The organism is Aquabacterium sp. A3, assembly GCF_038069945.1.
Taxonomy (GTDB): domain Bacteria; phylum Pseudomonadota; class Gammaproteobacteria; order Burkholderiales; family Burkholderiaceae_C; genus Aquabacterium.
In genome coordinates this window covers 2,048,598-2,105,625 of sequence record NZ_JBBPEV010000001.1, presented here as the reverse complement: position 1 = coordinate 2,105,625, position 57,028 = coordinate 2,048,598, and the positions used below count along the sequence as shown (strand labels likewise).

Genomic DNA, 57,028 nt, shown 5'->3' with positions numbered 1-57,028 from the left:
GCGCCTGCACGACCGGGGGCACCTGCACCCCCGCCTGGTGCGCCACGAGGTGCAGCCCCACATGCGCGCCCGCAAGGCCCGCATGGCCGAGCTGGCCGACGCCTTCATCGCCCTGCCGGGTGGCCTGGGCACGCTGGAAGAGCTGTTTGAGGTGGCCACCCTGACGCAACTGGGCGACCACAGCAAAGCCTGCGCTGCGCTGAACACGCGGGGCTTTTACGAGCCCATGCGCCAGATGCTGGCGCAAGCCGCCACCGAGGGCTTTCTGAAGCCCGAGCACCGCGACATGGTGCTGATCGACAGCGACCCCGCCACCCTGCTGGAGGGCTTGCGCCAATGGCAGGCCCCCACCGTGAGCAAGTGGATCGGCCAACCCGGTTCATGACCTTCAACCCTTGCTGGCTGCCCACATGCCCCTGATCCGCATCACCACCGCCGGCCGCACCTTCGTGGCCCGCACCCACCCCGAGGCGCCCGCCACCGTGGCCGCCTTCTTGCCACTGCTGCCCTACCGGCAAAAGCTCATCCACGTGCGCTGGAGCGGCGAGGGCTGCTGGGTGCCGCTGGGCGATTTTGTGCTGAGCCACGAGGGCCAGCCCGTGGGCTTCGAGAACCACACCAGCCACCCCTCGGTGGGCGATGTGCTGTTCTATCCTGGTGGCTACAGCGAAACCGAGATCATCATGGCCTACGGCAGTTGCAGCTTTTCCAGCAAGCTGGGGCAACTGGCGGGCAATCACTTTCTGACCATCGTTGAAGGCCGCGAGCACCTGCGCGAGGTGGGCCTGAAAACCCTGTGGGAAGGCGCACAGGACGTGTGTTTTGAGCTGATGGAGGAGCCCGGCCATGTCCCAGGCGCCAGCTGACGTGCATGGAACACCACCGCGCCTGTTGATACGCGGTGGCTTGGTGCTGAGCGAGGCCGATGCCCCGGCCACCCACGCCGACATCCTGATCGAAGACGGCCAGGTGGCCGCACTGGGGGCGCCCGGCCAGTTCGACACGCTGGACGACGTGGCCCTGCTGAACGCGCACGACCGCCTGGTGATGCCAGCCTGGGCCAACGGCCACACCCACGCCCATGGCGGCCTGGGGCGCGGCGCGGTGGACGATGTGCGGCTGGAGGGCTTTCTGGCGGCCGCGCCGGCCATCAATGGCCAACGGGGCTGGCAGGACATGGCCCTGAGCGCCACCCTGACAGCGGTGGAGCTGCTCAAGAAAGGCTGCACCGCGCTGTTCGACATGAGCAGCGAGTTCCCGCTGCCCACGGTGGGTGGCCTGCATGCCGTGGCCCGCGCCTACGAGGCCGTGGGCATCCGCGCCGTGGTGGCCCCCATGATGGCCGACCGCACGCTGTACCAGGCCTTTCCGGCGCTGCTGGACGACATGCCCCCGCCACTGCAATCGGCTGCTGCCCAGGCCCGTGCGGCCGACGCGACCGCCTGCCTGGCCGCCGTGCGCGCCGCCGCACAAGACTGGCCCTTTGACCCGGGCCGCATCCGCCTGGGCATCGCGCCCACCATCCCGCTGTTTTGCTCGGATGACTTCATGCGGGGCTGCGCCGACTTGTCGGCCGAATTCCATCTGCCCATGCAGATCCACCTGGCCGAAAGCCGCTTGCAGGCCGTGCAGGGCCAGGCACGTTACGGCCGCAGCCTGGTGGCCCACATGGAGACCCTGGGCCTGCTGAGCCCGCGGTTGAGCGTGGCCCACGCCATCTGGATCGACGACGACGACATCGACCGCCTGGCCCGCGCCGGGGTGACGGCCGTGCACAACCCCTTGAGCAACCTGCGCCTGGGCTCGGGCGTGGCGGCCATCCGGCGCATGAAGGCGCGGGGCCTGCGTGTGGCCCTGGGCACCGACGGGGCCAACACCTCGGACACGCAAAACCTGTTTGAAGCGGCGCGGCTGGCGGCCTACCTGTCGCGCATCATCGAGCCCAACGAGCGCGAGTGGATCACGGCCGGCGAGGCCTGGGAGATGGGCACCACACACAGCGCCCACGCCCTGGGCTGGGGCGAGCGCCTGGGCCGCCTGGCCCCGGGGTTTGAGGCCGACCTGGTGCTGCTGGACCTCTCCAAGCCCATTTACGTGCCCTTGCGCCACGCCATGCGACAACTGGTGCACGGCGAGAACGGCGCGGCCGTGAGCCACGTGCTGGTGGGCGGCCGCGTGGTGGTGGAAAACGACCGCCTGCTGACGCTGGACGAAACCGCACTGCGCCAACAGGCCGAAGAAGCCGCCGCCCGCCTGGATGCGCTCAACACCGAAGGCCGTCACCTGGCCCAGGCCATGCGGCCGTGGATCGGGGCATTTTGTTGCGGGGTGGCGCGTGGAGTGGCCTGATGCGCCCACGGCCGCCCTGGCCACCCCCCTGCCCGAGGTCACCATCACCATCACCGTCACCCGCCAGCCGCAGACGGCCTTCGAGGCAGGCGCCTCGGTGAGCGTGGTGACGGCCGCACAAGCGCGTGACGCCCTGCCCAACCAGCCGGCCGACTGGCTGGCCCGGGTGCCCGGGGTGGTGGCACTGGACCGCCAGAACGCCGCGCAAGACCTGCAGTTGTCGGTGCGGGGCTTTGGCTCGCGCGCATCGTTCGGGGTGCGGGGTGTGCGCTTGTATGAAGACGGTGTGCCCCTGAGCCAGCCCGACGGCCAGGGCCAGACCGGCACGCTGGACTGGTGGAACGTGCAGAGCCTGGAGGTGCTGCGCGGGCCGATGTCGGTGATGTACGGCAATGCGGCGGGGGGTGTGATCCAGGTGTTCAGCACACCGCCGGCGGCGCAACCCGAGGCACGCACGGGCCTGGTGGTGGGCGAACATGGCCTGTGGGCCGCCATGGTGGAGGGCTCGGGCCCCGTCAGCGACACACTGGGGGTGCGCGTGCAGGCCAGCGCGGGCGCGGCCGATGGGCAACGGCAGCACAGCCGCTACCAGCGCGAGGCCTGGCGCGCACGGCTGCAGTGGCAACCCTCTGACGACGAAACGCTGAACCTGATCGCACGGCAGGTGCGCATCCCCGAGGCGCAAGACCCGCTGGGCCTGACCGAGGCCCAATGGCGCGACAACCCCGATCAGGCCACGGCCGCCGCGCTGCGCTACAACACGCGCAAGGCCATCGAACAAACGCAGCTGTCGCTGCAGCACGAGTGGCGCCAGGGCGCGCAGCGCTGGCAATGGCTGGTGTACGGCGGACAGCGCGTGGTGACGCAGTTCCAGTCCATCCCCGCGCCGCCCGACAGCACCGTGCAAACGCAGGCCACGCACCCCGGTGGCGTGATCGACCTGAAGCGGCGCTTTGTGGGGGCCGACCTGCGCTGGCAATGGCAAGGCGAGTGGCTGGCCAGGCCCTTGAACGTGCTGACAGGGGTGTCGGTGGACCAGTTGAATGAAACGCGCCGGGGCTTTCAGAACTTTGTGGATGAAGGCGCCACCACCGTGCTGGGCGGACTGGGCGTACTGGGAATGAAGGGCGCCCTGCGCCGCGATGAGCGCAACACCATCACCCAGGCCGACCCCTATGTGCAGGCGCAGTGGGACGTGGCACCCGACTGGCGGCTGCAGGCCGCCTGGCGACAGGTGAATGTGCGCTTTGAATCAGACGACCGCTATGTGGTGCCGGGCAATGGCGATGACAGTGGCCAACGCCGCTGGCAGGCCCACACCCCCGTGCTGGGCGTGTTGTGGCGCGTGCGGCCCGACTGGCACCTGCACGCCAGCGTGGGGCGCACCTTCGAGACGCCCACCTTCAACGAAGTGGCCTACCGCTCGGTGGCCGGTGATGAAACCGGGCTGAACACCACGCTGCAGGCCGCGCGCGGGCGCCAGGTGGAGCTGGGCAGCCAGTGGCGCTGGTCGCGCGGCGGCGCCTTCAACCTGAGCGTGTACGAGGTGCGCACCCGCGATGAGATTGCCGTGGCGCGCAACAGCTTTGGGCGCAGCACCTTCCAGAACGTGGGCGGCACGGTGCGCCAGGGCCTGGAGGCCGGGCTGGACATGGCGGTGTGGCCCGAGGCTGCGACGGGCCTGCGCCTGCGCAGCGCCCTGGGTTGGACACGCGCGCGCACCACCGAAGACTTCACCAGCACCTCGGCGGGTGTGAGCACGCCCGTGCCCGCTGGCCAGGCCTTGCCTGGCATCCCTCGGCACACGGCCTGGACCGAACTGGCATGGCGGCCCCAGCCCACCGGCTGGCACACCGCCCTGGAATGGCGCCACCAGGGCCGCCTGTGGGCCAACGATGTGAACGACACAGCGGCCCCCTCATCATCGCGCTGGGGCTGGCGACTGGGTTGGCGGGCGGTGGGCAGCACGGGGCCCACCACCGCGCCCCACACCTGGCGCATTGATGCGCTGCTGCGCGTCGACAACCTGTTCGACAGCCAGGACGTGAGCTCGGTCATCGTCAACGAGGGCAACCGGCGCTACTTCGAGCCGGCACCGGGGCGCGCGGCTTCGGTGATGGTGAACCTGCAGCGGGGCTGGTGAGGCGATCACAACAGCCCAAACAGGTCTCGGGGGTCCCGTTGATGCGGCAGCAGGGCCAGAGGCTGCCCCAGGCCCAGGGCCTGTGCACGGCCGTGCAGGTAGCGCAGGGTGCTGAAGTCTTCCAGCGCGAACCCCACCGAATCGAACACCGTGATCTGATCGGCTTGCTCACGGCCCGGGTGCTGCCCGCTCAGCACCCGCCACAACTCCACCACGGCAAAGTCGGGTGGCATCTGTTGCAGATCGCCTTCCACACGGGTTTGGGGCTCAAACTCCACAAACACCTGCGCGGCCTGCAGCACCTGGGGCGCCAGCTCGGTCTTGCCCGGGCAGTCGCCACCGATGGCGTTGAGGTGCATGCCTGGCGCCAGCATGTGGGCATGCACGATGGTGGCCAGGCGTTTGTCGGCGGTGGCGGTGGTGACGATGTCGGCGCCCTGCATGGCCTCGGCCGCGCTGGCGCACACCTGCACACGCAAGCCCGGCCCCGCCGCACGCTCCAGGTGGTGCACCAGGCGCTGCGTGGCGCTGGGGTCGACGTCGTACAGGCGCAGGGTGTGGATGCCCATGAGGTGGTGAAACGCCAGGGCCTGAAACTCGCTTTGCGCCCCGTTGCCGATCAGGGCCATGACCCGGCTGTCGGGCCGCGCCAGCGCGCGCGCGGCCAGCACCGAGGTGGCCGCCGTGCGCAAGGCCGTGCTCAGGGTGAGCTCGCTGATCAGCAGGGGCAGGCCGGTGTTCACCTCGGCCAGGGCGCCAAAGGCCATCACGGTGGGCAGGCCCAGGCGCACATTGCCGGGGTGGCCGTTGACGAACTTGAAGCTGTGCAGGCGGGCGTCGGCAATGGGCATCAGCTCGATCACGCCCGTGGGCGAGTGGCTGGCCACACGCGGGCACTTGTCAAACTCGGGCCACCGTCTGAAGTCGTCGTCCAGGCAGTGCACCAGGCCGGCCAGGGTGTCGGCCAGACCCTGTTGTCTCACCAGCGCGGCCACATCGGCCACGCTCAGGAACAGTGGATGGGTGCGTTTCATGGCACGTCCCTCCTTCCTGGCTTCAGTATGGCAGCGCCGGGCTCGGGTGGCCACCCGTGGGGCAACGGCCCTGACGCCATCCGTGACTTCGTGCTCAGCCCAGGCCCTCCAGCGCAAACACACTGCCCCGGCCCGGCGCACTGCGCACGGTGATGTGCGCGCCCAGGTAACCGGCCTGCGCACGCACGATGGCCAGGCCCAGGCCATGGCTGTCACCACCGGCATGGCGGTCGTCAAAGCTGCGGTAAGCCTCGAACAGCTGGGGCAGGCGCTCCGGTGCGATGCCCTGCCCGTTGTCGCGCACCTCGATGCGCAAGCCGGTGCGCCGCCGTCGCACCGCCACCAGCACGCGCGTGGCCTGCGCATGCTTGAGGGCGTTGCCCAGCAGGTTCTGCACGATGGAGTCCAGCATGCGCACATCGGTGGTGAGGTGCAGGGCTGGCCCGGTGCGCACGGCCAGCTCGATGCCGCGCGCCTGGGCGTCGGGGCCGGCCAGCTCGACCATGCGGTGCAGTTGCTCGGTCAGATCCAGCTCGCCGAGGTGCACGGGGGCCGCGCCCGACTCCAGCCGTGACAGCTCCAGCAGCCTGCTGATCTGGCTGTGGATGGCGCCGGCCGCCGCGTCGATCTTGCGCACCGTGTCGCGCAGGCGCGCTTCGCCCATGGCCTGCAGGTCGCTGCGGTGCAGAAAACCGGTGTACAGGCTGATGGCGCGCACCGGCTGCTTGAGGTCGTGGCTGACGCCCGCCAGGAACAGGCCTTTGATGCGTGCGGCGTTTTCGGCCTCGGCCTTGCGCTGGGTGAGGTCACCGATGAGCCGCTGGTTTTCAAAGCGCAGGCGGATGGTTTCGCGGTGCACGCGGTGGGTGGCGTGGGCATAGTTGGCCATGGCGCCCAGGTACACCACCGCCATGCCGGCCAGCGTGAACTGCTCGGCGCCACCAACCCGCAGCATCAGCACGATGTAGGACGCCAGCATGGGCAGCACGAAGGTGTAGAAAGCCGGCAGGTGGATGGACAGCGGCGTGACCGACACGCCCACCAGACCCGCCACGATGGAGCCCACCACCAGTTGAGTGAGTGGCTGGGCAGGATCAAGGTAGAGCCAGGCGAAGGCGCCCCAGGTGAGGCCAGAGGCCAGCGACGACCAGGTGTAGACGGTCAGGATCAGTCCGTGGCGCTGGTGGGTTTCGAGCCGTGGGCGCGTGTGCCACATGAAGGCCTCGCGCGCCAGGTTGGCCACCGCGCTGAAGCCAAGCCAGGCCGCGATCAGGCCATTGGCCACGCGACCATGCATCAACCAGGCGCACACCAGGGTGAGCAGGATCACCGGCGCCAGCGGAAAGTGCAGGTCGAACGCGAAGTAGCGGCCAAAGGCCTGGCGCTCGTAGGTGGCCAGATCAGGTGGTGGGGCGGAATCGCTGGGGACAGACATGGTGGCTTCTTCGATAATGGGCACTATGCCACCCTTGAACGTGCTGATCGCCGAAGACCATGCCTTGCTGGCCGATGCCTTGCAGATGCTCTTGAGCACGCAGCCCGACATGCGTTGCCTGGGCGCGGTGCACGATGGCGAGCAGGCGCTGGCGCAGACGCTGGCCCTGCAGCCCGATGTGCTGCTGCTGGACCTGGGTTTGCCCCGGCTGGACGGGCTGGCGGTGATGGGGGCGCTGCGGCACGCCGGCTCTGCCACGCGGGTGCTGGTGGTGACGGCGCGGCTGGATGCGGCTTCGGTGCGCGCGGCCCTGAGCCTGGGCGCCACGGGGTACCTGCCCAAGGACGAAGACAGCGGCGAGTTGCTGCTGGCCTTGCGGCGTGTGGCCCAGGGGCGGCGCTACATCAGCGCGCACATCGCCGAGCTGTTCACACCGGACGGTGTGGCCGCGCCCGCCGCATCCGAGGCCCCGGCGCTGACGCCCAGCGAGCAGGTGGTGCTGCGCCTGGTGGGCGAGGGGCTGACCAGCCGTGAAATTGGCGAGCAACTGGCGGTGGCCGAGGCCACCGTGCGCAAGCACCGCGAAAACATCCGACGCAAGCTGGGGCTGCGCAACAGCGCCGAGATGGCGGCCTATGCCATCCGGGTGCAGGCCCCGGGAGCACCGGCGACCTGACTCATGGCGCGGGCTCGCGGACGAGCTGCCCCGTGAAGCCCAACCAGCCCTTGGCGTTGCCCAAGCCGTTGAACGCAGGATGGGGCGTCAGGCCACCGATGGCGGTGCGGCGATCGGCCCCCAAGGGCAGGCTCAAGGCATCGATGAGCGGGCCTGTGAGCGGGATGGCGCGCTCGGGCACCACGTAGGGCAGGGGGATGAGGGCGTCCAGCCCGCCGGGCGCGGTGGCCTGGCCGGTTTGCGACATCAACGCCAGGTTGAGCAGCTTGCGCAAGACGTCGGCCTGGTGATGAGGCGCGATAGGCTCATCCGCCCCCAGCGGCAGCAAGGGCCTGAAGCCCAGGGCCCGTTGCAAGGCCGTCCATTGCGTGGTCAAGGCCGCCTGCTGCGCCGGGCTGGCCAGTGCCGGCAGCACGGTGGTGTCGGCAAAACCTTCGCGCGCCAGCACCTCCACCCCGAACACCAGCTTGCAGTGGGTGGACCACTGCATGAAGTTGCTCAGGCAACGGGTGCGGGGCAAGCGAATCTCGATGCCATGCGGCAAGGCACTGGCCACTTCGGCAGACGCCAGCTCGACACCGGCCACGGCCGACAGCCGATACTGCACACGCGAGCCGGCATCCTGGCGCAGGTCGATGTCCAGCAGCACCGGGCCCAACTCCAGGGCCAGCAGGTCGCTCAGGTCGCCACGAGGCACCAGCCGGGGCGCGCGCTCGAAGCGCAGGCTGACCCGGCCACGGGGCATGTGCGCCAAGGCCGAGAAGGGCGTGGTGCGCTGGTGCTGACCCGCCAGCATGGCCGCAAACTCGGGGGCCGACAGGTCGATGTTCAACACGCCGGAGGCCGTCAGGCCGGCCAGCCAGGCATTCAGGGTGTCCACATGCACCAGCAAGCCCACGTTGGGCTGCGGCGCACGCGCGCCAACCACCGGGTTGGGCAACAGGTCTTCGCGGCGGGGCCAGGGCAGGTTCTCGTCATCGAAGGTGGCCCGGGCGTACGTGGGTGACATGGTCAATTGGCGCAGGTCGGCCGGCAAAGGCGCACCGCCCAGCACCAGGCGGCTGAAATGGCCGCCCAGGTCCAGCTCGAACAGCGACGAGCGGTAGTCCAGCGCCACCGGCTCATCGCCAAAGAGCGACGGCAAGGTGAGGCTGCGCTGCAGGCGGCCCTCTTCAGTCAGGGGCAGGCCCACCCAGGTCTTGCCCTGCAAGACCATGCTGCTCAGGGGTGCCGACGGCCGGCAGTGACGACCCGGTGTGCTGCAGTTGAACAGCGTGCGGCCCAGGTTGGCCTTGGCGGTCTGCACCAGGATGTGCCCCCTGACGACGTCCCTCACGGCCGATTCCAGCGCGCTGGACACCTGTGCCGTGACCTGCACCGAGCGGTCCACGCGTGCGTCGTCCCAGTTCAAGGCCAGCAAGGTTTCGCCGGTGACGGGATCCCGCAGGGCATCGACCACGCTGGCGATGCGCAGGTTCACCGCCGCCGAGACGCCCACCCGGCCATTCTTGGCAAACGGGCAGGTGAAAGGCAGGCGGGCATTGCCCCAGCCCCGCGTCACGCAGCGCAGGTTGACGTTCAGCGTCAGGTCGGCGGCCAGCTCGGCCCCCATGGTGGGGCCCCGCGTCAGCTCCAGCCTCAGATCCTGTGCCTTGAGCTGGCCGCGCACCTCCAGCAGCGCACCCGAGGACACGCCACGGGGCAGGCCACGGAGCTCTGCCAGCGGCACGTCCAGGTTGAGCCCCACGGGCGGCATGAACTGGCTGCGGGTCTGCGCGGGCAGCGCCTTGAAGCTGGCTTCCAGCGACGCCGGCACAAACACGCTGGGGTGCGCATCCTCCAGAACATCATTGCTGATGAAGGCCACGGCGCCCTTGCGGGCGCGCTGCGTCTGCACGTTGTCGAGCGCGCTCAGGGATTCGCGGGTGGCCATGAACGTCAGCGTCTGCCGCAGGGTGTGCGGCCCGTCTTTCACCTGCACGCCCACGATCTGCAGCCCTTCAGAGAACGGCAGGTCGGCATGGAACACGGCCTGGTCTGCCGTGGCGCTGGACAGCGTGGCCGGCACACTGCCCTGCTGGTTGCTGAACACCACCTGCACGCTGGCCGGTTGATCATCCTGGATGCGAACCCTGACCGGGTAGGTGCGGGCCACCGGGTTTTGACGATCACGGGTGCGCGCGTCAAACACCCCGAACTGCACTTGAGGGCTCCAGAAGGTGTCGATCAGGGGACGGCGGTTGGCGTCAACCTTCAAACTCAGCGGCTTGTCGATGACCTGGCCCGCGCCACTGGAGAGGCGCACACAGGCGTGGTAGGTGCCTGGCACCTTGAAGACATGGGCCTGACGCACGCCCTGCTCGGGCGTCCAGGGCTGGGCAGGCTGGGCCGTCATGGTGGCGGCAGGCAGCAAGGCCTGCGGACGCTCGCACGGCGCGGCCTGGGTGGACCAGCTCACCGACGACACCACCACGGGCAAGGCCTGCGTGCGGTCGGGCGTGAACGCCTGCACCTGCAGGTCCACCGGCTCGGACACGCCCACCGACGAGCTCACCTCGCCTTGCGCAGACGACATGTGCACCACCACGTCATTGGCCCCGTACGAAGGCACCTGGGCCACGACGGTGGTGACACGGGGGCTCAAATCTGGCCGCGACACGGTGCTGTCGCAGGTGAAGGTGTGCACCCCCGGGTCGACAAAGCGAACGCTGTAAGGCTGCCACGGCGACGCGCCCCCCGTGGAGGCCGTGCCGCGCGTCTGACGCAGGAAAAAAGTGGCCCCCGGAAACGAGGCTTGCCGCTGTGCCGCCGACAGCACCTGCTGATCGGCCATGCGCACCACCAGGCACCGGATCTGCGTGGGCCGTCCGACGTCGGTGCGATACGCCCCGAAGGCGTCTGTCTTGACGGGGTTGTCGACCATGGGCATCACCCAATGGGTGGCCTGGCCATGGGACGGCCCATGGGCCAGCAGGGCGCCACTGAGACACAGCGACGAGGTCAACCACCCTCGGCGGGCACGGTGCATGACAAGCTCCTTGGATTTGATCAAAAGCAATTTTGCGTGATGAAAATCCAGGGGCGCTCGCCCATTCGCGGGGTGGGGTGGTGCCCGCCTTCTACGCTCAAGTGCGTAGAGGACGACCCGCACTACGCCGGCGGGTGAATGGTCAAGCGCCTTGCCGGTTTCTACGATCGGGCAGCCTTTTTTCTTTGAGCCTGCCCCATGCGCCCCATCCACCCCCTGTCTCGCCTGTTGTGCCTGTTGCCCGCCGCCATGTTGTACCTGGCACTGGGTGCGCTGCTGCTGACCTTGTCGGCCTGCGGCGGCGGAGGGTCGTCCAGCGCGCCGGGCGCCACGGTGGTGGCGCAAGGCATCGTCGTGGACGACCAGGGCGTGCCCTTGACCGATGCGCAGGTGCAGGTGGTGTCTGACAGCCGCGTGCCGGGCACCGACACCCAGACCACGACCAACGGCGATGGCCACTTTTTGCTGACCCTGGACGCCGCCACGCCCGCCGTGTTGCGCTTCAGCAAGGCGGGCCACGCCAGCAGCGTGCGGGCCGTGGACGCCGCCAGCCAGAACGAGGCGGTGGCCCCACGGGTGATCTTGCTGCCCGTGGCCGCCACGCAAAGCTTTGACACCACCGAGGCACAGGTGCTGCGCGTGCCAGGCAGCACCGCCCGGGTGGAGCTGGCCGCGGCCAGCCTGCGGCGCGACGATGGCCAGCCCATCAACGGGGCGGTGACCGTGGCCCTGACCCCGGTGGACCCCAGCGCCGACCCCCTGCGCATGCCCGGCCTGATGGTGGACGCCGACAGCGGCACGCCCATCGAATCGCTGGGCGCGTTGGGCATCGAGTTCACCGACGCCAGCGGCGCGCAACTGAACCTGGCCAGCGGCCAGACGGCGGTGATCCGCATCCCGGCCACACCGGCCCCGGGCGCCACCCTGCCGGCCAGCTTTCCGCTGTACCACCTCAACGAGACCACCGGCCTGTGGGAGCGCGAAGGCACGGCCACCCTGCACACCGACCCGGTGAGCGGCGACGCGTACTACGAGGCCACGGTCAGCCACTTCAGCTGGTGGAACGCCGACCAGGAGATCACCCGCAGCACCATCAACCTGGGCGTCACCGACCTGGGCGGCGCCTGCACGATCGCCCCGGGCCTGCGCGTGGTGGCGGTGGGGCGCGACTACAACGGCGCGAGCTGGGCCGCCGGCAGCGACGTGGCCGCCCGCGCCAACTCGCAGGTGCAGGTGCGCCTGGTGGACACCGTGGGGCTGGTGCTGGACGCCCTGGACGTGAGCACCGGTGCGGCAGGCACCACCGTGCTGTTGCCGCGCTGCCTGAGCGAGCCGGCCACCGTGCGCATCAGCGGCCTGGTGACGGTGAACAGCGGCTCGCTGCAGAACGTGCGCGTGCAGATCAGTGGTGCGCAGGTGCAGACCATGACCGTGGCGCCCGACACCGACGGCCGCTATGCGGTGACCACGTATGCGGGACGCGGCAGCGTGACCGCCCGCCTGGTGTCGCTGTTCGACCGCGGCAGCCCGGACACCAGCGTGAGCGGTGTGGTGGGCAATGTGGACACGGTGCTGCCCGACCTCACGCTCAACGACACGCGCTTCGCGCTGAGCGGCTGCGTGGACGGCTGGGGCACCTACCGCCAGACGAGCGCCCAGGTGGCCTTGTTCAAGGGCAGCGAGCCCATCGACGTCCCGCAGACGGTGAGCGCTGGCGCGCCCGACTTCAGCTTCAGCCAGGCGCCTTTGAACAGCACGCTGACCCTGGTGCTGACACCGGCAGACGCCACCCTGGCCGAGCGCCGCACCACGCTGGTGGTGGGCAACAGTGGTGTGAACCCGAGCAGTTGCCTGAGCTTGCCGCAAGGCCCCGTGGCCAGCGTGAACACCACCGGCACGGGCCTGAGCCGCAGCTTTGACGCCAGCGCCTCCAGCGCGCCCGAAGGCACGATCACCAGCGCGGCCTGGCGCTTTGGCGATGGCGCCACGGCCACGGGCCTGAACACCAACCACAGCTACGCCAGCGCGGGCAGCTACAGCGTCACCCTCACGCTGACCGATGACCTGGGCCAGCAAACCAGCACCGCCATCGCCGTGGTGGCCACCAACGGCAGCGTGACGCCCACGCTGGCGCGCCGTCAGATCGACTCGGGCCAACTGCACACCTGCTGGCTGGACGGCAGCGGCGGCGTGCGGTGTGAAGGCTACGACGGCTATGGCCAGCTGGGCGGTGGCGAGCTGTACAGCACCCCGCAGCCGGTGCAGGTGCAAGGGCTGTCCGGCCCGGCGGTGGAGGTGGCCGCCGCGGGTGATTTCTCGTGCGCCTTGAGCGACGCGGGGGCCGTGCAGTGCTGGGGCAACAACGGCGATGGCACCTTGGGCAACGGTGGCAGCCCCAACTACAGCGCCAGCCCGGTGACCGTGAGTGGCCTGGGCAGCGGCGTGGTGGCCATCGCGGCAGGCCACAACCACGCCTGCGCACTGACCAGCGCTGGCGGGGTGGTGTGCTGGGGCCGCAATGACTTCGGCACGCTGGGCGATGGCAGCAACAACCACAGCAGCACGCCCGTGGCCGTGAGCGGCCTGAGCAGCGGCGTGGTGGCCATCAGCGCCGGTGGCTCGGGCACCTGCGCCGTCACGCAAGGGGCGGGCGTGTTGTGTTGGGGCGTTGGCTATGGCACCGGCGGCGGCAGCACCAACGTGCCCGTGGTGCTGAGCGGCCTGAGCGATGCGCTGGCATCCATCAGCCTGGGCCAAGACCACGGTTGCGCCGTGACCACCGAAGGCGCCGTGCTGTGCTGGGGCCAGAATTCACGTGGCCAACTGGGCGATGGCAGCAACACCGCCAGCGCCACCCCGGTGGCCGTGACGGGCGCTAGCAGCGGTTTCGTGGCGGTGAGCGCCCAGGCCGACTTCACTTGTGCGCTCACCAGCACGGGCCAGACCCACTGCTGGGGTCGCAACAGCCAGGGCCAACTGGGCAACGGCAGCACCAGCGACAGCAACGTGCCGGTGCTGGCCACCGAACAAAGCGGCACGGCCCTGGACGTGGGCGTGCGCGAGTTTGCCGGCTGCGTGCTGCGCGATGACCGCAGCCTGCAGTGCTGGGGATGGCTGGACACCTACGTGCCGGGGGGCTGAGCCCACCGCTTCATCGGCCCGGGATCCAGCTGGTGCCCGCCAGCGGCACCTGGGCCATGGCGGCGGCCTCGACCGTCAGGGCCACCAGGTCTTCGGGCTCCAGGTGGTGCACGTTCTGCTTGCCGCAGGCGCGGGCCAAGGTGGTCAGCTCCATGGTCAGGGTCTTGAGGTAGTTCTTGAGGTGCTTGGCGCCCACTTCAGGCTCCAGGCGCTTTTCCAGCACGGCGTCTTGCGTGGTCACGCCCACGGGGCACTTGCCGGTGTGGCAGTGGTGGCAAAAGCCCGGCGCCGTGCCCAGGGCGGCGTAGTCGGCCTCGGCGCTGTGCAGCTCGCCGCCTTGTTGGTAGGTGTCGCGGTTGCAGCCCAAGGCCATCAGCACGCCTTGACCAATGGCCACGGCGTCCGCCCCCAGGGCCAAGGCCTTGGCCACGTCGGCGCCGGTGCGGATGCCGCCTGAGACGATCAGCTGAACCGTGTCCTTCATGTCGAGGTCTTCCAGCGCGGCCACGGCCTGGCGCACGGCAGCCAGCGTGGGGATGCCCACGTGCTCGATGAAGCAGGTCTGCGTGGCCGCGGTGCCGCCTTGCATGCCGTCCACCACCACCACGTCGGCACCGGCGTGCACGGCCAGCTTGACGTCGTTGTACACGCGCGTGGCGCCCACCTTCACGTAGATGGGCTTTTCCCAGTCGGTCAGCTCGCGCAGCTCCTGGATCTTGATGGCCAGGTCATCCGGCCCCGTCCAATCCGGGTGGCGGCAGGCCGAGCGTTGGTCCACGCCTTCAGGCAGGGTGCGCATCTTGGCCACGCGGGGGTTCACCTTCTGGCCCAACAGCATGCCGCCGCCGCCGGGCTTGGCGCCCTGACCCAGCACCACCTCGATGGCGTCGGCCTTGCGCACGTCGTCGGGGTTGAAGCCGTAGCGCGAGGGCAGGCATTGGTACACCAGCGTCTTCGACGATTGGCGCTCTTCGGGGGTCATGCCCCCGTCGCCCGTGGTGGTGGACGTGCCGGTTGCCGTGGCGGCCAGGCCCAGCGCCTCTTTCACGTTGGCCGACAGGGCGCCAAAGCTCATGCCGGCGATGGTGATGGGGGTGTCCAGCACGATGGGTTTCTTGGCGAAGCGCGTGCCCAGCACGGTCTTGGTGCTGCACTTTTCGCGGTAGCCCTCCAGCGGGTAGCGCGACAGCGAGGCGCCTAGAAAAACGAGGTCGTCAAAGTGCGGCAGCTTGCGCTTGGCACCCAGGCCACGGATCTCGTAGAGGCCGGTGTTGGAGGCGCGGTGGATGTAGTCCAGCGTGCTGCGGTCGAAACTGGCGGATTCTTCGCGTTGCAGGCGCTTGAAGGTGAGAGGGTGTTCGGTCGTCATGTTCATTGCTCCGTTTGGCGACGCTCGGCTGGTGGCACCACAAGGCCTGATCCAGCACACACCGCGGGTCCGGCTTGGCCGGTCCGCTGGTGTGGCCCCCTTGAGGGGGCGCGCGCAGCGCGTAGGGGGTGGTCCATCAATACTCTTGTTCAGCGTCAGCGTTCCAGTGGTAAAGACTGCGGGCCGAAGCCACGCGCTTGAAGTCACGTGGCTGGTGGCCCAGTCCGGCAGCAGCCAGCAGCTCGGTCAGCGCGGTGATGTCGGCATCGCCCAGCGGCTCGATCTGCGCATCGGCGCCCAGGCTCTTGATGTCGCCCTTCACGTAGATCACGGCTTCGTACAGCGAGTCGCCCAGGGCATCGCCGGCGTTGCCGCAGATCACCATGCGGCCGGCCTGGGCCATGAAGCCCGAGAAGCTGCCCACGGAGCCACCCACCACGATGTCACCGCCTTTGAGCGAGATGCCGCAGCGCAGGCCCGCGTCGCCATCGATGATCAGCAGGCCACCGTGGGCCGAGGCCCCGGCGCTGTTCGAGGCAAAGCCCTTCACGTGCACGCGGCCGCTCATCATGTTCTCGGCCACGCCGGTGCTGGCGCTGCCGTGGATGGTGACGTCGGCCAGCTTGTTCATGCCGGCGGCGTAGTAGCCCGCATGGCCGTCGATGGTGACCTTGACGGCGGCGTTCAAACCCACGGCGATGTTGTGGGCGCCATCGGGGTTGAGCACGGTGATGTGCTGGCCGGTCAGCTCACTGGCGGGGCCGTGCAGGTACTGGTTGAGCGGGCGCACGCCGCCTTGGCTCACATCAAAGCTCAAGCCTTCCATACGTACATCTCCTCAGGGGCAGGTTCGAACACGGTGGCGTGTTTCACATCGGGCAGGTGGGCCAGCGAGCGGAACTCGGAGGCGATGGCCACGTAGTCGTCGGTCTCGGCCACCACGGCCGGTTTGCAGGCAAAGGGGTCGCGGATCAGGGCCAGCTCGGTGCTGGTGCCCATCAAGAAGGTGTAGAAGCCGTCCAGCGCCTCGAAGCCCTTTTGCAGCGCGGCGTGCAGGGTGTCGCCTTCGCGCAGGCGCCATTCCAGAAAGCGGCAGGCGGCCTCGGTGTCGTTGTCGGTTTCGAACTGGATGCCGCGCGGCTCCAGCATGCGGCGCACGCCATTGGGGTTCGACAGCGACCCGTTGTGCACCAGGCAGAAGTCTTCACCGGCGGTGAAGGGGTGGGCGCGGTCGGGTGTGACGGCGCTCTCGGTGGCCATGCGCGTGTGGCCCACCAGGTGGCTGCCTTGCAGCTGGCCAAATTGGTAGCGCGCGGCCACCTCGGCGGGCCTGCCGATGTCCTTGTACAGCTCGATGCTGCGGCCGGCCGACAGCAGGTGCAGCTTCGGGCCATGGGACTTGACGAAGGCCTTCACGGCGTCAATCTGCGAGGGGGCCTCACCTTCAAAGGTGATGACGGCGTGGTTGGCCTTGATGCTGGCGCGGGCCTGCACCTTCAGCTCGGTGTTGAGCGCATCGAGCAGGCCCTGCCAGTGGTAGCCCGCGCCCTCATCGGTCAGGCCCGAGTACACGCTGATCTTGCGCTGGCCCGCAGGCAGCGGCTCGGTGAACACGGCCAGGCCGGCGGAGTCCGGGCCCCGCTCGGTCATGCCGATCAGCATGGGCACCATGAGTTCGCCGAGCTGGCTGCGCAGCGCGGGCTTTTTGAGGAGCAATCCAACGATTCCACACATGATGGTTGTGATCCTTCTTCAGAAAAATTCGAGGTACTGCTTGACTTCCCAGTCCGACACGTGGCGCTGGTACTCGATCCATTCCATGCGCTTGAGGGTGAGGAACTCGTCGGCCACCGGGCCCAGGGCCGACTTGATCAGCTCGTCGGCGTCCAGCGCGTCCAGCGCGGCGCCCAGGTTTTGCGGCAGCAGGCCGATGCCGGCGTCCTTCAACTGCGCGGCGCTCCAGTCGTAGAGGTTGACGTTGCGTGGTGCACCCGGGTCCAACTGGCGGTCGATGCCGTCGAGGCCCGCGGCGATCACGGCGGCCGTGGCCAGGTAGGGGTTGCACGAGCCATCGGGCAGGCGCAGCTCCAGCCGGCCCTTGGGGATGCGCACCATGGTCGAACGGTTGTTGTCGCCGTAAGAGATGTAGGCCGGGGCCCAGGTGGCGCCCGTGAGCGAGCGGCCCACCACCAAGCGCTTGTACGAGTTCACCGTGGGCGCGCACAAGGCGGTCAGCGCCGGGGCATGGGCCAGCAGGCCGCCCAGGAAGTGATACGCCATGGGCGAGAGCTCCAGGCCCTGCGGGTCGGCCGGGTCGGCAAACAGGTTGCGCTGGCCATCGCCGATGGACAGGTGCATGTGCATGCCATTGCCCGGGCGGTTGGCAAAGGGCTTGGGCATGAAGGAGCACACCAGGCCCATCTCGTTGGCGATCTCGGCGGCCGCCATCTTGAAGAACACGAAGTGGTCACACGAGGTGAGGCAGTCGGTGTAGGTGTAGTTCAGCTCGAACTGGCCGTTGGCGTCTTCGTGGTCGATCTGATAAACATCCAGGCCGCTGGCGCGCATCGCGTTGGACAACTTCTCCAGGTACGCACGGGTGCGCGAGAGGCCTTTGTAGTCGTAGCAGGGCTTGGCCAGCGTGTCGCTGGCATCGCAGGGCTCGATGCCGCCGTCTGCCGACCGCTTGAGCAGCGAGAACTCGGGCTCCAGGCCGGTGTACAGGGTCAGGCCGCGTTCGGCCAGGCGGGCCGTCTGGGTCTTGAGCACCACGCGGCTGTCGTAGGCCCAAGGCTCGCCGTTCACATGGCCTTCGCACACGATGCGGGCCAGGCCCGGCTGCCAGGGCACCAGTTGCACGGTGCTCAGGTCGCCCCGGGCCATGAAGTCGGGGCCGTGGGGCTCGATGCCCACGCCACAGATGGCAAAGCCCGCAAAGCCCGCGCCCTCGCTCAGCACGGTGCCCAGGTGGGCCACGGGCACCGACTTGGCCTTGGCCACGCCGTGGATGTCCACAAACTGGGCCAGCACGTACGACACGCCCTGGGCGCGCAGGTACTGCTGGGCGGCGTCCAGGGTGTCGAAGCGCGCCGGGGCGATCAGCTCACCCGGCGGGGCTTCGGGGGGCAGGGACAGGGCAGCGTTCACGGTGGGGCTCCTTTGTGTCGCGGTTTGGTGTGGCTCGGTGTTTCCTGTCATGCAACTAGTGTGCCTATCAGGAAACACCAAAATGAGGCGCCACGCTGGCCCAAGGCCTGCACATACACTCATCGCCAAGGCATGCTGAAGAGGAGTCGGGCTTGGAATCGGAGCAGGAAGAACAGGGCGTCAACAGCCCATCGCTGGAAGAAACCGTGGGCGCGGCCATCCGCGAGCAGCGCCAGAAGCACGGCCTGACCATCGCCCAGGTGGCCGAGCAGGCCGACATCAGCCGCGGCATGCTCTCCAAGATCGAGAACGGGCAGACCAGCGCTGGCATGGACACGCTGGCCCGCATCGCGCGGGCCCTGGGGGTGTCGATGTCGATGCTGTTCAGCAAGTACGACGCCACCACCACCTCGGCCCAGCACATCAAGCACGGCGCCGGCATGGAAGTGGTGCGCCGGGGCACCAAAAGCGGGCACACCTACCAACTGCTGGCCTATGACCAGGGCCCGGTCAAACACTTCGAGCCGTTTTTGATCACCATCGAGGACGACAGCGAGCGCTACCCCAGCTTCGAACACCCGGGCACCGAGTTCATCTACATGCTGGAGGGCCGCATCGAGTACCGCGTGGGCCAGGAGACCTATGTGCTGGAGCCCGGCGATGCGCTGAACTTCCAGGGCGAGGTGCCGCACGGGCCCGAGCGGCTGCTGGCCTGCCCGATCAGGTTTCTGTCGGTGATCGTGTATCCGCAGGTGGCGGGGTAAAACATGCCCGCCCGCCGCTCATTCATAGATCTACACAAGTCCATCAACAGCATTTATCTATGAATAATTGCGATGGGCCGGCAAATCTGCCGCCGCAAAGCATCCATAGATTTGCTTTTCATGGCGGAGTTGATAACATCTATGAATGCCCCGCCAGAACACCAAGCCTGCGGACTACCCGCAAGCGGTCCTCCAGCAGATTGAATTGCTCGCGCAAAACATCGTGATTGCGCGCAAGCGCCGTCGCGAGACCCAGGCGCAGTGGGCCCGCAAGCTGGGCGTGTCGCAGCCCACCATGGCGCGCATCGAGCGAGGTGATCCGTCCGTGGCCATGGCGTCTTATGTGATGTGCATGTGGCTGATCAACCAGAACGCCAACCTGGCCGGCCTGATCGCCCCCTTGAACGACCACACCGCGCTGGAGCGCGAGGTCAAGCGCGTGCAGGGGCGCGCCGCGGTGGTCACGCCCGCAGCCACCAGCGCCGAACCCTCGCCCCCGGCGTTTGCGCCGGCCGACCACACCCGGGTGGCCGCGGGCCTGGCCGCGCTCATGGGCCAACCGGAGCCCCCCCCATGAGCGCACTGGGGGTGGACCCCCGCACGTACGCGCCGCAAGACCAGCTCTACCTGTGGGCGCTGATCAACCCCGCCGCGCCCACCCTGGTGGGCGAGATCCAGCTGTCGGCCCTGGTCCACGACTGCGCCACCTTCACCTACGCGCCCGGCTGGTGGCACTTCCCTTTGAGCGAGAACCTGCCCCTGATCGCAGGCCAGACCTTCAGCGCCGGGCAACGCCACAGCGCACCGGGCGCCCTGGACGACGCCCGCCCCGATCGCTGGGGCGAGCGCATCATCCAGCACGTGGACCGGCCCAAGCGCCTGTCGGTGCTGGAGATGCTGCTGCTGGCCGGCGATGACCGCTTTGGCGCGCTGGGCGTGTCCATCTCAAGTGATCGCTACGTGCCCCGCACGCTGGGCCCGTACCCACGCCTGGCCGATGTGCAGGCACTCAGCCACGCCGTGGAGGCGCTGCAAGCCCAGGCCCCGATCACGCCCGACATCGAGCGCCTGCTCAAGCCCGGCGTGACCCTGGGCGGCGCACGCCCCAAGGCCCTGCTGCACACCGACCAGGGCCCCTGCGTGATCAAGTTCAGTGAGCTTGACGACCCGGTCGACACACCGTTGATCGAGCACGCCACCATGACCCTGGCCGCGCAGGCGGGCATCCGGGCGGCAACGACGGATGTGCTGCCCTTGCCCTCACGCCATGGCAAGGCGCGCCACGCCTTGACCATCCAGCGCTTTGATCGCCTGGGGGCCTACCGGGTGCATTGCATTTCGGCCAGAACGGCCCTGCTGGCGGCGCAACTGCCCGAGAGCTATGGCGCCCTGGCCTCGGTGTTGCTGCGCCTGGGCCACCCGGACCGGCAGCACGCCATGCGCGAAGAGTTGTTCAAGCGCATGGTGTTCAACATCCTGATGGACAACACCGACGACCATGAGCGCAACCACTGCCTGCGCCTGACCCTGGACGGCTACCATGACCTGGCGCCGGCCTTTGACGTGGTGCCCAGCCTGCTGAGCATGGGCTATCAGGCCATGGTGGTGGGCACCCAAGGTGCGGCCTCGACGCTGGACAATGCACTGACCCAGTTGCCCGAGTTCGGCATCGCGCGGCCCCGGGCGCTGGCCTTGATCAGCGAGGTGGTGCGCGTGGTGAACGGTTGGCAGCGGCATTTCAAGGCGCTGGGCGTGGGCACCGCCGACATGGACGCGCTGAGCGCCTGCATTGACCGCCCCCACCTGCTGGCGCAACGCCAGGCCTATGCCTGAGGCTGCACCGTGGTCACCAACAAGCGCGCATCGCTTGAGGCAGGCCTCAAGACCACGCCGACCTCGCCAGGCGGCAGCCACAGGCCATCGCCCACCCGCAAAGGCGCTTGACCGGCCCCCGCCAACTCAAAGCACCCCGCCAGCACCCACACCAGGCCGATGCCCTCGCCGGGCGCCGTCCAGTCCTGGTCGGCCACGCAGCGCACCTGCGCCTGCGCCGCGCCGCGTCGCACCATCACGTTCCAGAGCATCGCCTCGTGTTCAGGCCGCGCATTGCTGAGCGCCCACTCGCCCGCGAACCGGGCTTCGTCGCCCGGTTGGTTCAAACACCAACGCTGATCGGGCCCTTGCAAGACCACGGGCCCACCGTGCACCAGCACGGCCGTGCGGTCCATGCCCTCAAAGCACGAAAACGGGGCCGCCTCGGTGATCTCGGCCAGGCTCACGCGCCACAGCAGGCCCTGGTGGGCGTCGGCCGCCTGCGCCACCGGCCGCGTCCAGCCCAGGCCGTTGGCCCAGCGCTCACGCGGCAGGGTGTGCAGGTGCAGGCGGGTGAGGCCTCGGTTCAAGACACCGCCCCCAGGCCGTACTTGCCCGTGAGCAACTGGCCGGTGCTGAAGCGCTCCAGCGCGTAGGGCGACAGCGACACCTCGGTGGGCAGGCCCAGCGCGCACTGCGCCAGCACCAGGCCCACGGCCGGCGAGAGCTTGAAGCCGTGGCCCGAGAAGCCATAGCCCACGATCAGGCCCTGCAGGCCGGGCACGCGGCCCAACACGGGGTTCCAGTCCGGCGTCACGTCGTACACGCCCGTCCATTGCGAGGCCAGGCCCGCGGCCTCATAGGCCGGGAAGCGCTCGGCCACCTGCGCGCCCACCTCCACCACGTAGTCCATGGAGATGTCGCCCTGCTCGTTGTCCGGCATGGGCAGGGTCTCGCCCACGGTGCCCTCGCTCACCAGCATCTGGTTGCCGCCATAGCTGCGGCAGTACAGCATGCCGGGCGAGCCCAGGTCTTTGAACACCGGCATCTGGAAGGTGTAGGGGTGGCCCGCGCATTCCAGCGCCAGCACGGTGTGCCGCTCGGGCACCACGGGCGTGGGGATGCCCGTCCAGCGTTCGATGTCGGTGGCCCAGATGTTCTGGGTGCTGATGACGGTGTCGCTGCGGAAGCTGCCTTGCGTGGTCTCCACACCGCACACCCGGCCGTTGTCGGTGATCAGGCGCTCCACGCTCACGCCCTCCATGATCTTCACGCCCAGGCGCCGAGCGGCCCGGGCAAAGCTGGTGGCCACCAGGTAGGCGTCGGCAAAGCCGGCCTCGGGCTCGTAGCCGATCAGGGCTGCGTCGTCGAAGGTGGCGATCGGCAGGCGCTCACGCGCTGCAGCTTGGCTGATGAACTGCACCTCGATGCCCTTGTCGATCTGGCCTTGCAGGGCGGCTTTGAGCGGCGACAGCTTGGGGCCATCCGGCGCACAGATCATGTAGCCGCACTTGACCAGGCCGCTGGCGGCGTCCTCGTCGCCCAGGTACTCCGTGAAGTTCGTGAACACCGACCATGAGCGGCGCGCCAGCTCGACGTTCTCGATCACCGAATAGTGGGTGCGCAAGATGCCGCTGGACTGCGTACTCGTGCCCGCCCCGATCTGCAGGCGCTCCAGCACCAGCACCTTCTTGGCGCCCAGGCGGGCCAGGTGATAGGCGACGGACGAGCCGATCACGCCGGCACCGATCACGATCGCGTCAAAGTGGTCCATGGGAGGCCTTTCAAGCACAGGGGTTGTCAATGAGGCTCAGCCTAGGGCCCGGCGGGTACGCGCCTTGCAAGTGAAGCCATTTGAATGTTTTGATGCGAGATTGCTTAATTTGAAGCGCCGCTTCAGCAAACCCTTCAGGATGACCCCATGGCCGCCAGCAAAGCCCCTGCCACCGTTCGCCGCGCGCTCGACATGCCCGATCTGCGGGCGCTCGAAACCTTCGTGGCCGTGTGCGATGCCAGCTCGATGGTGCTGGCCGCGGAGCGCCTGGGCCTGAGCCAGAGCGCCGTGAGCCAGGCCATCAAATCGCTGGAAGACGACCTGGGCCTGCAGTTGATGGACCGCGAGGTGCGCCCCGCGCGCCCCACCCACGCCGGCCGCGTGTTGCACGAAGCCGCGGCCCGGCTGCTCTCGCAGGCGCGGGCCGCCATGGACCACGTGCGCGCCACCGCCCGTCAAGAGCTGGCCCAGATCCGCCTGGGCTGTGTGGACTCGTTCGCCGCCACGGTGGGGCCCTCGCTGATCCGCGCCATGGCGGGCAAGGCGCGCGAGTTCCAGATGTGGTCGGGCCTGACGCCCACGCTCACCGAACAGATGCTCGGCCGCGAGCTGGACATGGTCATCTGCACCGAAACCAGCGTGCACGACCCCCGCATCGCCCAGCGCCTGCTGTTTTCAGAGTCGTGGGTGGCGGTCTACCCCAAAGACCACCTGCTGCCCGGCCCGGCCACCCTGCAAGGCCTGAACGCCAGCGCCAGCCACCTGCCCCTGATCCGCTACAGCCAGCGTTCGGTCACGGGCCAGCAGATCGACCGCTACCTGCGCCACGTGGGCGTGCAGGCCCCGCGCAGCTGCGAGTTCGACGCCACCGACCCGCTGCTCAGCCTCGTGGCCTCGGGCCTGGGCTGGGCGCTCAGCACACCGCTCTGCCTGTGGCAGTCCCGCCATCACCTGGATGCGGTGCAGGTGGTGCCGCTGCCGCCCGCCCGCCTGGGCCAGCGGCATTTCTTTTTGCTCTCGCGCGAGGGCGAGTGGTCGGGCCTGGACGACGAGGTGGCCCGCGTCACGCGCGAGGTCATCCGCCGCGACACCGCCCCCGCCATCCACCAGCGCCTGCCCGCCTTGCCGCGCGAGGTCATTTCCTGCCCTGAGGACATCACGTCATGAGCATCAACACGAGCACCGACACCAGCCCCCCCACCTTCGACTTCACCCCCGGCACCCTGCCCCTGCTGATCTCCATCCCCCACCTGGGCACCGAGATCCCGCCCGAGCTGCAGGCGGGCCTGGCCGAGGTGGCCGCCCTCAAGCAAGACACCGACTGGCACCTCGACCAGCTCTACGGCTTTGCCATCGCCATGGGTGCCTCGGTACTCAAGGCCCGCGTGTCGCGCTACGTGATCGACCTCAACCGCCCGCCCGACGGGCAAAGCCTCTACCCTGGCCAGACCACCACCGGCCTGTGCCCGGTGGACACCTTTCGCGGTGAGCCGCTGTACCGCCCGAACGCCCAGCCTGACGCGGCCGAAACTGCCCGCCGCCTGGCCACCTACTGGCAGCCGTACCACCAGCAACTGCAGGCTGAGCTGACGCGCCTGAAGGCCGCGCACGGCACCGTGCTGCTGTGGGACGCGCACTCGATCGCCAGCGTGTTGCCGCGCCTGTTCGAGGGCCAGCTGCCCGATCTGAACTTCGGCACCGCCGACGGCCGCAGCTGCCACGCCGACGTGATCGACGCCGTGCTGGCCGTGGCACGCACCAGCCCCTACAGCCTGGTGCACAACGGCCGCTTCAAGGGCGGCTACATCACCCGCCACTATGGGCAGCCGGATCAGGGCGTGCAGGCCATCCAGCTGGAGATGAGCCAGCACCTGTACATGAACGAGCAGCCGCCGTTTGACTATCTGCCCGAACGTGCCGCCACCGTGCAGCCCTGGCTGAAGGCCATGCTGAGCGCCGCCCTGGCCCCGCTCCGTGAGACTCCCTAGTTGACACCGTCTACAAATCATCGGAAGATGTTGACACTGTCAACCATCGGGGCCCGTCGGCCCTGCGCTCCGGAGCGCTTCCATGCCCCCCAACACCGACTTCCAGCACCGCCACGGCCCCTGGGCCCTGGTGATCGCGCTGGCCCTGGCCGGCTGCGCCCAGCCCGAACGCCCTGACGAAGCCGCCCGGTGGCTGGGGCAGGCCCGCTTCGAGCAAGCACCACCGGCTTCGGCGCCCGCCACCAACCCGGCGTCAGAACGCTGGTGGCTGCACGTGGGCGGCGAGCCGCTGGACCACCTGGTGACGCTGGGCCTGCAGCGCAACCTGGACGTGGGCGTGGCCTGGACCCGCGTGCTGGAGGCACGCGCAGGCGCCGTGGCCCAGGGCTCGGCCCAATGGCCCACGCTGAGCCTGGAGGGCGCCGGCGTGAACAGGCGCTCTGGCCTGCCGGAGCCCGTCAAGCAGGGGCGCCCGGACACGCGCGCCTGGCAAGCCAGCCTGAACCTGGGCTGGGAGCTGGACCTGTTCGGGCGCAACCGCATGGCCACGCAAGCCGCACAACAAGACGTGCTGCGCAGCGAAGCGGGCGTGGCCGGCGCCCGCCTGATGCTGATCGGTGACATCTGCAGCCAGTACCTGCTGCACCAAGGCGCCCTGCAGCGCCTGCGCACCATGGCGCAGTTGATCGACCACCAAAGCGCCATCGTGCGGGCCGTGGCGCACCGCGTCCGCGAAGGCGAAGCCACGGCCATCGACCTGGCCACGGCCCAGGCCCGCCTGGATGAACTGCAGGCGCAACGCGAGCCCCTGCACACCCTGCGGGTGCTCACCCGTGCGCGGCTGCTGACGCTGACCGCCGCCAGCCCCACCGAGCTGGACCCCTGGCTGAACGCCCCCGGCCCCCAGGCGCAGCGCCACACCCCGCCGGATTTGATGCCCCCCGGCCAGCCGCCCGAGTTGCTTGCCCGGCGCCCCGACCTGATCGCCGCACGCGCCGCCTGGCTGGCCGAGCAGGCCCGCCTGGCCGTGGCCCGCACCGACTTGCTGCCCCGCTTCTTCATCAGCCTGGTCACGGGTCGGCAAGACCTGCGACTCAATGGCATGGACCTGTCGCCCGTCAGCTTCCATGAATCGGCCCTGGCCTTCGCCATGCCCTTGTTCACGGCCGGGCGGGTGCAAGCGGGCATCGACATGCAGGATGCCGCCTTGCAGCGCGCCGCCCTGCAGTACGAGCAGGCCGCGCGGCAAGCCCTGGAAGACGTCGAATCAGCCCTGGCCGATGCCCGACAGTCGCGCGCCCAGGCCGAGCACCTGGCCCGCGCCCTGGCCGCGCGTGAACAGGCCGCCGCGCGGGGCGACCGCCTGCTGGCCGAAGGGCAGATCGGCCAGATCGACCGCCTGGCGCTGGCCCAGGCCCAGCGGGCCGCTGAACTTCAACACACCGACGCGCTGGAGCGCGCCTGGCTGGCCCGCGTGCGCCTGCACAGCGCGCTGGGTGGCGGCTGGCAAAGCGCGCCTCAGCACCAGATTGAAACCCAAATGGAAGCCCGCTCCACGGAGACTCAACCATGAAACCCACCTCGACCATGTGGGCCCGCGCGCCCTGGCTGCTGCCCCTGGCCACCCTGTCCCTGCTCAGCGCCTGCCAACCCAAGGCCCCCCCGGCCGAGGTCAAGCCCGTGGTGTGGGTCAGCACCGCACAAGCCGCCGCCGGCCGGGCGCCGCGCGTGTTCTCGGCGGTGTTGCAGCCCCGCGTGGAAAGCCCGGTGGGTTTCAGGGTGGGCGGCCGCATCACCCTGCGCCTGGTGGAGACCGGCCAGCGCGTGAAAGCAGGCCAGACCCTGGCCCAGCTCAGCACCGACGACCTGCTCACCGGCCTGCAATCGGCCCGCCAGCAGGTGCTGGGCGCCGAGGCCGAGCTGAGCCAGCTGCAGGCCGATGCCGCGCGGCTGGAGCGCCTGAGCGCCGACGGCTCGGCCCCCGCCGCCGAGCTGGAGCGCCAACGCACCCGGGTGCGGGCCGCCCAGGCCCGGCTGGACGCCGCGAGGCAGGGCGCGCAATTGGCCGACAACCGCGTGAACCACGCCACCCTCAAGGCGCCCTTCGAAGGGGTGATCGTGCAGGTGATGGCCGACGCCGGGCAGGTGCTGGACGAAGGTCAGCCCATGTTCCTGATCGCCCGCAGCGGCGAGATCGAAGCCGAAATCGACCTGCCCGAAGACCTGGTGCCGCTGGTAACCAGCACGGCCGCAGAACTGCACGTGCCCGGCCAGCCCGAGCTGAAGCCCCTGCCCCTGAGCGTGCGCGAAGTGGCACCCAAAGGCATGGGCCCGGGACGGCAGGTGCGCGTGCGTTATGCGCTCAAGACCGGCGTGCAGCCCGCCGCCGCCCTGCGCTGGGGCCAGACGGCCGAGGTGCACTGGCCGGCAGCAGACACCCGCGGCGTCAGCGTGCCGGCCGGGGCCCTGGTCAAACGCGAAGGCGCGCCCCAGGTGTGGGTGGTGAGCGGCCAGGGTGACGACCAGCGCCTGCAAGCGCAGCCCGTGAGCGTGCAACGCTACAGCGGCGATGCCGTCATCATCGACGGCCTGAGCCCGGGCATGAAGGTGGTATCGGCCGGGGCTCAAAAACTGGTGGCGGGCACGGCCGTCATCCCCCGCGAACGCACGCACACCCACCTGGCGCTGCCCACCTCGTCCGACAGAGGGCAGCCATGAACCGCTCTTTCAACCTGTCTGAATGGGCCGTCACCCACCCGGCCATGGTGCTGTTTCTGATCATCGCCACGCTGGTCAGCGGGCTGTGGGCGTTCACGCACCTGGGCCAGTCGGAAGACCCGCAGTTCAACGTGCCCTCCATGACGGTGGTGGTGGCCTGGCCGGGCGCCACCACCCGAGAGGTGCACGACCACGTCATCAACCCCATCGAGCAGGCCCTGCAGGACATCGGCGGCGTGGACAACATCCGCAGCTTCTCGCGCCAGGGCTATGGCGGCCTGACGATGTGGATGAAGGGCCGAAAGTCCAAGGCCGAGCTGGAAGCCATCTGGTACCAGGCCCGCAAGAAGGTGGGCGACATCCGGCACCAGCTGCCACCCGACATCCGCGGGCCCTTCTTCAACGACGAGTACACCGATGTGTACACCACGCTGTACGCCGTGCAGTCGCCCGACCTGGGCATGGCCGAGCTGCAAGAGGTGGCCGAGCAGATCAAACGGCGCCTGCAAACCGTGCCCGACGTGGCCAAGGTGAACGTGCTGGGCAAGCGCAAGGCCCAGGTGGTGGTGAGCTTTTCCAGCCAGAAGCTGGCGGCGCAGGGCGTGGCACCCCAGCTGCTGATGCAGGCCCTGGCCCGCCAGAACCAGGTCACGCCATCCGGCTTTGTCGAGACCGCCGAAGACCAGGTGCATGTGCTGGTGTCGGGTGGCTTCAGGTCGCTGGACGACATCAGCGATGTGCGGCTGAACGTGGGCGGCCGCGTGCTGCGCGTGGGCGATGTGGCCACGGTTGAGCCGGTGCATGAAGACCCACCGGGCTTCACCGTGCGCCACCAGGGCGAACCGGCCCTGGCCATTGGCGTGACCATGATGAAGCAGGCCAACATCCAGGCCCTGGGCGAGGCGCTGGAGCGCACCATGACCGAGGTGCGCCGCACGCTGCCGGCCGGCATCAGCGTCACCCGCTATGCCGACCAGCCCAGCGTGGTGAAGGACTCGGTGTGGGAGTTCGAACGCGCCTTCCTGGAGGCGCTGGCCATCGTGCTGGCCGTGTGCTTCTTCTTTCTGGGCTGGCGCACGGGCATCGTGGTGGCCGCGTCCATCCCGCTGGTGCTGGGGCTGGTGGCCGTGGTCATGTACGCCATGGACTGGAGCCTGGACCGCATCTCGTTGGGCGCGCTCATCATCGCCCTGGGCCTGCTGGTGGACGACGCCATCATCGCAGTGGAGATGATGGTGGTGAAGATGGAGCAGGGCTGGGACCGCATCCGCGCGGCCACCTATGCCTACACATCCACGGCCTTTCCCATGCTGACGGGCACGCTGGTGACGGTGGCGGGCTTCACCCCGGTGGGTTTTGCCAAGTCGGTGGCGGGCGAGTACGCCGGTGGCATCTTCTGGATCGTTGGCCTGGCGCTGATGGTGTCGTGGCTGGTGGCCGTGGTCTTCACGCCCTACCTGGGTGTGAAGCTTTTACCCGCCACGCTGTCGGCCGGCCACCATGATCCTTACGACCGGCCCATCTACAGCCGACTACGCCGCTGGGTGAACCTGGCCGTGCAGCACCGCTGGTGGGTGATCGGCGGCACCGGCGTGGTGTTTGTGCTGGCCGTGGCCGGCATGGGCCTGGTGCAGCAGCAGTTCTTCCCCACGGCCTCGCGGCCCGAGCTGCTGGTGGAGCTGCGCCTGCGCGAAGGCGCCTCGTACAGCGCCACCGAGGCCGAGGTGAAGAAGCTGGAGCAGGTCCTGAAGAAGGACACGGACATCCGCTTCTTCACCGCCTACACGGGCGCGGGCTCGCCACGCTTTTACCTGTCGCTGGCGCCCGAGCTGCCCAACCCCGGCTATGCGCAGTTCGTCATCATGACGAAAGACCTGGCGGCCCGCGAAGCCGTGCGCGCCCGGCTGATGGCCCTGTTTGAGGCCAACGAGCAGTTCCCCACGCTGCGCGGACGCGTGGCACGGCTGGAGTTTGGCCCGCCGGTGGGCTTTCCGGTGCAGTTCCGGGTGGTGGGGCCCGACATCGACCAGGTGCGGCGCATTGCCGAGCAGGTGCGCGGGGTGGTGGCCCAAAGCACGCTGGTGCGCGATGTGCAGCTGGACTGGGGCGAACAGGTGCGCGTGCAGCGCCTGGTGGTGGACCAGCACAAGGTGGCGCAACTGGGCCTGTCCAGCACCGACGTGGCCCAGGTGGTGCAAACCATGCTGCAAGGCGCCCCTGTGACGCAGATGCGGCGCGGCGAAGAACTGGTCGATGTGGTGGTGCGCGCCCACGACGACGAGCGCCTGACCCTGGACCGCCTGGCCGACATCCAGCTCATCAGCCCGCAAGGTGGCTCGGTGAGCCTGGCGCAGATCGCCCGTGTGGAGCCCGGCTTTGACGAGCCCGCCATGCAGCGCTACAACCGCGAAACCACCATCACCGTGCGGGCCGACCTGGCCGATGGCGTGCAAGGGCCTTATGCGTCGGCACAGATCCGCCCCAGCCTGCAAGACATCGTCGATGCCCTGCCGCTGGGTTACCGCATCGACACCGGTGGCGCCGTGGAAGAAAGCGACAAGGCCAACCGGGCACTGTTTGCCATCTTCCCGATCATGTTCCTGGCCATGCTGTTCTTCCTGATGGTGCAACTGCACAGCTTCTCGAAGATGTGGCTGGTGTTCATGACCGCGCCGCTGGGCATCATCGGGGTGGTGCCCGCGCTGCTGGCCTTCCAGGTGCCCTTCGGCTTTGTGGCCCTGCTGGGCGTCATCGCCCTGGGCGGCATGATCATGCGCAACTCCGTGATCCTGGTGGACCAGATCGATCAGGACATCCTGGGCGGTGCCCCCGCCTGGACGGCCATCGTCGAGGCCACGGTGCGGCGCTCTCGGCCCGTGGTGCTCACGGCCGCCGCCGCCGTGCTGGCCATGATCCCCCTGAGCCGCAGCGTGTTCTGGGGCCCCATGGCCATCGCGATCATGGGCGGCCTGGTGGTGGCCACCGCCCTGACCCTCGTCTTCGTGCCCGCGCTGTATGCCGCGTGGTTCAAGGTTCGTCCCGCCTCACAGAACAAGGAAACCGCATGAATCGTCACACACCATGGGCAGCCGGCTGGCGTGCCGCGCTGGTCATCGGCCTGAGCGGGGGGCTCGGCGCCTTCTCGTCCGGCCTGCACGCCCAGACCGGCGGCAACCAACCGCTGATCTGCGTGTGGGACATCCTGGGCAAGTCGGGCGACGTCTACAACCTGCTGCAAGACCAGAGCCTGCACATGGCCCGGCTGAACATGCACTTCGAGATGCGCGCCTACACCGACGAACGCATCGCGGTGGAAGACTACCGCTCGGGCCAATGCGCAGGGCTGGTGGTCACGGGCTTTCGGGCGCGCGGCTTCAACGCCTTCACCGGCTCGATCGACAGCATGGGCTCGGCCCTGGTGCTGCGCAGCGGACAGATCGACATGAAGGGCAGCTACGAGGTGGTGCGCCGTGCCATCGCGGCCCTGAGCAGCCCGCAAGCCGCCAAGCTGGTGCGAGAAGGCCCCCATGAAATCGGAGGTTTGCTGCCCGTGGGCGCGGCCTACCCCATGCTGCGTGACCGCAGCGCCGTGCGGCTGGACCAGCTGGCCGGCAAGCGCATCGGCGTGTTCGACCAGGACCGTCCGCAGGCCCTGCTCATTCAGCAACTGGGCGCCCAGGCCGTGTCGGTGGACATCGCCAACGTGGGCAGCAAGTTCAACAACGGCCTGGTCGATGTCATCCACCTGCCCGCCATCACCTACAAGCCCTTCGAGCTGGCCAAGGGCATGGGCACGCAGGGCGCCGTGGTGCGGGTGCCGGCCATGTTCCCCACCGTGCAGCTGGTGTTCTACACCCAGCGCCTGCCCCAGGGCTTTGGCGAGGCCTCGCGCCAGTTCTGGCTGTCGCAGTTCGACCGGCAGATGCAGACCATCCAGCGCTCTGAAGCCGGTATCCCCGCGCGCGTGTGGCAAGAGCTCAGCCCCGAGGTGCTGCCCACCTACGTGGAAGCGCTGCGCCAGGGCCGCATCGCCGGAGCCCAGCAGGGTCTGTACAGCAAACGAACGCTCAACACCCTCAAAAAAGTGCGCTGCTCGGTGGCGCCTGAAAACGCCGAATGCGCCTTGGGCACCGAGGTGGAGTGACGCGCCCGCTCAGGGCTTGAGCATGCCCCGCACGCGCTCCATGATGTAGGTGGGCACCTGCTCGCGCACACCGTCGGCCAGGTCCAGGTGCACCATCGCACTGGACTGCAGGATGCTGGACAGGCCGTGCATGGCCGACCAGATCAGCATGGCGTCCTGGTCCACCTGCCGCTGCGCCTCAGGGCCCCTGCCGTGGATGCCACGCAGGTCATCGCGCAGGATGTTGAAGGCGTGCAGCGCATCGCGCACCAGGCCCACCTCTTCGGCGGGCTCGGGCCAGGGCGTGTTGAACATCAGCCGGTACTCCAGCGGGCGCTCCAGCGCGAACTGCAGGTAGCGCGTGCCCAGGCAGTTGAGGTCTTGCTCGGGCGCGTCTTGTGTCTCGCGGTCGTCCAGAAAGCGGGCGAAATCCTGAAAACACTCGCGGATGACCTCGGCCAGCAGGTGATCACGCGACGGAAAGTGCCGGTAGGGCGCCTGGTGCGACACCCCCAGGCGGCGCGCCACCTCGCGCAGGCTGAGCTGCTCCAGCCCACGCTCGGCGATGGTTTCGCGCGCAGCGCGCAGGCACGCGGCTTTCAGCCCGGTGTCGGCCTCAGGTTTGTGGTCCATGCCCCTGATTATCGGCCCATGCAGCCCCTTGCCCACGCCTGAATGACCCTGTGTCGCCCGGCCGTGTAGGACAGCGCTGATGCGCACAGCCGTTGCCCGCTGACACCACGGCCGCCGCGTGCGGGCCACCATCAAGGCATCGACACCGAGGACCCGATCATGGACACCATCACCCCCACCATGCGGCACCTGTTTCAACAACTGGGCCTGCCCGACACCCCAACGGACATCGCCCGGTTCATCCACGATCACCGGCCGCTGCCAGAGGATGTGCGGGTCAGCGAGGCGCCCTTCTGGACACCTGCGCAAGCCATGTTCATCAAAGACAAGCTGCAGAGCGATGACCACTGGGCCGTGGTGGTGGATGAACTCAACACCCGCTTGCGGGCCCCATGAACCCGCTGTCCTTGTCCCCGTCCTCGACTCAAACCACCCTCAACCCTGGAGCACCCCATGAACAAGATCATCCGCCTGAGCGCTGCCGCCATCGTCGTGATGTCGATGGCCGCCTGTTCGCAAATGACCCAACGTGACAAGAACACCGCCGCCGGTGCGGCCATCGGCGCTGGCGTGGGTGCCATCCTGACCGGTGGCAGCGGCGTGGGCACCGCGGGTGGCGCCGCCGTGGGTGGCGTGATCGGCAATCAGGTGGGCAACAAGTAAGGCTGGCCACGCCGGCGCCACGCCACCACCCCCAGGCCGGCCAGCAACAAGGCCAGGGCCTGGGGCTCAGGCACCGCCGTGACCACCGCCCCCGGCGTGGTGAACTCGATGGCGTAAGACCAGCTCACGTCCGTGCTGCCCACGTAAAAATCGCGCTTGTTATAGATGCGGTAATCGCCCGCCAGGAAGGTGTTGCTGAAGCTCCAGCTCACTGGCGGCGCGCCATCCAGACCGCTGTTGTAGGTGATGAACGGATCCCAGGCACCGAACAATCCGCGGTAGACCTCCCAGCCCGAGCCCGTCCATCGCTCCACATCGATGATCTGCTGCGAGCCCGACCAGCCGCTGGCGGTGAAGGCTGCGTCTTCGCTGATGGAGAAGTACAGCGTTTGCCGATTGTTGTGGGTGCCACCGGCGTCAAAGTCAAAACAGCCGCCCACGTTGCAGCCCTTGCCGCCACCCGCGACGTTGATGCGTCCCTGGGCGGCCAGCACCGAGCCGCTGGCGCTGTAGCTTTGCACATGGGCCCACGCAGCGCCGATCAGGTTGGTGGAGTCAAACGGCCCTGTGGACATGGCCTGGTCGCTGCCGCCCAGCGTCAGGGTGGCCGGGGTCAAGCCGCTGAAGCTCTGGCTGTCGCCCGGCAGGCTGACCGGTGGGGCGGTGCCCGTGCCGCCAGGCCCGAAGTTGGTGGAGCCCATGAAGGCATCTCGCCCGGTGAGCGTGATGACGGGCGCGGCTTGCGCCAGTGTGGCGAACGACCAGATCACCAAAGACAATGCCACTGACTTCATGCGCCTGCTCCCCACGCCTGTTCCCTTGGGTGGGCACCCAGGCTATCTGGGTACGGCCTCGCCGGCAAGGCCTTCGCGGCCGGCCTCCCTAACCATAGGGGGGCACATCGTCCATGCCACCTCAGCCATTAGAAGGGTCTCCATCTTTGAGCTCTGAAAACTTCTGCGCCATCGTGGGGTTGCCCCGCGTCAGCTTCTTGATCGTCACATCCTGGGCCTTGTCATTCGCAAGGCGCAGATTGCGGTCAGCGCCCAACAATGCGTCCTTGGTCTTTTGAAGGTGATCGATGGACTTGTCGATTTCGGCGATGGCCGTCTCGAAGCGCCTGGAGGCCAGGTCGTAGTTCTTGGCGAACGCGGCCTTGAAGGAGTCCAGCTCGTTTTCGAAGTTCGTGATGTCGATGTTCTGCGCTTTCACCAACGCCAACTCCGATTTGTACTGGAGCGAATTCATGGCCGCGTTGCGAAGCAGCGTGATGATGGGAATGAAGAACTGCGGCCGCACCACGTACATCTTGGGATACCGATGAGACACATCGACGATCCCTGAGTTGTAGAGCTCGCTGTCGGGCTCCAGCAAGGACACCAGGACGGCGTACTCGCACCCCTTTTCCGTTCGGTCCTTGTCCAGCTCTTTCAGGAAGTCTTCGTTGCGGCCCTTCGTGGCGGTGCGGTCGCTCTCGTTCTTCATCTCGAACATGATCGAGACGATCTCTGTGCCCGCCTCGTCCTTGTCCCTGAAGATGTAGTCACCCTTGCTGCCGGTGCGCGCGTCGTTGTCCTTCTCGAAATAGGCCCGAGGAAAGGCCGTCGCCCGGATGCGGTTGAACTCGGTCTCGCAATGCTGCTCCAGCGTCTCGCCCACCATCTTGGTGGACAGCCGGGCCTTCATGTCGCGCAGGCGCTCGATCGCGTCGTCACGGTCCTTGATCTGCGTCTCGTACTTGTCCTTCAGCGCCTTCTCGGCCAGCTGCTTTTCAAGCTCCGCCCGTTCAAGACCGCTCTTGAGCGCATCGCGCTCCTTCTCTACGGCGTTCACCGCCTCGGTGATGGCCAGCTTTTGCGAGACCGCGATGGCGTCAAGCTGAGCCTTCAGGCCCTGGATCTCTGCGTCTTTGCTGGCCGCCGTCTTTTGCAATTCGGCTTCGAGCCTGGCCTTCAGTTGCTGAATCTCGACTTCTTTGGCTGAAGCCTGCTGTCGCAACTCGCCAGTGACCTTGACCACCGCCAGCTCGACGGCGTTTCGTTTCTCCTGCTCGGCCAGGTGCAGGCGTTCATGCAATTGCTGCTCAAAGTCCTTGTCGCGCACCTGCTTCAGGATGTCCGCGTAACCCGCCTCGTCAACCTTGAACGCCTTGTGGCAGTGCGGGCAAATGATCTCGTGCATGTCAAAAAACTCCTCCTTGTGTCACTCTGGATGATGGCCGAAGCCGCCTGAACAGAGACCCCCATCAGAAACAAAAACGCCCGGTCATGCCGGGCGCGTTTGATTCAACGAACCGATTTCACGTTGTCGGGTGACACCAAAAGTGAAAAGCAGGCCCTTGTCAGCAGCCGACTTTTTCAACTTGTCTGTCGCAGCAGGCGAAGCCGATGCCATCAATAGTGAAAAGATCGGGCGCTTGCAACACATAAAGTGAAAAGCGCGAGCCGACGCATCTCTTCGCACTCAAGTTGGGGCTGTGTGCCCACCCGTCAATCCCAAGAATGGGGAACGGCAAAAAGGGCTTTCTGCTACTGTCGCCTGGGCCTGACTGTCCTGCATGCTTGACATCACAGCTACGCGCACTTCAGCCCGTTCACTCATAGCCCACTCAAATAACGAAAACGACGTTCGTCCTGTTACGTTCCGGGTGAGGTGCTCGCGGAGCCGTCTCTGTCCGACGTGGCAGGCCTTGCTGCGACCATCTTGGGCGTTGCAAGCAGTACGTAGATCCAGCAGGCGCGGGTGGCCTGCATCTGATCGATGCGCGAGCGATCACTTCTTCCGGATCGCACGGGCTTTGCTTGGTTGTTCAGGGTAATACACGCCTAGGTACTCAAGGACTTCGACATCCTTACCCTCAGCGTTCTTGACAAACACCGGCGAGCCCTTGTCTCGCATCGCAAGCAAGTACACCGCTGTTCTGACTGAGTCCCTGACACGCAAAGAGTCGGTGATGTTAGGAGTCCGGCTTTTAAGATGTTCGAAGATTATTGCGTCATCGCCTGTAACACGAAGGTTTAAGTGTAGAGGCTCTGGACTGCTCTGCCTCTTTGAGAGGGAGTCCGGGTCAAGCGTCTCTATCTCGTGAGGTGCCTCTGTTGGAGGCGTGTGGGCTTTTGATGTTCCCATGAATGCCTATGGCTTCGCTGGTTTAACTAAGTCAGCATTTTAGTCGTAGTTGCACATTGAGCAAGAATCTTTTGTACTACGCTGATGTATCAATCTAATGCGCGTGTGACATTGACACGCATGCATAGAAGGGGCATTCTGTCTGCCCTATTTGTAATAAGCAGGGTTTAGCGCGTGGCGGGTACTTCTGGTCCTCCCCCGGGTTCATCAGGAAAAGCTGCCGGGAAGTCGAAACGACTAGGCCCGGTGGAAGCTATTGCCCTTGCGTGCTGCTGCGATGGGCGTCAAGCCCCTATGGAGTTCGGAACAGACCACGAGCCTAGTCTGCCTGACCGTACCGCAGCCGTCCTGGCCGTCATCGAGAGTAAGGCCCCCGCGAAGCCTGCCAGCCGTAGCCGAGCCAAGGACGGACGATCTCTGCGCCTCTACAAGACCGCCAAATAGCATGGTCAGCGCCAGGATGTAGGCGATTTCCTACATTGCCCACCGCTTCATTGTATAATTTTTTAGTAATACAAAATGTGTTATCGTACTGTCATCACTCTAGGGTTGTGAGTGCTAACGACGGTGCCTTAGCTGTTCCTCCAACTCAGACCGGAGGGCTTGAGGGGTGGTGCTGACGTCTTCTTTGTGCCCCTCCCTCTCAGACGAGAGGTAGTTTGCTTTCGCAGGAGCTCTCATGGCCGAGATTCACAACGTCAAGTTCTACCCCGTCAGTAACGGGGACACCGTCCAAATCATCCTGGACAACGGCAAGCGCATTCTGTTTGACTTCCACCATTCCAAGGCGTCCGAAGACGGCCTGACCAAGCATGTCAACCTAGTCAAGGAGCTGCGCGAGGAACTCAAGGCGGTCAAGCGCGACTACTTCGATATGGTGGCCTTCACCCATGCTGACGAGGACCACATAAAGGGCAGTACCGACTTCTTCTGGCTCGAACACGCCGCGAAGTACCAGGGCGATGACCGCATCAAAATCAAGGAGCTGTGGGTGCCTGCGGCCATGCTCATCGAACCGGGCACCAATGATGACCAGTTGAAGGAATATCTGCTGTTGCGGCAAGAGGCGCGGCATCGTCTGCTGGAAGGCAAAGGAATCCGTGTCTTCTCCAAACCACCGGAGTTGATGGACTGGCTGGAGCCTGCCTTGCAAAAGCGTGGCGAAGAAGCGTCTGCCCGTGACCATCTTTTCGAAGAGGCAGGAAGTCTGGCGCAAGGCTTCAGTTTGAAGGCCGATGGAGTCGAGTTCTTCACACATTCGCCCTTCATCAAGCACTGCGAAGGCGGCGATATCGTGCGCAACTCCGCATCCCTGGTGTTCAACATCCGCTTCAAGTGTGGCGACAAAACGTTCGACTTCCTCCAGGTGGGCGACTCCTGCTGGCAAGACCTGGAAGAAATCGTCAACATCACCCGCTATCACGGGAACGACGACCGTCTGCGCTGGGACTTGTACAACATCCCCCACCACTGCAGCTACAAGGCCCTGAGCGAGGAGAAGGGTAAGCGGGAAACGGTGCCGGAGCCAAAAATCAAGGAGCTGCTACTTGAGGGCAAAGACCAAGCCTACATCGTGAGCTCAAGCGAGCCTATCCCTGACAAGGAGGAGTCGTATGACCCCAACCTCAAACAACCCCCGCACATTCAGGCCCGCAATGCCTACGAGCGATACCTCAAGGCCGTGGGTGGGCGTCGGTTCCTGGTGACTATGGAGCAGCCCAACCAAGTCAAGCCTCGACCTATGGTGTTCGAGTTCAGCATCGCCGGATTGCAGCTGCAGTCCAGCAGCCAGAGTGCTGCCTCCAGCATCCTCACGGCGGCTGCGCCTCGTGTGGGGTGCTCAGATGATTGAGTACCATGACCTTGTGCAGTTCGACCCCATCAGCGTGGAGGAGCTCCGGCTCCCCATGCTGCTCGAGGTGCTCAAAGCCGCAGGCCTGAACAAGGACGTCGACGTCATCGGTGCTGTCCGGTCCAAAGTGGGGACTGAACGCGAAGGTCTCATCGTTGATGTGCATTGCGACAGTGTGAGCACGCACAACACACTGGGCCTTCGTAGCCCGGAGCGTTTTGCCCTTCTTCACACCGGGCATGCCGGTCACCCGCCCGCGGTCTATGCGATGCGGAAGAACTTTCCGGATGCGATGCATCTCAATCTCGCGCCACCTGGTAGCCCGCGGGCGTTGTGCCTCTACTTCGAGCCAGACGAGGCTGTCATGCGTGGATGGACACCGCAGCGATTCTTCAAACGGATTCAATGGTGGATGCAGGGTAGTGCTGCAGGCACTATCCACGCTGTAGACCAGCCAGTAGAACAGCCGTTCTTTGAGACAGGCTATGAACTGGTGCTGCCCCGCAACTTTGACGCTCTTCGTGCAGACAAGTCTGTGACCCTTGGGGCCTTCAAGGTTGAACCGGCGCGTGCAGATGGCATCTGCACCGTGCGCCTGCTCCAGACAAAGGAGGGCGCCGGCGAGAAATCCGCGGATGTCATTTACATCGATTGCCCAGCCGTCAGGCACGGCACACGGGTCTCCAGCCCTGAGACGTTGGGCCAGCTCGCCGAGGAATTGTCCACCCGCGGTGTGGACCTGGGCGACATCCTTCGTAAGGAACTCGCTTCGCTGCTGACTGGCAGGACTGAAAAGTTTTCGTTGGAAGGCAGGAGCGTTATCGTGCTGCTGAACATCCCCGTTCAACGTGAAGAAGGAGGCCGGGAAGAGGTCATACAGAGGCTGGCATTTTTCGCGCAGGAGACGCGTCAGGCACTGGGATTGGCCTTGGGTACCTACATGAACCTGAAGGGTACCGTGTCCGTGCAGCTCCTCATCGGTGGTGTTCAGCCTGAGGAGAGGGGTTGGCGAGACATCAAGGTCGCTGCCGCTCAGGTTCTATTTATGCCGGACGAGAAGGCGCTTCGGCGCTTCTCCGCCGTCAAGGATGAAGGTCCGGTCGCAGGCGTGGTGGTGGGAGTGGGCTCGCTGGGTAGCGAAATGCTAAGCCTATGGGCCCGATGCGGATGGGGAAAGTGGTCTGTTGTGGACCCGGACCACATCAAGCCCCATAACCTTGCGCGACACCTTGCGTTCAACGAGGACGTGGGCGTAAGCAAGGCTTTGGTGGTGCGACATTTGGTGAACGCGGCCGTTGAGTTGCCCCGAGTGGTGAACGCAGTAGCCGCCAATGCCTGTGACGAAACGCCAGAGATCAAGGAGCTGTTCAAGGCGGCAGACCTCGTGGTCGATTGCTCTACGACCTTGGAGTTTCCGCGGCGAGCAAGCCTCACGGAACATGCTGCTCGTCACGTGTCCGCATTTGTAACCCCTTCCGGCAATGGTTCAGTGCTTCTAGTCGAAGACCGTGCTCGCCGTTTCAGGCTCTCAACATTGGAGGCGCAGTACTACCGAGCCATCATTAACAGTGTTTGGGGTACGACGCATTTGAAAGAGCATGCTGGCAAATACTTCAGTGGTGCTAGCTGTCGCGACATTTCGTACGAGCAGGCGAACTCCACCATCGTGGTGCATGCTGCAAACTTGGCTGAACAGCTACGCCGCCACATTCAGCCAGAGGGCGCCGCAATTCAAATCTGGGAGCGGGACGCCACGACAGGAGCCGTTGCTGCATACGACGTGCCAGTTGAATCCCCATTGCAGTGGGACATAGGTGATTTCACCGTTCATGCCGACGAGGGGCTTGTCCGAAAGCTACGGACGCTGCGAGAGCCGCATCTTCCAGCCGAGACCGGTGGAGTCTTGCTGGGCTATCACGACCTCAAGTTGCGCCAGATTGTCATCGTCGACGTACTTGCTGCGCCCCCGGACAGCAAGGGCACTGCAGCCAATTTTGAGCGTGGAGTACAAGGCTTGCTCGCGCAAGTGCAGGCGATTCAAGAGCGTACGGGGCAGGTTGTCGGATACCTTGGTGAGTGGCACAGCCACCCAGATGGGCACAGCGTAAACCCCAGCACCGATGACAAGCGTCAGTTGGCAGCTCTCGCGATTGCGATGGCCGAGGAAGGCCTGCCGTTTCTGCAAGTCATCGTAGGCAAGACTGACCTGGGCGTCCACCTTGGGGAGGTTCGATGAGCCGCGAGTATGACCGTCCGATTGCCCTGGCACTCTCAGGCGGCGGCATCAGGGCCATGGCGTTTCACTTGGGCGTCCTTAAATGGATGGCCGAGCGGTCATTGCTGGAGAAGGTAGTGCGAATCTCCACAGTCTCAGGTGGAAGCCTGCTGACTGGCCTCATATATCAAAGCAGCAACTTTCAGTGGCCCTCGTCCCGGCACTTCCTCGACGAGACCTTTCCTAAGGTGTCAGAGTTGCTCTGCACGAAAAGCATGCAGCTTGGTGCCCTTCGCATGGCGCTGAGGCCCAGGAACTGGAAGTTCTTGATGTCTCGCGCCAACCTCCTAGCCCGTGAGCTCATCGAAAACTGGGGTATGGATGTGCCGCTGTCCGTCATCCCTAAAAAGCCAGAATGGTCCATCAACGGCACAACGGCTGAGAATGGAAAGCGCTTTCGCTTCAAAGGAACAGAGATTGGAGATTGGGCCCTGGGTTACGCCGAGACTCCCAATTTTCCACTCGGGTGTGCCCTCGCGGTTTCGGCCGCGTTTCCAGTCGGCTTTGGTCCTCTGGCGATTGACCCGAAAGACTTCGAGTGGCGCTACGGCGAATGGGGTACCACGCCCGAAGACCGCAAGCCTGTTGATATCAAGTACCGACGCTTGCACCTGTATGACGGCGGCCTGTACGACAACCTGGGTGCCGAACCGTTCTTTCATCCAGGGACGCAGAAGGCCAAGATTGCCGGTGACTATGTCATCGTTTCCGACGCCGGGGCCCCCCTCGCTGAGGGAATGGATGCGGGCCCCCTAAGCCCCTTTCGCGTCAAGCGGCTCATGGACATCGTGATGGAGCAGTGTAGGGCGCTGAGAGTGAGGGCATTTGCAAACTATCTGCAGCGCTATCCCGAGGCGGGTGCGCTACTCATCATCGGCACCCGCGGACTGAACGAGACCACGGCTGATGCCGCGTTTGCAAAATCCTTCGACACATCGCTCAAGAAGCTCAGTCGGGATGAGTTCGACAGGCTGGCAAATCACGGCTATGCCGTTGCCGGAGCAGTTGCCCGCGACTATGGGCTTTGTTCCGAAGAACGTGCCAGCGGTCCAACCCCAGACCGGCTAGCTGCAGGGTAGGCGGCATTTTCAGAGGCAAGATTAGGCATGGCGAATGCGCCTCGTCGTAATGCCCTCCCAGTGCAGGAAGCTGGCGGTTGTAGGAGGGTGGGAAGATGCCGTGGGGGCGGCATGTTGCATCAATAGAACGTCTATTGGGCGCAACACGGGTGCCGCCCCAATCCCTTACGAGGCGTTTAAACAAGCACCGCAAAAAAGCCGCCCAAATTGACTAAGCCGGATGTAGTGCATCTCGTAGCCCAAGATCGAGCGATTTATCTTCTCTAGTGCCTGCTCCGGCTTGTTGGTGTATTCCACCACCCCGAGCGTTACCAAGTGCGAAAGAAATGTTGAGAACAACTCTGGCTGGGCGAGGGCTTCGGGTTCGACAAGTGCGCTTGCAAGAGATTCGTAGAAATCGGACTCGCCATAAATCTGGCGCAACCTTACCAGCCCCTCCTGCTTCAACATTCCAGGGCTCTGTTGTCCTTCTCGCAAGTAGATGTGATCCCGTAGATCAAACAGTTGGGTAAGAAAAAGCACTTCATCGGGTGCCAACTGACCAATGATGTGGACGAAGGCAGGATGGGCTTCACCGATGCGCTCCTTATCCATTGCCCTAGCAAGCAGATTGACGTACAGGTCAGCGATAGGGTTGCCGTCTTCTTGATATCGCAAACGCTCTGCCACAGGAAGCATGATGGAGTCCGGAGGCGCAATCCGACGAGCAGGCGGAACAGCTTCAAGAGAGTGCTCAATACGTCGAGCTAAACGGTCTTGCATCGCCGCTCCGTACTGGAGCGGGAAGAGCGCAAGACGGAGTACCTTGACGGCATCAACGCCGATTTTTGCGAACTCGCGCATCGCTGGTGCCACGGCATCAGAGTAAACCTCTGTAGCGATTGCTGCGGAAACAGATCGCGATTGAGAGTCATCATTCATAGCGTGGCTCAAATAGTTTTCGTCAACATCTTCTGTTTTGTCGATTGTCGCACTCGACATAGCAGCGTCGGGCTGCTTCTACCCGCCTGTCCAGCCGCCAACCGGCGTTCAAGGTAGCCAGCCGCGTGGCGGAGAGTGCCTGTGCCAACTCCGCTCGGCGTGCAACGCGAGGCGCCTGACATGAAGAAAGTGGCAAGATCGTGTCTCATGGCCAGTACGCCTCCTGATCTGGGCAGCCCGGCGGCCCATGCGTATCCCGGCATCAAGTATGAATCCGCACAAGATCGGCTCGTCCATCGATCAGCACCGTGCCTCGCCCGAAGTCAGCTTTGAGCAGCATCGGCGCCGGCGCGTCCACGCCTTCGGGCGCAGTCTAATGACCCGCAAAGCGGTGTACCTGGACCTGCGATTCTGGATAGGTTTGCGGGATGCAGCGCGTTACGACACGCCTGGGGCGATGATGGATCTCCTGCGTACCTTGCGCCGCGCCGTGGCAGCGGGTCGGGTGTTTTGCCCGATCACCGACAGCACCTTTCTAGAGATGTTCAAGCAGACCGATCCGCGGTCGCGCGCTGCCACTGCCGACCTGGTCAGCGAACTTAGCCTGGGGGCCACCCTCCTCACTTACGACATGCGCGTCGGCACCGAAATCGCGCATTACGTGCATGCGGCCCGAACGACGGAGGCGGTCGATCCGCTGCGCGAGCTGGTGTGGTCCAAGCCCGCCTATGTGATGGGCTTCGTCGATCCGGTGTCGATGGCCTTCGACCCAGCCACCAGCCTGGCCATCCGCAAAGCCTTTTTCGACCACATGTGGGAAGACGTCACGCTGATCCAGGTGTGTGACATGCTCGGCGACAAGTTCGTGCATGCCGACCCGCTGAACTTTCGCGAGACCACTGGCCGAGTGAACGAGCAGATCCGCGCCCATGCAGACAGCCTCAAAAACATGAAGACTGCCTACCAGCATGAACTGGTCGGCGTCCTGGACCTCTATGCCGGTCAACTGGCCACCATCCTGGAGCCCACATTGCCGCCCGAGGCCGGCCCCTTGCCCAAAGAAGGAACACCGGAGCGCGCGGAGGTCAATCGACAGTGCCTAGCGTTCCTGATAGGCGCCTTTGGAACGGAGGTCGGCCGAAAAGCCATGCGCACGCTGCACATCAACGTTACCCTGCATGCGGCCGTGCGATGGAACAAGGGACAGGCGCTGAAGGCCAATGACCTGTTCGATTTCCAGCACGCTTGTGCGGCCCTGGCCTATTGCGACGCCTTCTTCACCGAAGGCCCGTTGTGCACGCTAGTGAACAGGCCCGACCTGGGGCTTGTTGAGCAGTTCGGCTGCTTCGTACGTGCGGATGTCGAGGCATGCCTGGCCTACGTCGAAGACGTGGTTCGCGACACGAATGCCTATGAAGAGTTGAGGCCGACTTAACACCCGGCATGTCCGGGCGTTTCGTCCTTCACGGCCTGTCAGTTTTTTTCAGTAACTGCGTCAGTCACTTTTCACTAACATGGCACGTTTTTCACTTTCCGTGTCACCCGACAACATCACGCATCAATGTTCGTCGCCCTCAAGGCGTTGCTCTCGATGAAATCGCGCCGCGGCTCCACCTCATCCCCCATCAACATCATGAACACCTTGTCGGCCTCGATGGCGTCTTCGATCTGCACGCGCAGCAGGCGGCGCACGTTCGGGTCCATGGTGGTTTCCCACAGCTGCTCGGGGTTCATCTCACCCAGGCCCTTGTAGCGCTGGCGGCCCACGCTGTTTTCAGCCTGCGTGATCAGCCAGGCCATCGCGGCGCGGAAGTCGGCCACCTTGGCTTCTTTGGCCTTCTCGCCTTCACCGCGGCGCACAAGGGCTTCGGGCGTCAGCAGGCCGTTGAAGGTGGTGCCGGCCTTGGCCAGGGCCTCATAGTCGGCACCGTGCACAAAGTCGGCGTTGATGATGCTGTACTTGGTGTTGCCGTGGAAGATGCGGCTGATACGCAGGATGTGCTTGTCGCTGCGGGCGTCGAACTCGGCCGTCACTTCGGCGTTGCGGAGCGCGGCCTTCAAGGCCGTGGCGCTTTGTTCAGCGTCTTCCAGCGTGTCCAGGTTCAGCGTCAGGCCGTTGGCGATCGCACGCAGGGCCTCGATGTCCATCCAGTTGCCCAGGCGCTCCACCACGGCGTTGGCCTTCACATAGGCGGCGGCCAGTTCGCTGAGCTGCTCGCCCGCGATGGCGGGCTTGCCCTGGCCGGGTTCCACCACTGCGCCGTCCAGCGCCACGCGCATCAGGTACTCGTCCAGCGCACCGGCGTCTTTCAGGTACTGCTCTTGTTTGCCGTGTTTGACCTTGTACAGCGGCGGCTGCGCGATGTAGATGTGGCCGCGCTCAACCAGCTCGGGCATCTGGCGGAAGAAGAAGGTCAGCAGCAGGGTGCGGATGTGGGCGCCGTCCACGTCCGCGTCGGTCATGATGATGATGCGGTGGTAGCGCAGCTTGTCGGGGTTGAAGTCGTCGGTGCCGGCACCGCGCCCGATCCCCGTGCCCAGGGCCGTGATCAGCGTGAGGATTTCGTTGCTGGTCAGCAGCTTCTCATACCGGGCCTTCTCGACGTTCAGGATCTTGCCGCGCAGGGGCAGGATGGCCTGGAACTTACGGTCGCGGCCCTGCTTGGCCGAGCCACCGGCGGAGTCACCCTCCACGATGTAGATTTCGCAGAGCGCCGGGTCTTTTTCCTGGCAGTCGGCCAGCTTGCCGGGCAGGCCCAGGCCGTCGAGCACGCCCTTGCGGCGCGTCATTTCACGGGCCTTGCGGGCGGCTTCGCGCGCACGCGCGGCTTCAACGATCTTGTTGCAGATGATCTTGGCGTCGATCGGGTTCTCAAGCAACCAGTCGGTCAGCAGGCGGCTGACGATGTCTTCCACTGGCGCGCGCACCTCGCTGCTCACCAGCTTGTCTTTCGTCTGGCTGCTGAACTTGGGTTCAGGCACCTTCACCGACACCACGCAGGCCAGGCCTTCGCGCATGTCGTCGCCACCGACATCGACCTTGGCCTTCTTGGCCAGCTCGTTGTCTTCGATGTACTTGTTGATGACGCGGGTCATCGCCGCACGCAGGCCCGTGAGGTGGGTGCCGCCGTCGCGCTGCGGGATGTTGTTGGTGAAACAGAGCACATTCTCGTTGTAGCTCTCGTTCCACTGCATGGCCACTTCCACGCCGACGTTGGTGCCGTTCTCGGACACCTTGTCGCCTTGCGCATGGAAGATGTTGGGGTTGAGGATGTTCTTGCCCTTGTTGATGAACTCCACAAAGCCCTTGACGCCACCGGCGTAGGCAAAGTTGTCTTCCTTGTTGTTGCGCTCGTCGATCAGGCGGATCTTGACGCCGTTGTTCAGGAAGGACAGCTCACGTAGGCGCTTGGCCAGGATATCGTAGTGGTACTCGTTGTTTTCTTTGAAGATCTCGACATCAGGCAGGAAGTGCACCTCGGTGCCGCGCTTGTCGGTCTCGCCGATGATCTTCATGGGGCTGACTTCGACCCCGTCGCGCACCTCGAGCACGCGCTCTTGCGGCACGCCCTGGCGGAACTCCATGTAGTGAACCTGGCCGTCGCGGCGCACCGTCAGGCGCAGCCACTTGCTCAAGCCGTTCACGCAGCTCACGCCCACGCCGTGCAGGCCACCCGACACCTTGTAGCTGTTCTGGTTGAACTTGCCACCGGCGTGCAGCTCGGTCAGGGCGATCTCGGCCGCCGAGCGCTTGGGCTCGTGCTTGTCGTCCATCTTCACCCCGGTGGGGATGCCGCGGCCGTTGTCCACCACGCTGATGGAGTTGTCGGTGTGGATGGTCACCACGATGTCGTCGCAATGACCGGCCAGGGCTTCGTCGATGGAGTTGTCGACCACCTCGAACACCAGGTGGTGCAGGCCGGTGCCGTCGGACGTGTCGCCGATGTACATGCCCGGGCGCTTGCGCACCGCCTCCAGGCCTTCGAGGATCTGGATGGAGCCCTCGCCGTAGCCGCCTTGGTCGGGTGACCCGGCCGGGGTGGCGGGCACGTCGGGTTGCTGATCGGGAGAAGGCGTCACGTCGCTCATGGAATGGCCCTGGGGAATGAAAAAGAGCCCCGACGACGGTCGTCAGGGCTCTGGGATTTTAACGGCTTTGGCCGTGGGTTCTGACCGCGGTCAGTGCGGGGTGGACCGACGTTGCTGACGGCGCACGGCCGAGGCCAAACCGCCGAGGCCCAGTAGCGTCAGCGCTAACGTGGATGGCTCGGGGATGGCGGGCACATAAGTCTTGCTTGCATGCACGCTACTGACCAGTGATACATGAGTACTGACACCGTAATACTTCATCGATTCCAGATCGGTATTGTTTTCAATTTTCAAAGAAAAGTACTCTGATTTTTCGATGGTTCTTTTCGAACGATCGTAAATGTCAACATAATTTGACCCACTATCTGTATCATAATATTCTTCACCAGGAAATGGAAATGACTTATCTGCCCATTCTGCATAAGCCCATCCTCCAGTATTTACTCTGATTGACGAATTATATGAATAATATATACCTGTATCTTCCCATCCATCACTGGATGGATAAACCGAACTGTTCAAGGCGTCCCAGTCCGCATTAAGATGGTAATTTGCAGTTCCCTCAAGCACAACTGCTGTGTTCGGGGACAACACAAATCCGATAAATCCTGCGTAGTTGGGCAGTCTTTCCATTCCTGAAAAATCTGACCTTAGGTAATAGGAAGAACCAGTTGACGAATTGATTAAAGAATTCTCACGGTCAACTGTTGACTGAAGCGAACCAATTAATCTCGGTGCATCAATTTGAATCGAACTGCCATGTTCAGAAGGTCCGATGCTTGCGCTCGCTACGCCGTCAGCGCTGGTCAAGCTGGCGGAATAATCTCCAAACAATCGAGCATCCTCATCGAACGTCCTCACATCTTCGATGGTCTTGTAATCGTCATCTTTTACTGAAACATACAGTTCTGATGTTCCAGAATTATCAAACTTAATCCATGGAGTGACATCATCATCAGGATTCAAGTCGATGAGGCGATAACCAAAATTCGCCACCGTTGCCGAAGCACTGATGACTGGAACTGCAGCGTGTGCAAACGACGAACATGCAAACAAAGAACACAAGGTCGTGACCAATTTGAGCGAGCGCATGAGCGAGCCTCCTGAATATTTGATGATGAGAGGCTAACGCAAAAATCGGATCACATCCATCATCCGTCTGTCTGAGCAGTCCGGTAATGCTCGCTTTATCACCCTTGGGTTCACCACGGGTCCCCATGAACAATGGGCCCCTAAGGGCCATTACAGTCAATGGTTGACGGTCTAAGCGATCAGCTTTATCGCCGCCGCACCGACACCCCCACCACCGCCAAGCCCAAACCCACCAAAGCCCAGGTGGCAGGCTCAGGCACGGCGCTGGGTGAATTCCACTGCCCGATGCCGTAATCCTGGTTGAACAGGTGCGAGCAGGTACCACGGTAGTAGCCACCTTCGGTGCCAACGCTGCACATATACCAGTTGCTGCCATCGGCAAACGGGCTGGCTGATGAAGTGAAGCGCAGGCCGTCGTCCCAGTCGATCAGGAAGTCGTAAGGGCCATCGTTCACACCCAGGGCGCCAGAGAAGTACGACACGCTGGTGGCGCGTGATTCAACGCCCTCCGGCCGATAGACCGTGAAGTCCACGCCCACTTCCGGGCCCCAGCCCCAATCGTAGGTGGTCTTCGTGAGGCTGAAGCCTGCCACGATGTCCGAGCCGGCGTAACTGAAGCTCACAAAGTGCTCGCCGAAGTTGTCCATGCTCAGCGCGTCACCGGGCACGTAGTTCTCCAGCACCAGCACGGCCGCCGGAGCACCTTCCGGGGCGTTGATGGTGCAGTCCAGACAGTCGGCGTAGAAGTTGAAGGTCAGCGTGTTGCTGGGCACTTCCAGCACGGCGTGGGCGCTGGTGGCGGCCAAGCCCAGGGTGGTGGCACCCAGCAGGGTTCGGATGGCGGTGGTGAGGGTGGACATGACGGTTTCTCCAGAAATCATGGCCCCCAATGTAAAAAAATACCCTGGCCGGGACATCCCCCACCAGGGTAGGTCAAGGTCTGCTCGGCCCCCACGATCGCGTGGGGGCCAGCCGGCGTGCCCTGATCAAATCCGCATCGGCATCACCACGTACTTGAAGCCTTCGTACTCGGGGTTGGTGATCAGGGCCGAGCTGTTGGCGTCTTGCAGCGACACGGTCACCATCTCCTGGCTCATGTTGGACAGCACGTCCATCAGGTAGCTCACGTTGAAGCCGATCTCGAAGCTGTCGCCACCGTAGTCGATTTCGATGTCTTCCTTGGCCTCTTCCTGCTCGGCGTTGCTCGACGCGATGCTCATCAGGCCGGGCGCGATGTTCAGGCGCACGCCCTTGAACTTGTCCGACGTGAGGATGGCGGCCCGCTGCAGGCTGGCCAGCAAGGTGGTGCGGCCCAGGGTGATGTGGTGCTTGTGGTTCTTGGGGATGACGCGGTTGTAGTCGGGGAACTTGCCCTCGACCAGCTTGGTGACGAACTCCAGGCCGCCGAAGCTGAACTTGGCCTGGTTGCCGGCAAAGCGCATCTCGATGAGCTGTTCTTCTTCGCCCTTGCCATCGTCCTTCAGAAGCCGCATGAGCTCCAAAACGGTCTTGCGGGGCAGGATGACCTCTTGCTTGGGCATTTCGACCTCCAGCGTGGCCTGAGACAGCGCCAGGCGGTGTCCGTCGGTGGCCACCAGGGTCAGGGTGTTGCCTTCTGCCACGAACAGGATGCCGTTGAGGTAGTAGCGGATGTCGTGCACGGCCATGGCGAAGTGCACCTGGCCGATCAGCATCTTCAGGGTCTTCTGAGGCACGCTGAAGGCGGGGCCGAAGTCGGCGGCCTCTTGCACCAGGGGGAAGTCTTCGGCGGGCAGCGTTTGCAGCGTGAAGCGGCTTTTGCCGCCTTGCAGGGTGAGCTTGTTCTGGTTGGCCGTCAGCGACACGGTCTGGTCCGCCGGCAGGCTCTTGAGGATGTCGCCCAGCTTTTTGGCGCCCACGGTGGTGGCGTAGCTGCCGTCGTCACCATCGAGCTGGGCCGTGGTGCGGATCTGGATTTCCAGGTCGCTGGTGATGAGCTCCAGCGCGGGGCCGTTTTTGCGGATCAGGACGTTGGCCAGGATGGGCAGTGTGTGGCGCCGCTCCACGATGCCGCCCACGGACTGCAGGGCGGCGAGGATTTTTTCCTGGGCTGCTTTCAACACAATCATCTTAATCTTTCAAATTGGTCGTCGTAGTAGAGGGCGACTTTTTCTGTGCACAACGCTATTTTGTCCTGATCCATCAAGGATTTACGACCCGGACAAGTCTGTGGATGCTACCCGGCTTCGTGATGGGGACAACAGACAACAACTTCGCGCTTTGGTCTCAGCCTGTGGACAAGTGGGTGCTTGTTCTTTTCTTGTCCACAAGTTTGTGCCTTGACAAGGGGTAAAAAAAGAGACCCGCTGGGGTCTCCTGGCATGCCTGCATCAGCCTTTCAGCGTTTGCTCCAGCACGTGCAGTTGCTGGTTGAGCTCGCTGTCTTTGGCCCGGTCGCTGGCGATCTTGCGGCAGGCGTGCAGCACCGTGGTGTGGTCACGCCCCCCAAAGAGCTCGCCGATCTCGGGCAGGCTCTTCTGGGTCAGCTCCTTGGCCAGGTACATGGCGATCTGACGGGGCTTGGCGATCGAGGCGGGGCGCTTCTTGGAGTACATGTCGGCCACCTTGATCTTGTAGAAGTCGGCCACGGTTTTCTGGATGTTCTCCACCGAGATCTGCCGGTTCTGGATGGACAGCAGGTCTTTCAAGGCCTCACGGGCCAGGTGGATGGTGATCTCTTTGTGGCTGAACTTGGCAAACGCCAGCACCTTGCGGAGGGCGCCTTCTAGTTCGCGCACGTTGGCGCGCACGTTCTTGGCCACGAAGAAGGCCACGTCTTCGGGCATCTCGATGGCCTCTTGTGCGGCCTTTTTGATCAGGATGGCCACGCGCATTTCCAGCTCGGGGGGCTCGATGGCCACCGTCAGGCCCGAATCAAAGCGCGAGGTCAGTCGCTCATCGATGTTGGCGAGCCCCTTGGGGTAGGTGTCGCTCGTCATGATGATGTGTGCCTTCTTGGCCAGCAGGGCTTCGAAGGCGTTGAAGAACTCTTCCTGGGTGCGGTCCTTGCCGGCGAAGAACTGCACGTCGTCGATCAGCAGCAGGTCGAGGCTGTGGTACTTGGCCTTGAGCTCGTCAAAGGTCTTGCGCTGGTAGTTCTTGACCACATCGCTGATGAACTGTTCGGCGTGCAGGTAGAGGATGCGCGCGTCGGGCTTGTCGGCCAGCAGGGCGTTGCCCACCGCGTTCATCAGGTGGGTTTTACCCAGGCCCACGCCGCCGTAGATGAACAGCGGGTTGTACATGTGGCCGGGGCTGCCGGCCACGTGCAGGGCGGCGGTGCGGGCCATCTGGTTGGCGCGGCCGGGCACGAGGTTGTCGAAGGTCAGGGCCGGGTTCAGGCCCATGACCTGGGGCAGCTGATGCCGGGGTGCCGGGGCATGGGCCATGCCCTGGCCGCCCAGGGGGTGGCGCTCGTGCGGTTCACCAGCCGCGCTGCGGTCGCCACGGTCACCCAGGTGGGGCATCAGGCGTTGCAGGGTGGGGCTGTTGAGCTGGGCATTGCTGGGCATGGCCCGCGTGGGGAGCATCGCACCGCCCTGAGCGCCCATGGCCACGCCGGTGGGCGCGGCCCGGGGGGCCATGGCGATGTCCAGGCGCACGTCACCATCCACCAGTTCGCCCAGAATGGCTTCCAGCCGGGCGCTGTATTGCGTGCGGATCCAGTCCAGCATGAAGCGGTTGGGCACACGCACACACAGCACGGTCACACCCTCTTGCACGCTGGCCTGCGCGTCTGGCAGGGGACGGATCCAGGTGTTGAACTGTTGCTCGGGCAGTTCGGTGGCCAGTCGCTGGCAGCAGCGTTGCCACAGGTATGGCAGCTCGGCGGGGCCCGTGGTGGGCAATTCGGCGGCACTCATGTTGTGGACAAGTCCTTCCTTGGGAGGCGAATTCTAAGCGTCTTCGGGCGCTCGTGAACCGGGTTATCCACAGTTTTTTGTTCGAGATCAGCATCGATTGGCCGGGTGCCGGCGCCTGTTTTTGCGCACACACGTTGACCTGATGTGCAAAAGCTGATGTAATCGCGGGTTCTGCCGGCCCTAAGGTTGAGGTGCTGGCTCAGTGAAAGATCATCATGAAGCGTACCTACCAACCCTCCAAGACCCGTCGCGCCCGCACCCATGGCTTTTTGGTGCGCATGAAGACCAAGGGCGGCCGCAAGGTGCTGAACGCCCGCCGCGCCAAGGGCCGCAAGCGCCTGGCTGTCTGAGCCAGCATGGTGCAGCACCGTGCCTGACGCGGCGATAGCCGGCTCAGGCGTGTGTGCAACCACGAGCAGGGCCGGGCTTTGCCCGGCTTTGTCACGCTCTGACGGTCGTTTTTGATCGCCGCCAGGACAGCCGAGCCGTGAAACCTGCCAGCCTGAAATCATCGGATTTTCAGCAGGCACTGGGAACACGCCCAGTGTCTAAAACCGCGCATTTCGCCTTGCACGCTTTGTGGAGGCGGCCCGTGTCGGTCCAGTTGTCAACAACCCCGTCCCTGGGCACGCCCCCGGCTGTGGATGACATGGTGGGGCGGCTGGGGTTGGTGGTGCCCAAAAAACAGGCACGCCGTTCGGTCACCCGCTCCTTGATCCGCCACCAGGCCCGCGAATCTGTTCGCCGGCATGCCGTGGCGGCCTTGTCGCGCCTGCGGCCTGTTGGTCAAGGTGAGGCTCAAGGTCAACCCGCCGAGCCGGTGCCCTTGTCGGCCTGGGTGGTGCGGCTGACGCGTGGCTTCGACCGCGCGGAGTTTCCCAGCGCGGCGTCTGATGCCTTGAGCGCCGCCGTGCGCCGCGAGCTCGATGAGCTGTGGGCACGGGTGCGCGAGGTGCGGCGATGATGGGCGGTGTGTGCCAGGTGCTCAGCCGCGCGCTGAACCGTGTGCTGATCGGCGTCGTGCAGGGCTATCGGCTGTTGTTGAGCCCCTGGCTGGGCTCGGCCTGCCGTTTCACGCCCACGTGTTCACAATACGCCCTCACGTCGCTGGAGCGTCATGGTCCGCTGGCAGGCTCTTACCTGGCCACCCGCCGTATCCTGCGTTGCCACCCTTTGTGTGACGGGGGGCATGACCCCGTGCCCGACGCCTCGCCTTTCAAGAAGGCGGGGTTGTTGTCCCGTTTCTGTCAACCTTCCTCGGAACCCCCTCGCCCATGATCAACAACGATTTGCGCCGCGTGCTGCTGTGGTCGGTGTTTGCCGTCTCGCTGCTGATGTTGTGGGACGGCTGGCTGCGCCACACCGGCCAGCCCTCGCTGTTCCAGCCCGCACCGGCGGCCTCGCCGGTGGCCCAGGCCGCCAGCGGTGGTGCCGACAATGGCACGGCCTCGGTGCCGGCGGCCGGCGGCACCCTGGCCACCAACGCCGCGGGCGCCACGCCGGGCGCCGAGGTGGCGGCCGCCCCCGCAGCGACACCGTCGGAGGTGCTGAGCATCAGCACCGACGTGCTCAAGGTGGACATCGACACCCTGGGTGCCAGCGTGGTGCGTGCCGAGATGCTGCAACACCGTGCTTCTGGCGAGGCGGGCGGCAACATGGTGCTGTTCGATCGGTCGGCGGGCAAGACCTACGTGGCGCAGTCGGGTTTGATCGGCCAGGCGGCCGGTGATGTGCCCACGCACCTCACGCCGTTCAAGCTGGTCAGCAATGAGCGCACCCTGGCCGAAGGGCAGGACACCCTGGTGGTGAAGCTGGCCTCCGACCCGGTGGCCGGCGTGCAACTGGTGCGCACCTACACCTTCCAGCGCGGCAGCTACCTGGTGGACGTGCGCCAGGAGGTGCTCAACCAAGGCGCGGCAGCGATCAACCCGCAGTTGTATGTGCAGCTGGTGCGCGACGGCTCGCTGATCCATGAAGGCCCGGATGTGTGGGGTGCGCCGCAGTCGTACACCGGCCCGGCCATTTACACGGCCGAAGCCAAGTTCCAGAAGGTGCCTTTCGACAAGATCAGCAAGAAAGAAGCCGATTTCCAGAAGTCGGCGCCGGATGGCTGGGTGTCGGTGGTGCAGCATTACTTCACCTCGGTGTGGTTGAACCCGGCCAGCACGCAGCGCGAGTTTTTCGCGCGCCAGCAGGCCGGCAACCTCTACGCCGTGGGCATGCTGTTCCCGGTGGGTGAGGTGGCCCCGGGCGCCTCGGCCACGGTGGACACGCAGCTGTACATGGGCCCCCAGGAAGAAATGAAGCTCAAGGACATCGCCGAGGGCCTGGAGCTGGTCAAGGACTACGGCTGGACCCACCTGCTGGCCAAGCCGCTGTTCTGGCTGCTGTTCCACATCCACAACCTGGTGGGCAACTGGGGCTGGGCCATCGTGCTGTTGGTGGTGCTGCTCAAGGCCGCGTTTTACGGCCTGAACGCCAGCGCCTACCGCTCGATGGCCAAGATGAAGGCGCTCAATCCGCGCATCCAGGCCCTGCGTGAGTCGCTGAAAGACAACCCGCAGCAGATGCAGCAGGAGATGCTGAAGATCTACCGCGAAGAAAAGGTCAATCCGATCGGCGGCTGTCTGCCCATCCTGATCCAGATTCCGGTGTTCATCGCGCTGTACTGGGTGCTGCTGTCGTCGGTGGAGATGCGCAACGCGCCCTGGGTGGGTTGGATCACCGACCTGTCGGTCAAGGACCCGTACTATGTGCTGCCCCTGCTGATGACCGGCTCCACCCTGCTGCAGACCTGGCTGAACCCCACGCCGCCGGACCCCATGCAGGCCAAGCTGATGTGGATCATGCCGCTGATGTTCTCGGTGCTGTTCTTCTTCTTCCCGGCCGGCCTGGTGCTGTACTGGTTGACGAACAACATCCTGTCGATCGCGCAGCAGTGGATGATCAACCGCAGCCTGGGCGTCAACACCTGACGAGGGGCGAAGCGCCACGGACATGGAGCCGCCGGGTCACCCTGGCGGCTTTTTCATTGAAGGGGTCGCCGCAGGGCTGGCGCTCAGTCGCGGCGGCGGCGCAAAATGCCCACGGCCAGGGCCACCGAGGCCAGGGCCAGGGGCCAGGTTTGTGCGGGGTCGGTGGTGGGTGCACCGATCAGGAGCAGTTGGGCCAGGGTGTCGAGCATGGGGCCTCCGTGTGGCGGGCTTGGTCAATGCTGCAATGCAACATCGGTGCCAGCTCGGGGCCATCATGGCGTGTGAAGGTGTGAGGTGACGATGCGTTGGGGACAACACAAGGAGCCGATCGTGGCGGTGGCCACGGCCCCCGGCCGAGGGGCGGTGGGCATTGTGCGGGTGTCGGGCCAGGGCCTGATGCCACTGGCCCGCGCGCTGTGTGGCCGTGAACTGGCGCCGCGCGTGGCCACGTACGGGCCGTTCAAGGACGCCCGTGGCGAGGCGCTGGACCATGGCCTGGCGGTGTATTTTCCGGCGCCGCACAGCTACACCGGTGAGGACGTGCTGGAGCTGCAGGGCCACGGCGGCCCCGTGGTGATGCAGTTGTTGCTGGCGCGCTGCCTGGAAGCGGCGGCCGCGCCTGAGGGGGCCACGGGCCGCGCCTGCCTGCCGGGCTTGCGACTGGCCGAGCCCGGCGAGTTCACGCAACGGGCGTTCTTGAACGACAAGATCGACCTGGCCCAGGCCGAGGCGATCGCCGACCTGATCGATGCCAGCACCGAGGCGGCGGCACGTTCGGCCAGCCGCTCTTTGGGTGGGGCCTTCAGCCGCGAGGTGGAGGCTTTGCGCGCCCAGATGGTGCAGTTGCGCATGCTGGTGGAGGCCACGCTGGACTTCCCGGAAGAAGAGATCGACTTTCTGGAAAAGGCCGATGCACGCGGCAAGCTCGACCGCCTGGCCACCACCCTGGAGACGGTGTTGCGCCAGGCACGCCAGGGCGCCTTGTTGCGCGAAGGACTTCAGGTGGTGCTGGCCGGCCAGCCCAATGCGGGCAAGAGCTCCTTGCTCAATGCCCTGGCCGGCGCGGAGCTGGCCATCGTCACCCCGATCGCGGGCACCACGCGCGACAAGGTCAGCCAGACGATCCAGATCGAGGGCGTGCCCCTGCACGTGATCGACACGGCCGGCTTGCGCGCCGACGAAGACGCCACCGACGAGGTGGAGCGCATCGGCATGGCGCGCAGCTGGGAGGCCATCCGAGGCGCCGATGCGGTGTTGTTTCTGCACGACCTGACCCGCGTGCATGAGCCTGCGTATGTGCAGGCCGACGAGGCCATCGCCGCCCGTCTGCCGCCAGGCCTGCGCGTGGTGCACGTGTTCAACAAGGCCGATGTGGACGCCACCGTGGCGGGCGTGGCGCCGGCGGCCGGACAGGCCGTGCGGCTGTCGGCCCGCACCGGTGAGGGCTTGCAGGCCCTGCGTCAGACCTTGCTGGAGATCGCGGGCTGGCAGGCGGTGCCCGAGGGCCTGTTCATCGCCCGGCAACGCCATGTGCAGGCCTTGCGCGTGGCGCGTGAGCACCTGGGCCATGCCCAGGCCCACGCCGCACAGGCCGATGGGGCCCTGGACCTGCTGGCCGAAGAGCTGCGACTGGCGCACAATGCCCTGGGCAGCATCACCGGGGTGTTCTCGGCCGACGATTTGCTGGGTGAAATATTCACGCGGTTCTGCATCGGCAAGTGACAGCGGCGGGCGCTTGATTTAAAGTCACTCGGTTGCGCAGGCTTGGCGCGCACGTCAGGCACGAGCAGAGCACAGGCACAGCGCAAGCAAGGCACAGGTGAGGCAAGGATGGATTCGACAGAATTGATTCAGGCGATACAGACGCTGAACACGGAAGACGCCTTCCGTGCGCGCCTGGATGCGCAGCAATGGCGCACGTTTTGCCAGTACCTCACCCGGCATGAACTGCGCTCGGGCGACCTGCTCATCAAGCAGGGTGACCACGACCGCACGGTGTACTTTCTAGGGCAGGGCTCGCTGCAGGTGTTCGTCACGGGCGGTGCGCCGGGTGCGTCCCGCATCGCCATCTTGCGGCCCGGGGCCATCTGCGGCGAACCCGGCCTGTTCACCGACGCCCCCCGCATGGCCAATGTCGAGGCCATGACGCCCTGTGTGATCTACGCCTTGCGCCTGCCTCGGTTTGAAGAACTGGCCGCCCGCGTGCCGCTGGTGGCGGTGGAGGTGGTCAGGGCCGCAGGCGGGGTGATGGCCTTGCGCATGCGGGCCAACCTGACACGGCAGGTGCCGGTGGCGTGAGGGGAGGCCAGCAGGGATGTCCGTGACGACAGGCGTGCGCCGGCCCACCATCCTGGTGGCCGACGATTCTCCGCAGAACATCGAGTTGTTGACCCGGGTGCTGGGGTCGGACCACCGCATCAAGGTGGCCACCTCCGGCGAAAAGGCCCTGCAGCTGGCGTACTCCGACGAGCCACCTGACCTGATCTTGCTGGACATCATGATGCCCGACCTCAGTGGGCACGAGGTGTGTCGGCGCATCAAGGCCAACCCCGATCGCCGCCGCATTCCCATCATCTTCGTGACGGCCATGAGCACGATCGAAGACGAGGCCATGGGCCTGAGCCTGGGCGCGGTCGACTACATCACCAAACCCATCAGCCCGCCGCTGGTGCAGGCCCGTGTGCGCACGCACCTGGCGCTGTACGACCAGTCGCGCGAGCTGGAGCGCATGGTGGCGCAGCGCACCAGCGAGCTGGTGGCCACGCGCCAGCAGATCATCCGTCGCCTGGGACGGGCCGCCGGGTTCAAGGACCACCAGGGTGGCAACCACGTGGTGCGCATCAGCCACATCGCCCGCTTGCTGGGGCAGCAGATCGGCCTGGGCCCTGAAGCCCTGCAACTGCTGTTTCAGACCTCG

48 protein-coding genes (2 of these 48 only partly in view) are annotated in these 57,028 nt (G+C 65.6%); 28 read left to right on the top strand and 20 right to left on the bottom strand.

Features of this window, described 5'->3' with window-relative positions:
• The 4 genes in view from WNB94_RS09135 to WNB94_RS09120 are tightly spaced (at most 25 nt apart) and all read left to right on the top strand, a layout consistent with a single transcriptional unit that may run on beyond the window.
• A protein-coding gene (locus WNB94_RS09135) for an LOG family protein (RefSeq protein WP_341389867.1) crosses the window boundary here: on the top strand, window positions 1-385 show its 3' portion. 227 nt of this gene lie to the left of the window's left edge; 385 of the gene's 612 nt are visible here — the last part of the coding sequence; its start codon lies off the left edge, out of view; its stop codon occupies window positions 383-385.
• A gap of 25 nt (window positions 386-410) precedes the next feature.
• Window positions 411-866, top strand: coding sequence for a DUF3830 family protein (locus tag WNB94_RS09130; protein WP_341389865.1), 456 nt, complete (start codon window positions 411-413; stop codon window positions 864-866).
• Entirely contained in the window at window positions 847-2,349 is a 1,503-nt protein-coding gene (locus WNB94_RS09125) for an amidohydrolase family protein (protein WP_341389864.1), read from the top strand. The genes WNB94_RS09130 and WNB94_RS09125 overlap by 20 nt, the downstream gene beginning before the upstream one ends.
• Window positions 2,336-4,492 (top strand): TonB-dependent receptor family protein, encoded by a 2,157-nt coding sequence (locus WNB94_RS09120; RefSeq protein ID WP_341389863.1) that lies wholly within the window; start codon window positions 2,336-2,338, stop codon window positions 4,490-4,492. The genes WNB94_RS09125 and WNB94_RS09120 overlap by 14 nt, the downstream gene beginning before the upstream one ends.
• Before the next feature lie 5 nt (window positions 4,493-4,497).
• Here WNB94_RS09120 and ocd read toward each other — a convergent pair whose 3' ends face one another.
• Together ocd and WNB94_RS09110 are read right to left on the bottom strand one after the other, a co-directional pair.
• The gene (ocd, locus tag WNB94_RS09115) at window positions 4,498-5,526 is read right to left on the bottom strand and encodes an ornithine cyclodeaminase (protein WP_341389861.1); all 1,029 of its coding nucleotides are present in this window, start codon (window positions 5,524-5,526) and stop codon (window positions 4,498-4,500) included.
• Window positions 5,527-5,620: 94 nt separating this feature from the next.
• The gene (locus tag WNB94_RS09110) at window positions 5,621-6,961 is read right to left on the bottom strand and encodes a sensor histidine kinase (RefSeq protein ID WP_341389859.1); all 1,341 of its coding nucleotides are present in this window, start codon (window positions 6,959-6,961) and stop codon (window positions 5,621-5,623) included.
• 16 nt (window positions 6,962-6,977) lie between these two features.
• On the opposite strand from WNB94_RS09110, the gene WNB94_RS09105 reads away from it, so the two are divergent.
• Window positions 6,978-7,637, top strand: a complete 660-nt coding sequence (locus tag WNB94_RS09105) for a response regulator (protein ID WP_341389857.1) — start codon at window positions 6,978-6,980, stop codon at window positions 7,635-7,637.
• 1 nt (window position 7,638) lies between these two features.
• On the opposite strand, the gene WNB94_RS09100 is transcribed toward WNB94_RS09105, so the two are convergent.
• A complete protein-coding gene (locus WNB94_RS09100) occupies window positions 7,639-10,665 on the bottom strand; it encodes a hypothetical protein (protein WP_341389855.1) in 3,027 nt (1,008 codons plus the stop codon).
• 198 nt (window positions 10,666-10,863) lie between these two features.
• On the opposite strand from WNB94_RS09100, the gene WNB94_RS09095 reads away from it, so the two are divergent.
• Complete coding sequence (locus WNB94_RS09095) at window positions 10,864-13,806, top strand: RCC1 domain-containing protein (RefSeq protein ID WP_341389854.1); 2,943 nt, start codon at window positions 10,864-10,866, stop codon at window positions 13,804-13,806.
• A gap of 10 nt (window positions 13,807-13,816) precedes the next feature.
• On the opposite strand, the gene WNB94_RS09090 is transcribed toward WNB94_RS09095, so the two are convergent.
• The 4 genes from WNB94_RS09090 to glnT form a co-directional block, all read right to left on the bottom strand.
• Window positions 13,817-15,175 (bottom strand): FMN-binding glutamate synthase family protein, encoded by a 1,359-nt coding sequence (locus WNB94_RS09090; protein WP_341389853.1) that lies wholly within the window; start codon window positions 15,173-15,175, stop codon window positions 13,817-13,819.
• A 136-nt stretch (window positions 15,176-15,311) separates the two neighbouring features.
• Complete coding sequence (locus WNB94_RS09085; protein ID WP_341389851.1) at window positions 15,312-16,001, bottom strand: GltB/FmdC/FwdC-like GXGXG domain-containing protein; 690 nt, start codon at window positions 15,999-16,001, stop codon at window positions 15,312-15,314.
• Window positions 15,989-16,909, bottom strand: a complete 921-nt coding sequence (locus WNB94_RS09080; protein WP_341389850.1) for a class II glutamine amidotransferase domain-containing protein — start codon at window positions 16,907-16,909, stop codon at window positions 15,989-15,991. The genes WNB94_RS09085 and WNB94_RS09080 overlap by 13 nt, the downstream gene beginning before the upstream one ends.
• A gap of 18 nt (window positions 16,910-16,927) precedes the next feature.
• Window positions 16,928-18,322 carry a type III glutamate--ammonia ligase gene (gene glnT, locus WNB94_RS09075; RefSeq protein ID WP_445819035.1) on the bottom strand — a complete coding sequence of 465 codons (1,395 nt, stop codon included), beginning with the start codon at window positions 18,320-18,322 and terminating at the stop codon, window positions 16,928-16,930.
• Window positions 18,323-18,474: 152 nt separating this feature from the next.
• Between glnT and WNB94_RS09070 the strand changes: the two genes are divergently transcribed.
• From WNB94_RS09070 to WNB94_RS09060, 3 genes are all read left to right on the top strand, one after another.
• Complete coding sequence (locus WNB94_RS09070; RefSeq protein ID WP_341389849.1) at window positions 18,475-19,086, top strand: helix-turn-helix domain-containing protein; 612 nt, start codon at window positions 18,475-18,477, stop codon at window positions 19,084-19,086.
• A gap of 145 nt (window positions 19,087-19,231) precedes the next feature.
• A complete protein-coding gene (locus WNB94_RS09065; protein WP_341389847.1) occupies window positions 19,232-19,663 on the top strand; it encodes a helix-turn-helix transcriptional regulator in 432 nt (143 codons plus the stop codon).
• The gene (locus WNB94_RS09060; RefSeq protein WP_341389845.1) at window positions 19,660-20,919 is read left to right on the top strand and encodes a type II toxin-antitoxin system HipA family toxin; all 1,260 of its coding nucleotides are present in this window, start codon (window positions 19,660-19,662) and stop codon (window positions 20,917-20,919) included. Before WNB94_RS09065 ends, WNB94_RS09060 begins: the two co-directional genes overlap by 4 nt.
• Here the strand turns inward: WNB94_RS09060 and WNB94_RS09055 are convergent.
• Window positions 20,910-21,488: a HutD/Ves family protein gene (locus WNB94_RS09055; protein ID WP_341389844.1), complete on the bottom strand. Its 579-nt coding sequence runs from the start codon at window positions 21,486-21,488 to the stop codon at window positions 20,910-20,912. The genes WNB94_RS09060 and WNB94_RS09055 overlap by 10 nt on opposite strands.
• Entirely contained in the window at window positions 21,485-22,672 is a 1,188-nt protein-coding gene (locus WNB94_RS09050; RefSeq protein WP_341389842.1) for an NAD(P)/FAD-dependent oxidoreductase, read from the bottom strand. The genes WNB94_RS09055 and WNB94_RS09050 overlap by 4 nt, the downstream gene beginning before the upstream one ends.
• 147 nt (window positions 22,673-22,819) lie before the next feature.
• Between WNB94_RS09050 and WNB94_RS09045 the strand changes: the two genes are divergently transcribed.
• The 6 genes from WNB94_RS09045 (at window position 22,820) to WNB94_RS09020 (ending at window position 31,522) form a co-directional block, all read left to right on the top strand.
• Window positions 22,820-23,839, top strand: coding sequence for a LysR family transcriptional regulator (locus WNB94_RS09045; protein WP_341389840.1), 1,020 nt, complete (start codon window positions 22,820-22,822; stop codon window positions 23,837-23,839).
• Window positions 23,836-24,660 (top strand): N-formylglutamate deformylase, encoded by an 825-nt coding sequence (gene hutG / locus WNB94_RS09040; RefSeq protein ID WP_341389838.1) that lies wholly within the window; start codon window positions 23,836-23,838, stop codon window positions 24,658-24,660. Before WNB94_RS09045 ends, hutG begins: the two co-directional genes overlap by 4 nt.
• An 82-nt stretch (window positions 24,661-24,742) precedes the next feature.
• Complete coding sequence (locus WNB94_RS09035; protein ID WP_341389837.1) at window positions 24,743-26,233, top strand: TolC family protein; 1,491 nt, start codon at window positions 24,743-24,745, stop codon at window positions 26,231-26,233.
• A complete protein-coding gene (locus WNB94_RS09030) occupies window positions 26,230-27,378 on the top strand; it encodes an efflux RND transporter periplasmic adaptor subunit (RefSeq protein ID WP_341389835.1) in 1,149 nt (382 codons plus the stop codon). Before WNB94_RS09035 ends, WNB94_RS09030 begins: the two co-directional genes overlap by 4 nt.
• Complete coding sequence (locus tag WNB94_RS09025; RefSeq protein WP_341389834.1) at window positions 27,375-30,446, top strand: efflux RND transporter permease subunit; 3,072 nt, start codon at window positions 27,375-27,377, stop codon at window positions 30,444-30,446. The genes WNB94_RS09030 and WNB94_RS09025 overlap by 4 nt, the downstream gene beginning before the upstream one ends.
• Window positions 30,443-31,522, top strand: a complete 1,080-nt coding sequence (locus WNB94_RS09020) for a putative solute-binding protein (RefSeq protein WP_341389833.1) — start codon at window positions 30,443-30,445, stop codon at window positions 31,520-31,522. Before WNB94_RS09025 ends, WNB94_RS09020 begins: the two co-directional genes overlap by 4 nt.
• A gap of 9 nt (window positions 31,523-31,531) precedes the next feature.
• Here WNB94_RS09020 and WNB94_RS09015 read toward each other — a convergent pair whose 3' ends face one another.
• Window positions 31,532-32,134 (bottom strand): TetR/AcrR family transcriptional regulator, encoded by a 603-nt coding sequence (locus WNB94_RS09015; RefSeq protein WP_341389831.1) that lies wholly within the window; start codon window positions 32,132-32,134, stop codon window positions 31,532-31,534.
• Window positions 32,135-32,293: 159 nt separating this feature from the next.
• On the opposite strand from WNB94_RS09015, the gene WNB94_RS09010 reads away from it, so the two are divergent.
• Window positions 32,294-32,530, top strand: a complete 237-nt coding sequence (locus WNB94_RS09010) for a DUF2789 domain-containing protein (RefSeq protein ID WP_341389830.1) — start codon at window positions 32,294-32,296, stop codon at window positions 32,528-32,530.
• Window positions 32,531-32,629: 99 nt separating this feature from the next.
• A complete protein-coding gene (locus WNB94_RS09005; RefSeq protein WP_445819051.1) occupies window positions 32,630-32,797 on the top strand; it encodes a YMGG-like glycine zipper-containing protein in 168 nt (55 codons plus the stop codon).
• Here the strand turns inward: WNB94_RS09005 and WNB94_RS09000 are convergent.
• The 3 genes from WNB94_RS09000 to WNB94_RS08990 form a co-directional block, all read right to left on the bottom strand.
• Window positions 32,779-33,591: a PEP-CTERM sorting domain-containing protein gene (locus tag WNB94_RS09000; RefSeq protein WP_341389827.1), complete on the bottom strand. Its 813-nt coding sequence runs from the start codon at window positions 33,589-33,591 to the stop codon at window positions 32,779-32,781. The genes WNB94_RS09005 and WNB94_RS09000 overlap by 19 nt on opposite strands.
• A gap of 121 nt (window positions 33,592-33,712) precedes the next feature.
• On the bottom strand, window positions 33,713-34,978 hold the full coding sequence (locus tag WNB94_RS08995; RefSeq protein WP_341389826.1) for a DUF2130 domain-containing protein: 1,266 nt from the start codon (window positions 34,976-34,978) through the stop codon (window positions 33,713-33,715).
• A 591-nt stretch (window positions 34,979-35,569) separates the two neighbouring features.
• Window positions 35,570-35,926, bottom strand: a complete 357-nt coding sequence (locus WNB94_RS08990) for a hypothetical protein (protein WP_341389825.1) — start codon at window positions 35,924-35,926, stop codon at window positions 35,570-35,572.
• 679 nt (window positions 35,927-36,605) lie between these two features.
• Here WNB94_RS08990 and mblB point away from each other — a divergent pair.
• The 3 genes from mblB to WNB94_RS08975 are packed head-to-tail and all read left to right on the top strand — an operon-like array spanning window position 36,606 to window position 41,132.
• Window positions 36,606-37,778 (top strand): anti-phage 6A-MBL system MBL-fold protein, encoded by a 1,173-nt coding sequence (gene mblB / locus WNB94_RS08985; protein WP_341389823.1) that lies wholly within the window; start codon window positions 36,606-36,608, stop codon window positions 37,776-37,778.
• Between the two features lie 55 nt (window positions 37,779-37,833).
• The gene (gene cap2-3 / locus WNB94_RS08980) at window positions 37,834-40,014 is read left to right on the top strand and encodes an anti-phage 6A-MBL system cap2_3 protein (protein WP_341389821.1); all 2,181 of its coding nucleotides are present in this window, start codon (window positions 37,834-37,836) and stop codon (window positions 40,012-40,014) included.
• Window positions 40,011-41,132 (top strand): patatin-like phospholipase family protein, encoded by a 1,122-nt coding sequence (locus WNB94_RS08975; RefSeq protein ID WP_341389819.1) that lies wholly within the window; start codon window positions 40,011-40,013, stop codon window positions 41,130-41,132. The genes cap2-3 and WNB94_RS08975 overlap by 4 nt, the downstream gene beginning before the upstream one ends.
• A 165-nt stretch (window positions 41,133-41,297) precedes the next feature.
• Here WNB94_RS08975 and WNB94_RS08970 read toward each other — a convergent pair whose 3' ends face one another.
• On the bottom strand, window positions 41,298-42,053 hold the full coding sequence (locus tag WNB94_RS08970) for a DUF4393 domain-containing protein (RefSeq protein WP_341389817.1): 756 nt from the start codon (window positions 42,051-42,053) through the stop codon (window positions 41,298-41,300).
• 268 nt (window positions 42,054-42,321) lie between these two features.
• On the opposite strand from WNB94_RS08970, the gene WNB94_RS08965 reads away from it, so the two are divergent.
• A complete protein-coding gene (locus WNB94_RS08965; protein ID WP_341389815.1) occupies window positions 42,322-43,488 on the top strand; it encodes a hypothetical protein in 1,167 nt (388 codons plus the stop codon).
• Between the two features lie 116 nt (window positions 43,489-43,604).
• Here WNB94_RS08965 and gyrB read toward each other — a convergent pair whose 3' ends face one another.
• The 5 genes from gyrB to dnaA all read right to left on the bottom strand — a co-directional run bounded on the left by gyrB (window position 43,605) and on the right by dnaA (window position 51,136).
• Complete coding sequence (gene gyrB / locus WNB94_RS08960; RefSeq protein ID WP_445819034.1) at window positions 43,605-46,142, bottom strand: DNA topoisomerase (ATP-hydrolyzing) subunit B; 2,538 nt, start codon at window positions 46,140-46,142, stop codon at window positions 43,605-43,607.
• 90 nt (window positions 46,143-46,232) lie between these two features.
• Complete coding sequence (locus WNB94_RS08955; RefSeq protein ID WP_341389814.1) at window positions 46,233-47,234, bottom strand: PEP-CTERM sorting domain-containing protein; 1,002 nt, start codon at window positions 47,232-47,234, stop codon at window positions 46,233-46,235.
• Window positions 47,235-47,419: 185 nt separating this feature from the next.
• Window positions 47,420-48,094, bottom strand: a complete 675-nt coding sequence (locus WNB94_RS08950; RefSeq protein ID WP_341389812.1) for a PEP-CTERM sorting domain-containing protein — start codon at window positions 48,092-48,094, stop codon at window positions 47,420-47,422.
• 126 nt (window positions 48,095-48,220) lie between these two features.
• Window positions 48,221-49,342, bottom strand: a complete 1,122-nt coding sequence (gene dnaN, locus WNB94_RS08945) for a DNA polymerase III subunit beta (RefSeq protein ID WP_341389811.1) — start codon at window positions 49,340-49,342, stop codon at window positions 48,221-48,223.
• A 261-nt stretch (window positions 49,343-49,603) separates the two neighbouring features.
• Entirely contained in the window at window positions 49,604-51,136 is a 1,533-nt protein-coding gene (gene dnaA, locus WNB94_RS08940; protein ID WP_341389809.1) for a chromosomal replication initiator protein DnaA, read from the bottom strand.
• 215 nt (window positions 51,137-51,351) lie between these two features.
• Between dnaA and rpmH the strand changes: the two genes are divergently transcribed.
• The 4 genes from rpmH to yidC are packed head-to-tail and all read left to right on the top strand — an operon-like array spanning window position 51,352 to window position 54,111.
• Entirely contained in the window at window positions 51,352-51,486 is a 135-nt protein-coding gene (rpmH, locus tag WNB94_RS08935) for a 50S ribosomal protein L34 (RefSeq protein ID WP_161648519.1), read from the top strand.
• A 53-nt stretch (window positions 51,487-51,539) separates the two neighbouring features.
• The gene (locus tag WNB94_RS08930) at window positions 51,540-52,100 is read left to right on the top strand and encodes a ribonuclease P protein component (protein WP_341389806.1); all 561 of its coding nucleotides are present in this window, start codon (window positions 51,540-51,542) and stop codon (window positions 52,098-52,100) included.
• On the top strand, window positions 52,100-52,414 hold the full coding sequence (yidD, locus tag WNB94_RS08925; protein WP_341389992.1) for a membrane protein insertion efficiency factor YidD: 315 nt from the start codon (window positions 52,100-52,102) through the stop codon (window positions 52,412-52,414). The genes WNB94_RS08930 and yidD overlap by 1 nt, the downstream gene beginning before the upstream one ends.
• Entirely contained in the window at window positions 52,411-54,111 is a 1,701-nt protein-coding gene (gene yidC, locus WNB94_RS08920; protein ID WP_341389804.1) for a membrane protein insertase YidC, read from the top strand. Before yidD ends, yidC begins: the two co-directional genes overlap by 4 nt.
• Before the next feature lie 83 nt (window positions 54,112-54,194).
• On the opposite strand, the gene WNB94_RS08915 is transcribed toward yidC, so the two are convergent.
• Complete coding sequence (locus WNB94_RS08915) at window positions 54,195-54,320, bottom strand: hypothetical protein (RefSeq protein WP_341389803.1); 126 nt, start codon at window positions 54,318-54,320, stop codon at window positions 54,195-54,197.
• Between the two features lie 91 nt (window positions 54,321-54,411).
• Here WNB94_RS08915 and mnmE point away from each other — a divergent pair, with 91 nt between their 5' ends.
• From mnmE to WNB94_RS08900, 3 genes are all read left to right on the top strand, one after another.
• Window positions 54,412-55,833 (top strand): tRNA uridine-5-carboxymethylaminomethyl(34) synthesis GTPase MnmE, encoded by a 1,422-nt coding sequence (mnmE, locus tag WNB94_RS08910; RefSeq protein WP_341389801.1) that lies wholly within the window; start codon window positions 54,412-54,414, stop codon window positions 55,831-55,833.
• Window positions 55,834-55,941: 108 nt separating this feature from the next.
• Complete coding sequence (locus WNB94_RS08905) at window positions 55,942-56,409, top strand: cyclic nucleotide-binding domain-containing protein (protein ID WP_341389799.1); 468 nt, start codon at window positions 55,942-55,944, stop codon at window positions 56,407-56,409.
• A gap of 16 nt (window positions 56,410-56,425) precedes the next feature.
• A protein-coding gene (locus WNB94_RS08900) for an HD-GYP domain-containing protein (RefSeq protein WP_341389797.1) crosses the window boundary here: on the top strand, window positions 56,426-57,028 show its 5' portion. 465 nt of this gene lie beyond the right edge of the window; only the first 603 of its 1,068 coding nucleotides appear in the window; the start codon lies at window positions 56,426-56,428; its stop codon lies off the right edge, out of view.

Excerpts from the sequence above, each read along its gene's own strand:
- gyrB (WP_445819034.1), bottom strand. The coding sequence starts at position 46,142 with ATGAGCGACGTGACGCCTTCTCCCGATCAGCAACCCGACGTGCCCGCC.
- WNB94_RS08990 (WP_341389825.1), bottom strand. The coding sequence starts at position 35,926 with ATGGGAACATCAAAAGCCCACACGCCTCCAACAGAGGCACCTCACGAG.
- WNB94_RS08915 (WP_341389803.1), bottom strand. The coding sequence starts at position 54,320 with ATGCTCGACACCCTGGCCCAACTGCTCCTGATCGGTGCACCCACCACC.
- WNB94_RS09130 (WP_341389865.1), top strand. The coding sequence starts at position 411 with ATGCCCCTGATCCGCATCACCACCGCCGGCCGCACCTTCGTGGCCCGC.
- dnaA (WP_341389809.1), bottom strand. The coding sequence starts at position 51,136 with ATGAGTGCCGCCGAATTGCCCACCACGGGCCCCGCCGAGCTGCCATAC.
- WNB94_RS09080 (WP_341389850.1), bottom strand. The coding sequence starts at position 16,909 with ATGTGTGGAATCGTTGGATTGCTCCTCAAAAAGCCCGCGCTGCGCAGC.
- WNB94_RS08975 (WP_341389819.1), top strand. The coding sequence starts at position 40,011 with ATGAGCCGCGAGTATGACCGTCCGATTGCCCTGGCACTCTCAGGCGGC.
- WNB94_RS08950 (WP_341389812.1), bottom strand. The coding sequence starts at position 48,094 with ATGTCCACCCTCACCACCGCCATCCGAACCCTGCTGGGTGCCACCACC.
- mblB (WP_341389823.1), top strand. The coding sequence starts at position 36,606 with ATGGCCGAGATTCACAACGTCAAGTTCTACCCCGTCAGTAACGGGGAC.
- WNB94_RS09105 (WP_341389857.1), top strand. The coding sequence starts at position 6,978 with ATGGGCACTATGCCACCCTTGAACGTGCTGATCGCCGAAGACCATGCC.
- WNB94_RS08965 (WP_341389815.1), top strand. The coding sequence starts at position 42,322 with ATGAATCCGCACAAGATCGGCTCGTCCATCGATCAGCACCGTGCCTCG.
- WNB94_RS09020 (WP_341389833.1), top strand. The coding sequence starts at position 30,443 with ATGAATCGTCACACACCATGGGCAGCCGGCTGGCGTGCCGCGCTGGTC.
- WNB94_RS08970 (WP_341389817.1), bottom strand. The coding sequence starts at position 42,053 with ATGAATGATGACTCTCAATCGCGATCTGTTTCCGCAGCAATCGCTACA.
- cap2-3 (WP_341389821.1), top strand. The coding sequence starts at position 37,834 with ATGCTGCTCGAGGTGCTCAAAGCCGCAGGCCTGAACAAGGACGTCGAC.
- WNB94_RS09100 (WP_341389855.1), bottom strand. The coding sequence starts at position 10,665 with ATGCACCGTGCCCGCCGAGGGTGGTTGACCTCGTCGCTGTGTCTCAGT.
- WNB94_RS09050 (WP_341389842.1), bottom strand. The coding sequence starts at position 22,672 with ATGGACCACTTTGACGCGATCGTGATCGGTGCCGGCGTGATCGGCTCG.
- WNB94_RS08905 (WP_341389799.1), top strand. The coding sequence starts at position 55,942 with ATGGATTCGACAGAATTGATTCAGGCGATACAGACGCTGAACACGGAA.
- WNB94_RS09090 (WP_341389853.1), bottom strand. The coding sequence starts at position 15,175 with ATGACGACCGAACACCCTCTCACCTTCAAGCGCCTGCAACGCGAAGAA.
- WNB94_RS09060 (WP_341389845.1), top strand. The coding sequence starts at position 19,660 with ATGAGCGCACTGGGGGTGGACCCCCGCACGTACGCGCCGCAAGACCAG.
- WNB94_RS09125 (WP_341389864.1), top strand. The coding sequence starts at position 847 with ATGTCCCAGGCGCCAGCTGACGTGCATGGAACACCACCGCGCCTGTTG.
- WNB94_RS08955 (WP_341389814.1), bottom strand. The coding sequence starts at position 47,234 with ATGCGCTCGCTCAAATTGGTCACGACCTTGTGTTCTTTGTTTGCATGT.
- yidD (WP_341389992.1), top strand. The coding sequence starts at position 52,100 with ATGGGCGGTGTGTGCCAGGTGCTCAGCCGCGCGCTGAACCGTGTGCTG.
- WNB94_RS08995 (WP_341389826.1), bottom strand. The coding sequence starts at position 34,978 with ATGCACGAGATCATTTGCCCGCACTGCCACAAGGCGTTCAAGGTTGAC.
- dnaN (WP_341389811.1), bottom strand. The coding sequence starts at position 49,342 with ATGATTGTGTTGAAAGCAGCCCAGGAAAAAATCCTCGCCGCCCTGCAG.
- WNB94_RS09110 (WP_341389859.1), bottom strand. The coding sequence starts at position 6,961 with ATGTCTGTCCCCAGCGATTCCGCCCCACCACCTGATCTGGCCACCTAC.
- WNB94_RS09025 (WP_341389834.1), top strand. The coding sequence starts at position 27,375 with ATGAACCGCTCTTTCAACCTGTCTGAATGGGCCGTCACCCACCCGGCC.
- mnmE (WP_341389801.1), top strand. The coding sequence starts at position 54,412 with ATGCGTTGGGGACAACACAAGGAGCCGATCGTGGCGGTGGCCACGGCC.
- WNB94_RS09015 (WP_341389831.1), bottom strand. The coding sequence starts at position 32,134 with ATGGACCACAAACCTGAGGCCGACACCGGGCTGAAAGCCGCGTGCCTG.
- WNB94_RS09005 (WP_445819051.1), top strand. The coding sequence starts at position 32,630 with ATGTCGATGGCCGCCTGTTCGCAAATGACCCAACGTGACAAGAACACC.
- WNB94_RS09065 (WP_341389847.1), top strand. The coding sequence starts at position 19,232 with ATGCCCCGCCAGAACACCAAGCCTGCGGACTACCCGCAAGCGGTCCTC.
- WNB94_RS09085 (WP_341389851.1), bottom strand. The coding sequence starts at position 16,001 with ATGGAAGGCTTGAGCTTTGATGTGAGCCAAGGCGGCGTGCGCCCGCTC.
- WNB94_RS09045 (WP_341389840.1), top strand. The coding sequence starts at position 22,820 with ATGGCCGCCAGCAAAGCCCCTGCCACCGTTCGCCGCGCGCTCGACATG.
- WNB94_RS09035 (WP_341389837.1), top strand. The coding sequence starts at position 24,743 with ATGCCCCCCAACACCGACTTCCAGCACCGCCACGGCCCCTGGGCCCTG.
- ocd (WP_341389861.1), bottom strand. The coding sequence starts at position 5,526 with ATGAAACGCACCCATCCACTGTTCCTGAGCGTGGCCGATGTGGCCGCG.
- WNB94_RS09010 (WP_341389830.1), top strand. The coding sequence starts at position 32,294 with ATGGACACCATCACCCCCACCATGCGGCACCTGTTTCAACAACTGGGC.
- WNB94_RS09030 (WP_341389835.1), top strand. The coding sequence starts at position 26,230 with ATGAAACCCACCTCGACCATGTGGGCCCGCGCGCCCTGGCTGCTGCCC.
- yidC (WP_341389804.1), top strand. The coding sequence starts at position 52,411 with ATGATCAACAACGATTTGCGCCGCGTGCTGCTGTGGTCGGTGTTTGCC.
- hutG (WP_341389838.1), top strand. The coding sequence starts at position 23,836 with ATGAGCATCAACACGAGCACCGACACCAGCCCCCCCACCTTCGACTTC.
- rpmH (WP_161648519.1), top strand. The coding sequence starts at position 51,352 with ATGAAGCGTACCTACCAACCCTCCAAGACCCGTCGCGCCCGCACCCAT.
- WNB94_RS09095 (WP_341389854.1), top strand. The coding sequence starts at position 10,864 with ATGCGCCCCATCCACCCCCTGTCTCGCCTGTTGTGCCTGTTGCCCGCC.
- WNB94_RS09000 (WP_341389827.1), bottom strand. The coding sequence starts at position 33,591 with ATGAAGTCAGTGGCATTGTCTTTGGTGATCTGGTCGTTCGCCACACTG.